Origin of the sequence: Methylobacterium cerastii (assembly GCF_022179125.1) — a bacterium.
Classification (GTDB): Bacteria; Pseudomonadota; Alphaproteobacteria; order Rhizobiales; family Beijerinckiaceae; genus Methylobacterium; species Methylobacterium cerastii.
In genome coordinates this window covers 1-57,671 of record NZ_BPQG01000024.1, presented here as the reverse complement: position 1 = coordinate 57,671, position 57,671 = coordinate 1, and the positions used below count along the sequence as shown (strand labels likewise).

The 57,671-nt window shown below is 64.9% G+C and carries 49 protein-coding genes and 4 tRNA genes (1 of these 53 running past the window's edge); 19 read left to right on the top strand and 34 right to left on the bottom strand.

The genetic code is table 11. The features are described from left to right. The 5 genes from MFF13_RS08450 to MFF13_RS08430 form a co-directional block, all read right to left on the bottom strand. Positions 1-823 carry the 5' portion of an Hsp33 family molecular chaperone gene (locus MFF13_RS08450; protein ID WP_147751980.1) on the bottom strand. Its footprint begins 200 nt before the window's first position, so only the first 823 of its 1,023 coding nucleotides appear in the window; the start codon lies at positions 821-823; its stop codon lies beyond the left edge, outside the window. Positions 824-916: 93 nt separating this feature from the next. Continuing rightward, the gene (locus MFF13_RS08445; protein WP_238271859.1) at positions 917-1,339 is read right to left on the bottom strand and encodes a GNAT family N-acetyltransferase; all 423 of its coding nucleotides are present in this window, start codon (positions 1,337-1,339) and stop codon (positions 917-919) included. A 62-nt stretch (positions 1,340-1,401) separates the two neighbouring features. Continuing rightward, positions 1,402-1,698 carry a type II toxin-antitoxin system TacA family antitoxin gene (locus tag MFF13_RS08440; RefSeq protein WP_147751982.1) on the bottom strand — a complete coding sequence of 99 codons (297 nt, stop codon included), beginning with the start codon at positions 1,696-1,698 and terminating at the stop codon, positions 1,402-1,404. Positions 1,699-1,822: 124 nt separating this feature from the next. Further along, positions 1,823-2,797: an ornithine carbamoyltransferase gene (gene argF, locus MFF13_RS08435; protein ID WP_147751983.1), complete on the bottom strand. Its 975-nt coding sequence runs from the start codon at positions 2,795-2,797 to the stop codon at positions 1,823-1,825. Positions 2,798-2,867: 70 nt separating this feature from the next. Beyond that, complete coding sequence (locus MFF13_RS08430; protein ID WP_147751984.1) at positions 2,868-4,061, bottom strand: aspartate aminotransferase family protein; 1,194 nt, start codon at positions 4,059-4,061, stop codon at positions 2,868-2,870. Between the two features lie 303 nt (positions 4,062-4,364). Here MFF13_RS08430 and MFF13_RS08425 point away from each other — a divergent pair, with 303 nt between their 5' ends. After that, positions 4,365-4,838 (top strand): RidA family protein, encoded by a 474-nt coding sequence (locus tag MFF13_RS08425; protein ID WP_147751985.1) that lies wholly within the window; start codon positions 4,365-4,367, stop codon positions 4,836-4,838. Continuing rightward, positions 4,838-5,584 (top strand): glycerophosphodiester phosphodiesterase family protein, encoded by a 747-nt coding sequence (locus MFF13_RS08420; RefSeq protein WP_147751986.1) that lies wholly within the window; start codon positions 4,838-4,840, stop codon positions 5,582-5,584. The genes MFF13_RS08425 and MFF13_RS08420 overlap by 1 nt, the downstream gene beginning before the upstream one ends. Before the next feature lie 16 nt (positions 5,585-5,600). Here the strand turns inward: MFF13_RS08420 and MFF13_RS08415 are convergent, their stop codons facing one another. Both MFF13_RS08415 and MFF13_RS08410 read right to left on the bottom strand, forming a co-directional pair. Next, positions 5,601-5,927 carry a HigA family addiction module antitoxin gene (locus tag MFF13_RS08415; protein ID WP_147751987.1) on the bottom strand — a complete coding sequence of 109 codons (327 nt, stop codon included), beginning with the start codon at positions 5,925-5,927 and terminating at the stop codon, positions 5,601-5,603. Positions 5,928-5,937: 10 nt separating this feature from the next. Beyond that, entirely contained in the window at positions 5,938-6,195 is a 258-nt protein-coding gene (locus MFF13_RS08410; RefSeq protein ID WP_306422419.1) for a type II toxin-antitoxin system RelE/ParE family toxin, read from the bottom strand. A 178-nt stretch (positions 6,196-6,373) separates the two neighbouring features. Between MFF13_RS08410 and MFF13_RS08405 the strand changes: the two genes are divergently transcribed. The 4 genes from MFF13_RS08405 to MFF13_RS08390 all read left to right on the top strand — a co-directional run bounded on the left by MFF13_RS08405 (position 6,374) and on the right by MFF13_RS08390 (position 9,876). Next, positions 6,374-7,600: a GNAT family N-acetyltransferase gene (locus MFF13_RS08405; protein WP_238271857.1), complete on the top strand. Its 1,227-nt coding sequence runs from the start codon at positions 6,374-6,376 to the stop codon at positions 7,598-7,600. A gap of 5 nt (positions 7,601-7,605) precedes the next feature. After that, positions 7,606-8,766, top strand: coding sequence for a M20 aminoacylase family protein (locus MFF13_RS08400; RefSeq protein WP_147751989.1), 1,161 nt, complete (start codon positions 7,606-7,608; stop codon positions 8,764-8,766). Further along, positions 8,766-9,251: a glutathione peroxidase gene (locus MFF13_RS08395; protein ID WP_147751990.1), complete on the top strand. Its 486-nt coding sequence runs from the start codon at positions 8,766-8,768 to the stop codon at positions 9,249-9,251. Before MFF13_RS08400 ends, MFF13_RS08395 begins: the two co-directional genes overlap by 1 nt. Before the next feature lie 145 nt (positions 9,252-9,396). Beyond that, complete coding sequence (locus MFF13_RS08390; protein ID WP_147751991.1) at positions 9,397-9,876, top strand: Lrp/AsnC family transcriptional regulator; 480 nt, start codon at positions 9,397-9,399, stop codon at positions 9,874-9,876. Between the two features lie 40 nt (positions 9,877-9,916). Here MFF13_RS08390 and MFF13_RS08385 read toward each other — a convergent pair whose 3' ends face one another. From MFF13_RS08385 to MFF13_RS08375, 3 genes are all read right to left on the bottom strand, one after another. Then, positions 9,917-10,438 carry a phospholipase A2 family protein gene (locus MFF13_RS08385; protein ID WP_238271855.1) on the bottom strand — a complete coding sequence of 174 codons (522 nt, stop codon included), beginning with the start codon at positions 10,436-10,438 and terminating at the stop codon, positions 9,917-9,919. A gap of 547 nt (positions 10,439-10,985) precedes the next feature. Next, positions 10,986-11,061: transfer RNA gene (locus tag MFF13_RS08380), tRNA-Ala, on the bottom strand. A 538-nt stretch (positions 11,062-11,599) separates the two neighbouring features. After that, the gene (locus MFF13_RS08375) at positions 11,600-13,711 is read right to left on the bottom strand and encodes a EutP/PduV family microcompartment system protein (RefSeq protein WP_238271854.1); all 2,112 of its coding nucleotides are present in this window, start codon (positions 13,709-13,711) and stop codon (positions 11,600-11,602) included. Positions 13,712-14,135: 424 nt separating this feature from the next. Here MFF13_RS08375 and MFF13_RS08370 point away from each other — a divergent pair, with 424 nt between their 5' ends. After that, a complete protein-coding gene (locus MFF13_RS08370) occupies positions 14,136-14,762 on the top strand; it encodes a recombinase family protein (RefSeq protein ID WP_238271853.1) in 627 nt (208 codons plus the stop codon). A 95-nt stretch (positions 14,763-14,857) separates the two neighbouring features. Here MFF13_RS08370 and MFF13_RS08365 read toward each other — a convergent pair whose 3' ends face one another. Both MFF13_RS08365 and MFF13_RS08360 read right to left on the bottom strand, forming a co-directional pair. Continuing rightward, on the bottom strand, positions 14,858-15,118 hold the full coding sequence (locus MFF13_RS08365) for a hypothetical protein (RefSeq protein ID WP_238271852.1): 261 nt from the start codon (positions 15,116-15,118) through the stop codon (positions 14,858-14,860). 292 nt (positions 15,119-15,410) lie between these two features. Further along, a complete protein-coding gene (locus MFF13_RS08360) occupies positions 15,411-16,061 on the bottom strand; it encodes a hypothetical protein (protein ID WP_238271851.1) in 651 nt (216 codons plus the stop codon). 1,288 nt (positions 16,062-17,349) lie between these two features. Between MFF13_RS08360 and MFF13_RS08355 the strand changes: the two genes are divergently transcribed. Beyond that, on the top strand, positions 17,350-17,754 hold the full coding sequence (locus MFF13_RS08355) for a hypothetical protein (RefSeq protein ID WP_238271850.1): 405 nt from the start codon (positions 17,350-17,352) through the stop codon (positions 17,752-17,754). A gap of 492 nt (positions 17,755-18,246) precedes the next feature. Here MFF13_RS08355 and MFF13_RS08350 read toward each other — a convergent pair whose 3' ends face one another. The 4 genes from MFF13_RS08350 to MFF13_RS08335 all read right to left on the bottom strand — a co-directional run bounded on the left by MFF13_RS08350 (position 18,247) and on the right by MFF13_RS08335 (position 22,902). Beyond that, the gene (locus tag MFF13_RS08350; RefSeq protein ID WP_238271849.1) at positions 18,247-18,615 is read right to left on the bottom strand and encodes a hypothetical protein; all 369 of its coding nucleotides are present in this window, start codon (positions 18,613-18,615) and stop codon (positions 18,247-18,249) included. A gap of 208 nt (positions 18,616-18,823) precedes the next feature. Further along, positions 18,824-21,220 carry a DEAD/DEAH box helicase gene (locus MFF13_RS08345; protein ID WP_238271848.1) on the bottom strand — a complete coding sequence of 799 codons (2,397 nt, stop codon included), beginning with the start codon at positions 21,218-21,220 and terminating at the stop codon, positions 18,824-18,826. Positions 21,221-21,661: 441 nt separating this feature from the next. Beyond that, on the bottom strand, positions 21,662-22,687 hold the full coding sequence (locus MFF13_RS08340; RefSeq protein WP_238271847.1) for a site-specific integrase: 1,026 nt from the start codon (positions 22,685-22,687) through the stop codon (positions 21,662-21,664). A gap of 139 nt (positions 22,688-22,826) precedes the next feature. Continuing rightward, positions 22,827-22,902, bottom strand: a tRNA-Ala gene (locus MFF13_RS08335). 119 nt (positions 22,903-23,021) lie between these two features. Between MFF13_RS08335 and MFF13_RS08330 the strand changes: the two genes are divergently transcribed. Together MFF13_RS08330 and MFF13_RS08325 are read left to right on the top strand one after the other, a co-directional pair. After that, positions 23,022-23,324, top strand: a complete 303-nt coding sequence (locus MFF13_RS08330; RefSeq protein ID WP_147751992.1) for a YggT family protein — start codon at positions 23,022-23,024, stop codon at positions 23,322-23,324. Positions 23,325-23,422: 98 nt separating this feature from the next. Further along, positions 23,423-24,466 carry a MaoC family dehydratase gene (locus MFF13_RS08325; RefSeq protein WP_147751993.1) on the top strand — a complete coding sequence of 348 codons (1,044 nt, stop codon included), beginning with the start codon at positions 23,423-23,425 and terminating at the stop codon, positions 24,464-24,466. A gap of 49 nt (positions 24,467-24,515) precedes the next feature. Here MFF13_RS08325 and MFF13_RS08320 read toward each other — a convergent pair whose 3' ends face one another. The 3 genes from MFF13_RS08320 to MFF13_RS08310 all read right to left on the bottom strand — a co-directional run bounded on the left by MFF13_RS08320 (position 24,516) and on the right by MFF13_RS08310 (position 28,298). Further along, positions 24,516-25,316 (bottom strand): TSUP family transporter, encoded by an 801-nt coding sequence (locus MFF13_RS08320; RefSeq protein ID WP_147751994.1) that lies wholly within the window; start codon positions 25,314-25,316, stop codon positions 24,516-24,518. A 113-nt stretch (positions 25,317-25,429) separates the two neighbouring features. Beyond that, positions 25,430-27,574, bottom strand: coding sequence for a putative bifunctional diguanylate cyclase/phosphodiesterase (locus MFF13_RS08315; protein WP_147829760.1), 2,145 nt, complete (start codon positions 27,572-27,574; stop codon positions 25,430-25,432). Between the two features lie 160 nt (positions 27,575-27,734). Continuing rightward, on the bottom strand, positions 27,735-28,298 hold the full coding sequence (locus tag MFF13_RS08310) for a L,D-transpeptidase (RefSeq protein WP_147754314.1): 564 nt from the start codon (positions 28,296-28,298) through the stop codon (positions 27,735-27,737). 254 nt (positions 28,299-28,552) lie between these two features. Here MFF13_RS08310 and MFF13_RS08305 point away from each other — a divergent pair, with 254 nt between their 5' ends. From MFF13_RS08305 to MFF13_RS08290, 4 genes are all read left to right on the top strand, one after another. Further along, positions 28,553-28,984 carry a hypothetical protein gene (locus MFF13_RS08305; protein ID WP_147762918.1) on the top strand — a complete coding sequence of 144 codons (432 nt, stop codon included), beginning with the start codon at positions 28,553-28,555 and terminating at the stop codon, positions 28,982-28,984. 251 nt (positions 28,985-29,235) lie between these two features. After that, a complete protein-coding gene (locus MFF13_RS08300; RefSeq protein ID WP_147829776.1) occupies positions 29,236-30,600 on the top strand; it encodes an efflux RND transporter periplasmic adaptor subunit in 1,365 nt (454 codons plus the stop codon). 114 nt (positions 30,601-30,714) lie between these two features. After that, positions 30,715-33,885, top strand: coding sequence for a multidrug efflux RND transporter permease subunit (locus tag MFF13_RS08295; RefSeq protein ID WP_147762917.1), 3,171 nt, complete (start codon positions 30,715-30,717; stop codon positions 33,883-33,885). Between the two features lie 585 nt (positions 33,886-34,470). Next, positions 34,471-34,743 (top strand): hypothetical protein, encoded by a 273-nt coding sequence (locus MFF13_RS08290; RefSeq protein WP_147829758.1) that lies wholly within the window; start codon positions 34,471-34,473, stop codon positions 34,741-34,743. Between the two features lie 42 nt (positions 34,744-34,785). On the opposite strand, the gene MFF13_RS08285 is transcribed toward MFF13_RS08290, so the two are convergent. Continuing rightward, complete coding sequence (locus MFF13_RS08285) at positions 34,786-35,019, bottom strand: hypothetical protein (RefSeq protein ID WP_147753003.1); 234 nt, start codon at positions 35,017-35,019, stop codon at positions 34,786-34,788. Between the two features lie 452 nt (positions 35,020-35,471). On the opposite strand from MFF13_RS08285, the gene sseA reads away from it, so the two are divergent. Together sseA and MFF13_RS08275 are read left to right on the top strand one after the other, a co-directional pair. Further along, the gene (gene sseA / locus MFF13_RS08280; RefSeq protein WP_147753001.1) at positions 35,472-36,320 is read left to right on the top strand and encodes a 3-mercaptopyruvate sulfurtransferase; all 849 of its coding nucleotides are present in this window, start codon (positions 35,472-35,474) and stop codon (positions 36,318-36,320) included. Positions 36,321-36,480: 160 nt separating this feature from the next. After that, the gene (locus MFF13_RS08275) at positions 36,481-38,652 is read left to right on the top strand and encodes a carbohydrate porin (RefSeq protein WP_147753000.1); all 2,172 of its coding nucleotides are present in this window, start codon (positions 36,481-36,483) and stop codon (positions 38,650-38,652) included. Positions 38,653-38,719: 67 nt separating this feature from the next. Here the strand turns inward: MFF13_RS08275 and lipB are convergent, their stop codons facing one another. Then, positions 38,720-39,451, bottom strand: a complete 732-nt coding sequence (lipB, locus tag MFF13_RS08270) for a lipoyl(octanoyl) transferase LipB (RefSeq protein ID WP_147752999.1) — start codon at positions 39,449-39,451, stop codon at positions 38,720-38,722. A 76-nt stretch (positions 39,452-39,527) separates the two neighbouring features. Here lipB and MFF13_RS08265 point away from each other — a divergent pair, with 76 nt between their 5' ends. The 3 genes from MFF13_RS08265 (at position 39,528) to MFF13_RS08255 (ending at position 40,615) form a co-directional block, all read left to right on the top strand. Continuing rightward, positions 39,528-39,833 (top strand): FliM/FliN family flagellar motor switch protein, encoded by a 306-nt coding sequence (locus MFF13_RS08265; RefSeq protein WP_147752998.1) that lies wholly within the window; start codon positions 39,528-39,530, stop codon positions 39,831-39,833. 188 nt (positions 39,834-40,021) lie between these two features. Further along, positions 40,022-40,106, top strand: a tRNA-Leu gene (locus MFF13_RS08260). Between the two features lie 326 nt (positions 40,107-40,432). Further along, positions 40,433-40,615 carry a DUF3606 domain-containing protein gene (locus MFF13_RS08255; protein WP_147752997.1) on the top strand — a complete coding sequence of 61 codons (183 nt, stop codon included), beginning with the start codon at positions 40,433-40,435 and terminating at the stop codon, positions 40,613-40,615. Positions 40,616-40,773: 158 nt separating this feature from the next. Here the strand turns inward: MFF13_RS08255 and MFF13_RS08250 are convergent, their stop codons facing one another. The 13 genes from MFF13_RS08250 to MFF13_RS08190 form a co-directional block, all read right to left on the bottom strand. Then, positions 40,774-41,268 carry a hypothetical protein gene (locus MFF13_RS08250; RefSeq protein ID WP_147752996.1) on the bottom strand — a complete coding sequence of 165 codons (495 nt, stop codon included), beginning with the start codon at positions 41,266-41,268 and terminating at the stop codon, positions 40,774-40,776. A gap of 113 nt (positions 41,269-41,381) precedes the next feature. Further along, entirely contained in the window at positions 41,382-45,593 is a 4,212-nt protein-coding gene (rpoC, locus tag MFF13_RS08245) for a DNA-directed RNA polymerase subunit beta' (RefSeq protein WP_147752995.1), read from the bottom strand. Positions 45,594-45,828: 235 nt separating this feature from the next. Continuing rightward, on the bottom strand, positions 45,829-49,953 hold the full coding sequence (gene rpoB / locus MFF13_RS08240) for a DNA-directed RNA polymerase subunit beta (protein WP_147752994.1): 4,125 nt from the start codon (positions 49,951-49,953) through the stop codon (positions 45,829-45,831). 266 nt (positions 49,954-50,219) lie between these two features. Continuing rightward, positions 50,220-50,597, bottom strand: a complete 378-nt coding sequence (rplL, locus tag MFF13_RS08235; protein WP_147752993.1) for a 50S ribosomal protein L7/L12 — start codon at positions 50,595-50,597, stop codon at positions 50,220-50,222. Between the two features lie 60 nt (positions 50,598-50,657). Then, positions 50,658-51,176 carry a 50S ribosomal protein L10 gene (gene rplJ / locus MFF13_RS08230; protein ID WP_147752992.1) on the bottom strand — a complete coding sequence of 173 codons (519 nt, stop codon included), beginning with the start codon at positions 51,174-51,176 and terminating at the stop codon, positions 50,658-50,660. A gap of 518 nt (positions 51,177-51,694) precedes the next feature. Then, the gene (locus MFF13_RS08225) at positions 51,695-53,338 is read right to left on the bottom strand and encodes a B12-binding domain-containing radical SAM protein (RefSeq protein ID WP_147752991.1); all 1,644 of its coding nucleotides are present in this window, start codon (positions 53,336-53,338) and stop codon (positions 51,695-51,697) included. Between the two features lie 261 nt (positions 53,339-53,599). Then, complete coding sequence (locus MFF13_RS08220) at positions 53,600-53,887, bottom strand: GIY-YIG nuclease family protein (RefSeq protein ID WP_147752990.1); 288 nt, start codon at positions 53,885-53,887, stop codon at positions 53,600-53,602. Positions 53,888-53,967: 80 nt separating this feature from the next. Then, on the bottom strand, positions 53,968-54,666 hold the full coding sequence (gene rplA / locus MFF13_RS08215) for a 50S ribosomal protein L1 (protein WP_238271846.1): 699 nt from the start codon (positions 54,664-54,666) through the stop codon (positions 53,968-53,970). Positions 54,667-54,678: 12 nt separating this feature from the next. Continuing rightward, positions 54,679-55,131: a 50S ribosomal protein L11 gene (gene rplK / locus MFF13_RS08210; RefSeq protein ID WP_147752988.1), complete on the bottom strand. Its 453-nt coding sequence runs from the start codon at positions 55,129-55,131 to the stop codon at positions 54,679-54,681. A 191-nt stretch (positions 55,132-55,322) separates the two neighbouring features. Next, the gene (gene nusG, locus MFF13_RS08205) at positions 55,323-55,856 is read right to left on the bottom strand and encodes a transcription termination/antitermination protein NusG (RefSeq protein ID WP_147752987.1); all 534 of its coding nucleotides are present in this window, start codon (positions 55,854-55,856) and stop codon (positions 55,323-55,325) included. A 60-nt stretch (positions 55,857-55,916) separates the two neighbouring features. Then, positions 55,917-56,213 carry a preprotein translocase subunit SecE gene (gene secE / locus MFF13_RS08200; RefSeq protein WP_147829754.1) on the bottom strand — a complete coding sequence of 99 codons (297 nt, stop codon included), beginning with the start codon at positions 56,211-56,213 and terminating at the stop codon, positions 55,917-55,919. A 188-nt stretch (positions 56,214-56,401) separates the two neighbouring features. Continuing rightward, positions 56,402-56,478 (bottom strand) — tRNA-Trp (locus MFF13_RS08195). A gap of 62 nt (positions 56,479-56,540) precedes the next feature. After that, positions 56,541-57,452, bottom strand: coding sequence for a DUF1444 domain-containing protein (locus MFF13_RS08190; RefSeq protein ID WP_238271845.1), 912 nt, complete (start codon positions 57,450-57,452; stop codon positions 56,541-56,543). Positions 57,453-57,671 lie beyond the last annotated feature (219 nt).

The following is a 57,671-nucleotide window of genomic DNA, read 5'->3' as shown; positions in this document are numbered from 1 at the left end:
CGAATACCCGCACGCCGCGCTCGTGGAACAGCCGGTAGAGCAGCCGCTCGCTCGAGACCGCCGGGTCGACGAGCTCGTGGTCCTCCACGGTGCCGACGAGGGCGCGCGCCTCGACCCAGGCGTCGTCCTCCCGGGTGCCGTGCTCGTCGAGGTGGACGCGGCCCTCCGGGATGTCGCCCGGCGGCAGGTCGGCGAGCCGCGCCCGGTCGATCGATTGGGGGAGGAACTGCACCAGCAGCCCGCCGGCGCGCCAGCGGCTCTGCCCGTCCTCGAAGGCTTCGGCCACGGCGAGCCGCACCTCGGTCGGGATCTGCTCGGACTGGCGGAAGTACTGGTGCGCGGCCTCCTCCAGGCTCTGTCCCTCCAGCGCGACGACGCCCTGGTAGCGGCTGGCGGCCGAGCCCTGGTCGATGGTCATGGCCAGATGCCCCTGCCCGATCAGCTCGGCGGCCTTGTGCGGGCCGGCGCCGAGGGCGGCGATGGCCTCCGCCTCGAACCGCGCGGTGGCGCGCAGGCGGTCGGGCGCCTCGAAGTCGACGACGATCATCCCGACCGGGCCGTCGGTCTTGGTCTGGAGCTGGAACCGGCCCTCGAACTTCAGGGACGAGCCGAGGAGCACGGTCAGCGCCGCCGCCTCGCCGAGCAGGCGCGCCACCGCATCCGGGTAGCCGTGCCGCCGCAGGATCGTGTCGACGGAGGGCCCGAGCCGGACGACGCGCCCGCGCACGTCGAGCGCCTCGACCGCGAACGGCAGCACGCAGTCGTCGGCGCCGTCGTGACCGTTGCCTTCGTTGATCGGGGTTGTGTCGTGTCCGGCGGTCATGGTCTCAACTCGGTCCTGGAAGCGGTCGGCCTGCACGTATTTGGCCTGCAAGCGTTCGGCTTGGAAGCGTTCGGCTTGGAAGCGTTCGGGTCGTCATCGTCCGCCGGTCAGCGCGCCGATCGGCAGGAACAGGGTGCGCGAGCGGTCGGGGAATTCGAGGAACTCCGCCTGCCTGCGGTAGAATGCGAGCGCCTGGTCGTCGAGCGCATGGATCAGGACGGCGCCGATCCCGATCACGTCGGCCGCGTTGGCGATCCGGCGCAGCGCATCGGCCAGGAGGTCGGCCCCGAGCCCACGGCCGGCCCAACGCTGGTCCACGGCCAGCCGGCCTAGGATCGAGACCGGGATCGGCTCCGGCGCGTTGCGTCGAATCCGCCCCGGGGCATCCTCCCGCGCGACCGTCCCCGCGGAGATGCAGTAATACCCCACCACCGCGCCGTCCGCACAGACCACATAAGTCCGGGCGAACCGGCCCTCGCTGCGGCGTGCCTGCCGCTTCAGCCAATCGTCGAGCACCGGTCGGCCGCAGGAGAATCCATCCAGGGCGTGCTCCGGACCCAGGGGAACCGGCGGCCCGATCAGCGCTCCCAGGCGGGATTCCTCCCCATGAGCGCGCTCAGCCTCGGCCTTTCGGCCGGCGGTGCGTCGAGGGCCGCGACGAACGCGGCATGGCGCGCGTCGTCGAGGACGAACAGGCGCTGATCGAGCAGCACGTCGATGGCGTGATGGCGCGCGGTGTCGATCATGAACTCGGTCCGCGTCTTGCCGAGCACCGAGGCGGCGTCGTCGATCAGGTCCCGCGTCTCGGCTTCGATGCGCAGGTTGATCGTCGTCCCGCGCCGCGCCGGGACGTTGCTCAGGCCGTCGATGCTCAAGGCGGTCGCCTTCTACGTCTCGTCGGGGGCGTCTTGGAGCCTGAACGTATACACGATGTTCATACGGTCAAGGCCCGCGACCCGTCCGGCCGCTGCGTCCGATCGGCCGCCCGTTCGCGACCCGCTACAGGCCGTTCGCCCGCATGCACCACGCCAGGATGCCCTTCTGGGCGTGGAGGCGGTTCTCCGCCTCGTCGAACACCACCGATTGCGGGCCGTCCATCACCTCGGCGGTGACCTCCTCGCCGCGATGGGCGGGCAGGCAGTGCATGAACACCGCGTCCTTGGCGGCGGCCCGCATCAGCGCGCCGTTCACCTGATAGGGGTTGAGCAGGTTGTGGCGGTGAGCCTCGTCCTCGTCGCCCATCGAGACCCAGCAATCGGTCACGACCGCGTCGGCGCCCTCGACCGCGGCGAAGGCGTCGGCGGTGACGTTGACGCGGGCGCCCTCGGCGCGTGCCCAGGCCATCAGCGCCGGCGGCGGCGCCAGCTCGGGCGGGCAGGCGACGTTGAGGGTGAAGTCGAAGCGCGCGGCCGCGTGCGCCCAGCTCGTCAGCACGTTGTTGGCGTCGCCCGACCAGGCCACCGTGCGGCCCTGGATCGGCCCGCGATGCTCCTCGAAGGTCAGCACGTCGGCCATGATCTGGCACGGATGCGAGAGCTTGGTCAGCGCGTTGATCACCGGCACCGTGGCGTTTTCGGCCAGCTCCAGCATCAGCGCGTGATCCAGGATGCGGATCATGATCGCGTCGACGAAGCGGGAGAGCACCTGCGCGGTGTCGCCGATGGTCTCGCCGCGGCCGAGCTGCATCTCGGAGCCCGTTAGCATCAACGTCTCGCCGCCGAGCTCGCGCATCGCCACGTCGAAGGAGACGCGGGTGCGGGTCGAAGGTCGGTCGAACACCATCGCGAGGTTCTTGCCGGCGAGCGGGCGGTCGGCGGCGACTTCGCCCTTGCGGCGGCGCCCCTTGATCGCGGCCGCGGCGTCGAGCACCCGGCGGAGGTCGGCGCCGGAGAAGTCCGACAGGTCGAGGAAGTGGCGGGGCGCGCTCGCGCCGGTCGTGGGGCCGCTGGTCCGGCCGTTCAGGGGGGCAGTCATCTCAACACATCATGTCCGGGTTCGGTCGGCGGCTCCGCCTTCGGGAGCCGGGATCAGCATCACGTCGGCATCACTCGGCGGCTCCGCGCATCGCGGCCGTGAACGCCGCCGCCGTGACTTCGAGGCGTGCGACCGCCTCGGAGACGTCGGCCTCGGTGACAATCAGCGGCGGCAGCAGGCGGACCACGTTGTCGCCCGCCGGGATCACCAGCAGGTGCTCGGCGCGGGCGGCCGCAGCGAACTCGGTGTTGGGCACGGCGAGCTTGAGCCCGAGCATCAGCCCCTCGCCGCGGATCTCGGTGACGACGTGTGGGTAGCGGTCGGGCAGCGCCCCGAGCTTCTGCTTCAGGACCAGCGCGACGCGCTGGACGTGGTCGAGGAAGCCGTCGCCCAGCACCACGTCGAGCACGGCGTTGCCGACGGCCATGGCGAGCGGGTTGCCGCCGAAGGTGGTGCCGTGGCTGCCGGCGACCATGCCGCGGGCGGCCTCGCGGGTCGCCAGGCACAGGCCCAGCGGGAAGCCGCCGCCGATGCCCTTGGCCGCGCTCATGATGTCGGGCGCGGCGCCGGACCACTCGTGCGCGAACAGGCGGCCGGTGCGGCCGACGCCGGTCTGGACCTCGTCCATGATCAGCATCAGGCCGTGCTCGTCGCAGAGCGCGCGCAGGCCCCGCAGGCATTGCGGCGGCACCGGGCGGACGCCGCCCTCCCCCTGGATCGGCTCGATCATCACGGCCGCCGTCTCGGGGCCGATCGCGGCGCGCAGCGCCTCGTGGTCGCCGAAGGGCACCTGGTCGAACCCGTCGACCTTCGGGCCGAAGCCCTCGATGTACTTCTGCTGGCCGCCGGCGGCCAGCGTCGCCAGCGTGCGCCCGTGGAACGCGCCCTCGAAGGTGATGATGCGGTAGCGCTCGGGGTGCCCGCCGGCGGCGTGGTACTTCCGCGCCATCTTGATCGCGGCCTCGTTGGCCTCGGCGCCCGAATTGCAGAAGAACGCCACGTCGGCGAAGCTCGCGTCGACCAGACGCTGCCCGAGGCGCTCGCCGTCGGGGATCTCGAACAGGTTCGAGGTGTGCCAGAGCTTCTGCGCCTGGGTGGTCAGGGCCTCGACGAGGTGCGGGTGGGCGTGGCCCAGCGCGTTCACCGCGATGCCGGCGCCGAAATCGAGGTATCGCTCGCCCCCGCGCGCCACCAGCCATGCGCCCTCGCCACGCTCGAAGGCGATGGGGGCCCGGGCATAGGTCGGCAGAAGGGCGGATGTCACGATCCCGTCTCCGTGTCGGCGGGCCGGGTGAAGACCCGGCGTTGTCAGGCTGCGTGCAGGACCCGTGCCCTGCGTGCAAAAACGAAAGTGCCGCCTCGTCACCGGGGCGGCACGCGCGCGATTACTAAGAAACGCGGCCGCGCTGTCAATGAGAGGGCCGGGTGTCGTGGCGGACATGCCTGTAAAACGGGCGTCGTTTGCCGGCTCGACTCCACGATGCCTCCGAGAAGGGCCTTGCGTGCCGGCCGCGGCCCATGCTCCAGAGCCGGTGCATCGCCGAGAACGGACACGCGGAGCCCTTTCATGAGCACGGTCAAGGAACGCCTCGAGAGCCTCGGGCTCACCCTGCCGAAGGCGGCGGCGCCGGTCGCGAACTACGTGCCCTTCGTGCGCAGCGGCAACCTCGTGGTGGTTTCGGGCCAGATCTGCTTCGGGGCGGACGGCAAGCTCGGCGCGGGCCATGTCGGCAAGCTCGGCGCCGAGGTCTCGGCCGAGGACGGGATCGCCGCGGCCAGGCTCTGCGCGCTCAACGTGCTGGCGCAGGTCGAGGCGGCGGTGGGCGACCTCGAGCGCGGGGTCGTGCAATGCGTCCGGCTCGGCGGCTTCATCAATTGCGTGCCGAGCTTCTCCGGCATCGCCGGCATCATGAACGGCGCCTCCGACCTGATGGTCGCGGTGCTCGGCGACCGCGGCCGTCACGCCCGCTCCACGGTCGGGGTCGCGGAACTGCCCCTCGACGCCGCCGTCGAGGTCGAGGCGATGTTCGAGGTGCGGTGATGGAACTCGGCTGGCTCGTCGCGCGGCCGATCGCCCATCGCGGCCTGCACGACCGCGCGGCGGGCCGGCCCGAGAACACGATCGCCGCCGCGCGCGCGGCGATCGCGGGCAACTACGCCATCGAGTGCGACGTGCAGATCAGCGCCGACGGCGAGGCGATGGTCTTCCACGACGCGGCCCTGGGGCGGCTGGCGGGCGTCGCCGACCCCGTCGCCGCGATGCGGGCCGCCGACCTTCGCGGCCTCGCGGTCGCGGGCACGACTGAGACGATCCCGACGCTGCCGGACTTCCTCGCCGAGATCGCCGGGCGGACCCCGCTCGTCGTCGAGATCAAGTCGTCCACTACCGGCGACCTGACCCTGACCCGCCGCGTCGCGGAGGTGCTGAGCGCCTACGCCGGGCCGGTCGCGGTGAAGTCCTTCGATCCGGAGGTGGTCGCGGCCTTGCGCGGCCTGGTGCCCGACGCGGTCCCGCGCGGCATCGTCGGCGAGACGAACCAGGACGACCCGGCCTACGCCGCCCTCACCGATTCGGCACGCCGCCGGCTCTCGGACCTGCTGCACATCGAGGAGACCCGGCCCGACTTCGTGTCCTGGCGGGTCGACGACCTGCCCTGCGCCGCGACGCACCTCGCCCGCGTGCTCGGGCACCTGCCGGTGATGGCCTGGACGGTGCGCACCGAGGCCCAGCGCCGCCTCGCACAGGCGCATGCCGACCAGATGGTGTTCGAGGGGTTTTCGGCCTGAACGCCCGGCTCCGGCCTTAGGCGGCCTCGCGCGGAAGCGGCTTGATCAGCGCCAGGGCGTCACCCGCCCGCGCTGCTGCGACCTCGATGTCGTAGCGGATCTGCAGGCCGAGCCAGAGCTGCGCCGAGGTCCCGAAATAGCGTCCGAGCCGGAGCGCGGTGTCGGCGGTGATCCCGATCTCCTCGCGGACGATCCGTTCGATCCGCGTGCGGGGGACGCCGCAGGCCTTCGCCACCGCGTAGGGCGTCAGGCCGAGGGGAACCAGAAACTCCTCGCGCAGCACCTCGCCGGGGTGAAGCGGCGGCAGCGTCTCCAAGGCGGCGATCTCCAAGCCGTCATTCATCGACGGGTCCTCAGTGATAATCGACGATTTCGACATCCGCCGGGCCATGTTCGGTCCAGCGGAAGCAGATTCGATACTGGTCGTCGATCCGGATCGCATGCTGTCCGATGCGGTCATGGGTCAGAGGGTGAAGCCGATCGCCGGGCGGCGCTCGCAAGTCGTTCAGGTCGGCCGCCCGATCGAGGACGGCGAGCGTGCGTCGCGCCGCGGGAAAGATCGTGGCGGGGAACCCCTTCGGCCGGCTGCCGCGATGGACCGCCTCGGTCACGCGATCTGCGAAGCTCTGGATCAGAGCCGGCCCCCTGGTGCATCCTACCTCAGGATAACGCACAGGATGGTATCACTGAGTGTTACCAAGAGGTAAGCGAGCCGCCCTGCCCCCCGCTGCGACGGCGGGATGCGCGGCGCCGCCTTGTCCCCCCTGCCCTTCGGGCTAGATTGTCGCCATGGAAAAACCCGGCGCTCCGCACGAGCCTGAGACCTCCGAGACCGTCCTCAAGGTCCGCGCGCTGGCCGGCCTGAAGGAGATCGGGGCGGCGGCCTGGGACGCCTGCGCCACCTCGGCCGAGACGCTGGGCGCGGGCGACGAGACCCACAACCCCTTCGTCAGCCACGCCTTCCTTTCGGCGCTGGAGGATTCCGGCTGCGTCTCGCGGCGGACCGGCTGGTTGCCGCTGCACGTGGCGGTCGAGCGCGACGACGCACTGCTCGGGGTCGTGCCGTGCTATCTGAAGTCCCACAGCCAGGGCGAATACATCTTCGACCACGGCTGGGCCGACGCCTTCGAGCGGGCCGGCGGGAGCTACTATCCGAAGCTGCAGGTGAGCGTGCCGTTCACCCCCGTCACCGGTCCGCGCTTCCTGATCGCGCCCGGCGCCGACGTGGACGTCGCGACTTCCGCCCTGGTGGCGGGCCTCAGGGCGCTGCGGTCCGAGACCAAGGCCTCCTCGATCCACGTCACCTTCATGCAGGAGCCGGAATGGGAGCGGGCGGGTGCGGCCGGCTTCCTCCAGCGCACCGACCAGCAGTTCCATTGGGAGAACGCCGGCTACGCGACCTTCGACGACTTCCTCGCCGCGCTCGCCTCGCGCAAGCGCAAGAGCATCAAGCGCGAGCGGCGCGACGCGTTGTCCTCCGGCATCACGATCGAGCACCTGACCGGGGCCGACCTCACCGAGGCGCATTGGGACGCCTTCTACGAATTCTACACCGACACCGGCGCGCGCAAATGGGGCCGGCCCTACCTCAACCGGCGCTTCTTCACGCTCCTGTCCGAGCGGATGCCGGAGCGCGTCCTGCTGATCTTGGCCAAGCGCGAGGGCCGCTACGTCGCCGGCGCGATCAACCTGATCGGCGACGTCGCCCTCTACGGCCGGAACTGGGGCTGCATCGAGGAGCACCCGTTCCTGCATTTCGAGGTCTGCTACTACCAGGCGATCGACTTCGCGATCGCGCGGGGCCTGAAGCGGGTCGAGGCCGGGGCGCAGGGCGAGCACAAGCTCGCGCGCGGCTACCGGCCGGTGCTGACGCACTCCGCGCACGACATCGCCGACCCTTCGTTGCGTCGCGCGGTGGCCGACTACTTGCAGCGCGAGCGCGCCCATGTCGAAGCCATGGTGGACGAACTCGACACCCTGACGCCGTTCCGACGGTCCAGCCCGGAAGAGTCTTGAAGCGCATGAGTCCGATCGATCGCATCACCACCTACGCCGACGAGTTGACGGCGCTCCGCCGCGACCTCCACGCCCATCCCGAGATCGGCTTCGAGGAGGTGCGCACCTCCGGCATCGTCGCCGACCTGCTCGAAGGCTTCGGCATCGAGGTCCACCGCAACGTCGGCGGCACCGGCGTCGTCGGCATCCTGAAGGGCCGCAGCGACAACGGCCGCCGCATCGGCCTGCGCGCCGACATGGACGCCCTGCCGATCGAGGAGGAGACCAACCTCCCCTACCGCTCGACCATCCCCGGCAAGATGCACGCCTGCGGGCATGACGGCCACACCACCATGCTCGTCGGCGCCGCCCGCTACCTCGCCGAGACCCGCGACTTCGACGGCACGGCGGTGTTCGTGTTCCAGCCCGCCGAAGAGGGCCTGGGCGGCGCCCGCGCCATGCTCGCCGACGGGCTGTTCACGCGCTTCCCCTGCGACGAGATCTACGGCCTGCACAACCAGCCGAGCGGCCCGCACGGGACGATCAAGCTGCGGCCCGGCCCGATCATGGCGGCGGCCGACTTCTTCGACATCCACGTCAAGGGCCGCGGCATCCACGCGGCGCAGCCCCACAGCGGCATCGACCCGATCGTGGTCGCCACCGCCCTCGCCCAGGCGCTGCAGTCGATCGTCTCGCGCAACGCCGACCCGCTGAAGTCGATCGTGCTGTCGATCACCCGGTTCGAGGCCGGCTCGGCCTACAACGTCATCCCCGACACCGCGCACATGGCCGGCACGATCCGCACCTTCGATCGCGACTTGCGCAAGCTCGCGGGCGACCGGATGCGGGAACTCGCCAAGGGCTACGGCGCGGCCTACGGCGCCGAGATCACGGTCGACATCCAGGACAAGTTCTCGGTGCTGGAGAACGCCGCCGACCAGACGCAAGCTGCGATCGAGACCGCGACCGAGCTGTTCGGACCCGAGCGGGTCGACCTGAACTCGAGCCCGAAGATGGGCAGCGAGGACTTCGCCGACATGGCGATGGCGGTGCCGGGCGCCTACGCCTGGATCGGCGCCTCGCCCGGGGCCGGCCTGCACAACCCGAGCTACAATTTCGACGACACGATCATCCCGATCGGCGCCGCCTTCCTCGCCCGCCTCGTCGAGCGGCGGACCGCGGCCTGATGGCGACGCTGTTCGATTTCACCCCGAAGGCCGCCGACGGCACCCCGCATCCGCTGGCCCAATATCGCGGCAAGGTCGTGCTCGTCGTCAACACCGCCTCGAAATGCGGGTTCACCCCGCAATACGAGGGGCTGGAGGCCTTGTGGAAGACGCATCGCGAGGCCGGGCTCGTGGTGCTCGGGTTCCCCTGCAACCAGTTCGGCGCGCAGGAGCCGGGAAACGCCACCGAGATCGCCCAGTTCTGCAGCCTGACCTACGACGTGAGCTTCCCGCTGCTGGCGAAGGTCGAGGTCAACGGGGCTGGCGCCGACCCGGTCTACCAGCATCTCAAGGGCGAGAAGCCGGGCCTCCTCGGCACGGCCGGCATCAAGTGGAACTTCACGAAGTTCCTCGTCGGCCGCGACGGCCGTGTGGTCGGCCGCTATCCGCCGACCGCCAAGCCCGCCTCCCTCGAGCGCGACATCGCCGCCGCGCTGGCCGCCTGAGACGCTTGCGCGCCGCAACGGCCTCGGCCGTTGCGATGCGCCTCAGGCCTTTCGGAAGGTGCTCTCGCCGGTGGCGCGCGCCTTGCCGCCGTGTTCCTCTGGTCGCCGGAAAATGGCGCTCGGCGGATGGTGAGGCGGCAGGTTCGTGAAAGATTCGTCCACCGACGCAGGGCTCGATCGCATCGACCTGAAGATCCTGCGCCTGCTTCAGGCGGACGGGCGGATGGGCAACGCCGAGATCGCCAAGCGCGTGAACACCAGCGCGGCGACCTGCCACCGCCGGACGCAGCGGCTGTTCGCCGACGGTTACGTCACGTCGGTCCGCGCCGAGGTCGCGCCGAGCAAGGTCGGCCTCGGCGCCCTGGTGATCGTCGGCGTGGTGCTCGACCGCTCGACGCCGGAGAGCTTCGCGGCCTTCGAGGCGGCGGCCCGCGCGATGCCGACGGTGCTCGACTGCCACCTGGTGGCGGGCGACTTCGACTACTTCCTGAAGATCCGGGTGCGCGACATGGCGGACTTCAACCGCCTGCACAGCAGCACCCTGATCGCGCTTCCCGGCGTGCGCCAGACGCGGACGTTCTTCGTGATGAAGGAGGTCGTCGACAACGCGCCGCTGGCCCTGTGACGCGGTGCGGACGTCCGCACCGCCGCCGGCCGGGGCCGCGTCAGGGCGCCCGGCAATTCATCGCGTCGGCGGCCTCGACGACGCTCAAGGCGCGCCGCCGGACCTCGAGCGTGACCTTCGGTTGCTCCGACACCGCCGTCGCCTCCCGCTTCAACGCCTGGTCGCAGGCGCACGAGCGGTGCCCGGCCGCATCGTAGCAGGCGTCGTGGCGTTGGCAGGCGGCGTCGAGGGCGTCGGTCGGCGGCAGGTCGACGCCGCGCTGGCCCGCGCCGCAATAGTTGCCGTGAAACAGCGCCTTGCCCGTGAGCACGTTCGCGAGGTCGCCTTTCGGCGGGGACGGCTCTTCCGCCCTACCGCCCGGGTTGAGGTCGTTCGCCGGGCCGCCGGACTTGCTCGCGGATCCGCGCAGCGCCTTGGGGATGCCCGATTGCGCGTCGGGCTCTCCGAGCCCTTCCCCGGTGCGGGAGTTCGGATTGGACAGGTCCGGCAAGGGCGGCGGCGGTCCCGGCCTCACGGCCTCGGTGTCTGCCGAGTCCGGCGCCTCCTCGACCGTCTGCGCCACGGCACCTTGAGCCAGGCACCCAGCCAAAAATAGGGACAGGGCGATCGCAATCCGAATTCTCAAATTCGTCTCCCCTGGAACCAGGCGAAGTCGTCGATCATCGCGGCCCGCCCGATCGAATTCGGACGTGACGGAACGGCCCCGGCATCGCGGCCTTTGCAATCGACGATGGTCCTTCCCGAAGCGTGGGTAGAACGCCGACCCAATACGGCGAAGGCGGCGAAAGCGTTCCAAAGGGTCCGTCGCCAAGCCGCCGCGCCGCCACCTCGGAGAGGGCAGTCGCGGTCGATCGACGGCGACGACCGACGAGGGTGAGGTGCTGCGCGCCCGACCGGACCCGCATCTCGAACGACGCGATGAACGGTCTCCAGCCCGGCACCGGTCGCGCGACCAGGCCGCCGCGATCCAGCCGACCGGAATACCGCTCAGCCGGCGCGAGCCGCGAGGATCAACGATGATGAAATCTGGGAACGTCGAGTCTCAACCCGCTGTCACGGCAGCCTTATCGACGCCGGACCTTGCCGTGTGGACATCCACCAGGAAAGCCTGGTGGAGCTGAGCGGGATCGAACCGCTGACCTCCGCAGTGCGATTGCGGCGCTCTCCCATCTGAGCTACAGCCCCATAAGCGTAAAAGGCCATATAAATCAACCTATTACGTCATCAGACTAACGGTAACCCTAGGTTAAAGCAAGCCACCCTGGACCCCGAAATTCATGCTCGTTGTGACACCAGTGTGACAAGCTTGGCCGACTTTCAGGACGTTCTTGATGGCCGATGGCGTTGGTGAGGCTGTAGAACTCCGACGTATTGAGCCTCTCTAACGCTGATCACCACAATAAACAAGAAATCATCGTCTTTTCAAAGACTTAGGCCTCTAGCCTACCGTGGGCCGACCGTAGGAACAATGGCCAGAAAGGCGTCGTGGAAGGCCGCTTTTGATGCCCACTGTGACAGGAAGTGTGACAGGAATTGCGATGCGTTCTTTCCGACGACGATCAGATATCTTCAGAGCATTAAACTAATTTCTGATTTTTGGATCATATTTATTTTTCTTTAAGATAGGTATGGGCGAGCATTATAGAGTTTTTACCAACAATACATCACCCATCATGTTTTATAAAGCTATGCGAACGCAATTTAGTTTCGACAGAGGAATCCATTAATCCACATCTAAGTCAGGTGACGCTGGATCTTGGAAGTAAGCAAGCTCTGCTTCTCGCGTGATTTCGTATTTATAGACGCCCCCAAATTGCTCGCGAGTAACAAGAACTCTCTCAGCTAAATTGCGTCCGCGCCTACCAACAAGTTGACCGGAACAATCCAGTTCAGCCGCAATTTCCGAAGCGACCATAATTCTATTTTCATAGTGCAGAGTATATAAAATGCCCAATTCTGTTTCTGGCAGCAAAAGGCCAACATTTACTTCCTTCAATAAATCTTCGTATTTCCTAGACAAGTTGACGACATGACAGACTCCCTTTTGACATGCCGGGCACATCATATGCATAAGCTTGAGCGCAGGAAGCATCGGCTCATCATACAGCCGCTCGCAATTATCACATCGTATTTCTTGATTTTCGACGATATAAGATCGCATCAAAGAATTATAATCGAAGGATCGATCCACAAAGAAAAGTCTATCTTCTCTTCGATCAATGGGTCGGCCGAAGCCAATTTGATACTTGGAACATAGCCCGTGATTTAGAGCGTAGACAGAGACACGGGTTCCACCGCGATCCGACATTTCGAAGTATTTCGTAACGAAGAAGTTCAACTCAAGTGAAGTAAGAAGCCGGTCAAAATCATTTGATACATAAAAATGACTTGAGAAGCTACGGGATCTTGAACCGGTGGTCGGACGAGATCTATCTTCCTGCCTCAAACCACGCGATTTACCAACTATTTTTTCTAGCAGCTCTTTGAGAGAATAAATTGATGAGCGTTCGTGAAAGGAATTTCTGTATTTTGCCGACTCAAAAAATGGTGATATTTTTTCTTCATAATACCTTTGTGACGCTTCCTGTATTGCCTGAATACCTATTTTAGATTCATAGAGTAAATGGGACTCGTAAGCGTAAATCATAATATGGCCAAGAATACGGGGATTAGCCATAGTGGCGTTAAATAAAGTTTTCCACATAACATCAGATGACGCAAAATATTCATCGGCATCGCAACGACAGTAGTGAGATATTCTTCTCTGAACCACTCTTTTAACAAAGTCCGTGGCTTTATCCTCCATCTTGTTTACACCATTAGATCCGTAAAGGTCATAGGTATCAAGATGGAATTCTTCCACTTTCGTCTTGTCGAGAGATCCTAAATATACTCTTCCGGGATAAGCGGCTATCTTAAATTTTATAAATTCAGACCACCGCGTAAGTGGGGAAATCAAGCTGTCGACAAGTAAGGTCATGGCATCTTGTGGTAACTCAGAGAAATCATCAAGAAATATATATAAATACTTAATGCCTATTGATTCCAAAATTTGTTTAAGCTCTTTGACAATATCGTTTATGCCTACGATACGCATAAGCACTTCCGCGTAATTTTTTTCGGATGAAGCGTCATCCGTAAGATCGCGTTCTAAGCCAAGCTTAGCGGAGCCGCCAATCTTTTCTACAGAAGCTGATAGTTCAGCGCTAACTTCATTTTTGATGTTATCTTTGTGACTTTTTACAGCTTTGACTTCGACTCGAAGTGCAGCCGCAACATTTTCATATTTAGGCTTATCAAGATTTGCTATAATACGATCTAAACCCGCAAAAACCTCCGCGGCTGTTCCACTAACTCTCTCGCGAAGTTTAGATAGAAAACTCTGCTCTACTTGAGCTTTTAATTCGTCTCTTATGTCGCCTATGAGCATTCTGATAAATCTATTGTATAACAGTAGTTTTTTTACATGTTCAGCCTCCATGGCCTCATGTAAGCCATCAAGTTTGTCCGTATTGATTGAGTCGACCTGAGATGCTTCATAGACATTTCTAATGTCCATGTATGTTGATATAATATTCGATTTATGTTTTCGAATTTCATGCTGTGTTCGTTGAAATACGGTCGATTTCCCCGTTCCCTTTCGGCCAATTAATATCGTAGTATTATTTACAAGCATAGTCTTAAATGCTTGCTCATTCGGCAAAGGATCCACATACAGTTTTTCAATTAAGCTTCGATCTTTGTCGTCGCTTAGTTCCGCTCTGCTATAAAGTTTCAACGACGATGCGGCTTTCCTAAAATTATCTAACTGTTTCTCAGTAAAATTATCAGCCATTATTTGTCCCAATCGATAATTTAACAAACATTAATTAATAGTTGTGACGTCACTTTATCGTATTTTTGTGGCGAGGGAGGTTGATGTTCAGACGTCTTTTTTTTGCCTTTGGTGCAAGCACACGCTGATTACGATAATCACCATCGGGGCCGAGACTTCAAGCCCATGTTTCTCCCTCAAGCAGCTTGGCCTTGAAATGCGAAAATCGCAGCGACGATGCCTTTTTATAGCTGAGTTAAGTGTAGCAGAGAGCCGTTGCCGGATCACATCAGGGTGCACCCTGATGTTGCGTCACATGGGTAGACGCATCCGAGTCACCGGTCCGAGACACCACCCCACTTGAACGAACTGTATTTTTTGACTCGACTTATAAGTTCCGAGACACCATAGTGATTGGGTCTAGAACCAAACGAGACAGATCCCTATGGCTTTCTATGGGTATGCGCGCGTCAGCAGTTCTTCCCAATCCCTGACGATCCAGCAAAAGGCTTTGAGGGCAGCCGGGTGCGAAGTGGTCCGCGCCGAGACGCACACTGGCACGAAGGTCGAAGGCCGCACAGAGTTAGAGACGCTGCTTCAATTCGCGAGGCCAGGGGACCGGATCGTCGTCACCCGTATCGACAGGCTTGCGCGTTCCGTCAGTGACCTTTGCACCATCGTAAAGCGGATGGAGGCCGTTGGTGTGGCGTTGGTGGCCTTGGAACAGCCTATCGACACGTCCACAGCGGCCGGGCGGTGTTTCCTACAGATGCTCGGGGTCTTTGCGGAATTCGAGACCGCCATCCGATACGAGCGTCAAATGGCAGGCGTAGCGGCAGCGCGTCACAAAGGCGTCTACAAGGGTCGTAAGCCGTCCATCGATGCAGAGCGTGTCAGAGCGTTAGCGGCATTGGGCATGGGTGGAACTGCCATATCGAGGGAACTGAACGTATCGCGGGCTTCCGTCTACCGGCTGCTTGGCGAGGCAAAGACCGTCCAGATTGCCTCAGTGGTATCAAAGCAGCAGCCTTCAGCCGATCCTCTGAACCATCGGTCTGAGCCAGTGCAATAGTGAAGCGGCTTTTTGTGACAGATCTCTAGAAAAACTGAATTATATGATAAATTTTAAATTTTAGTTCGCACTATACCAGATCCATAAATCTTTATTCATTCGGTTATGCTTTCCCTATTCGATCTCAATATTTCAGAATATCTTTCTTTCTGATCACGCGTTCCTTCGCATGCAAGCTCTCGTACTGGGTCTATTGTTTTTAAGTTTTTTTCTGCGAACTCTAAATCCTCTGTATTCATTTTGTCATCGACGGCAATATCTTTGATGGTTTCAAAATTCTGACCTTTAATTGAGGTTTGAAGTTTTATACGATATACTTTTCTATCTTTGACATAATAACCACCTTTGTACCTCACTCCGTTTCTATTTTTTTGTTATTTCTAATACCCCTGTTCCAGGCTGACTAGGACACTTAAGGTTTATTTGATGAAATTTACGTTTGAATTTATCTTCTTCTGTTTCATTTTCCGCATCATTGCGAGATACAATCTCAGATGCGGGCAGAAAGTAGAATTGGTCAGGCTATAACTTAATTGATGCAAATTTATACGGGCTAGAAGTGCCATGTATATAATATGAATTGATTAATGTATAGGAAAAAATTAATAAAAAACTTACCATTTTTACCTCCACAAGCCCTAACAGAGATCAAATTGACCGCCAATGCTCGAGATCTTCGGGTCTTCGCTCGGCATGATCTAATATAGCCAGCACCAACCCAAGAGCTACGCTTCCACACTCGATCCAAGGTCCAGACTGCCCGTCTTTTTCAAGCCTGACTACTGTTCGCTTACTCAGAGCATGGACGGAGAAGCCGCACCCTGGAAGTAAATTGTTGAGCAGGCGCAAGGCATGGTCGTAGTTATTGACAAAGTCCAGCACGTTGATGCTGTGTGCCGTGATGTAATAGTGCAGCTTATATTCGGACGACCTCATTATCTGAACATGGCCGCGTGGGCCGACGAATATCGGTGGACCTACACCTTTGTCGTTGATCGTAATCTTCGCTGGACCGAGGCCCATCCGCGTGCCGTCAGACTCCGTGATGGTATGAAAGAGTGCGTCCACCAGTTCCCCGTTGGCTTCCGTCGCGCGCCACTGATACGCGTATTTATTGGTCAGGCGTTCGCGTAGCTGGCGAAGGCGTTCTGGATCAACCTGCCGAGGATCAGGTGGTATCTCCCTGAAACGCTTGTCCTTGAAATCGCCAATCATCGCCATGATCGCAGCGTGATCCTTCTCGAAGTTTTTGGTCGACGATGGGAGCTTGGATCTCCATCGCTTCAAGAAGCGCATCACGGGTTGCGGTGTCCGGTGTTGGGCAACGATCGTCGGCTCGTTCTGGTAGGTTCGGTCCAACCATTCATCGTCGCGAACGGGTGTTCTGTCATCCCTTAATTTCTCACGGTGGCACTCCGCCTAAACTGTGTATCATGACCGTGCTCACGAGAGCAGCCAGCGGCCTCTGAATAGCTCAGGGCGGTGGTTGGTCAGGCCGGATGGATCAATGCCATCCACCTTTGGAGGAACGACGATGACCCGTATCCTTACTGCCTTCGCCCTTACGATCGCGCTCCTTGGCGCTGCCGCTGTCACGGTGACATCGGTTCAGCCGGCTCATGCCGGCGGGAAGAAGTGTGAAGGCAACGCTTGCTAGACTAAGCGGCCGTCACAGCGTCCGCCACGAGCTTGAGCCGGTCCGCATTGAGCGGTAGCCGTCGCACTTCGGGTTAGAGGCGGGCGCCTTTGCGAAGTCTGCTGCTTTGTTCGCGCTGGTGAAAGCCGAAGGCACAGGAAACACCCACGTTTAGATTGAAGGCGACGATCTGAGCATGGCCGGTGGGAACAGTGGCTATCGACAGACTGCCCGAACACGACGCGGTTATGAGGCCGATTCGATCATGTCGGCAGGGGACCAGATGGGTCGGGGCATGTGACGACGCGCACCATCATCTCTGCGTGCCGAAGAACTTCGTTTTACTAAATACTTATATACATCAATAATAGGTTGATGTTAATAAGTAATAGCTAAACGAAAGCATACCATATGTCACCAATGCTTACATCAGCAAAGAAAGACTACGTTGTCGATCTTGTAGGACTATCATGCTCAATCGTCCTAGATCGGGGCAACAGCGTGTGGGACTCTCGAGAACATGCAGATTGCGTTGCCCTACAAGTCATCTACATACAAACAGGCATAGAAGAATACGACCAAACTGGCGCGCTAGATCCAGCAGTTCTTGAGTCAGCTTGCAATCTTTTTTCTAACTTCTACCATCAAATCAATGATGATGCCCGAGTGTTCCTATACGGCACGATCAAAGATGAGCTATCGAGGCTTTCTCTGAATGGATAAGTCGGAGGATGAAGTCGGCTTTCGTCTATACACCTTGTGGGTATGTAACGGCACTATGAAAAAACTAAAGCACATTGCCGTTGAGGAAGACGCAAGTGTCGCATGGATTGTAAGAAAGCTGATTGACGAATACGTGAATGTTCGAAGGTTGACAGTTTAGTAAAGGGCCGGATCGTCTCGAGATGGTTCGGCCTTGTCGTTTAGGGCCACAGGGATCAAACCGGCAAGATGAAGCGCCTAGCCATGATCACCGCTGTTGCCATCACCCTTACCCTTTCCATGGCGCCTAAGCTCACCCACGCGGACGACGGTGACCGGTCCTTCCTGATGTGCGAAGGGGCGTCACAGAAGGATCAAGGGCAAACACTGGCCTTTCCGGTCACGCTTGATGTAGCGGCTGGAAAGGTGTTGGCCATGATATCCGGTGACGGGGCAACGACCACCACGTTCACGGATGCCGAGATAGGCGCGAAGCAGGCCGTCGGCTCCGGTGTCGAGAACGTCCTACAAATCGACAGGATCACAGGGGGCTTCACCCTCACGATCACCCATAGCGTGAAGGATGGCGAAGCCCCTGCCGAGACCGATGATGCGTTTCGTGGAACGTGCAGAACAGCAGCGAAGGCATTCTGAGCGTCAGTGGAGCCTACACAGGCGCGGACGCTTGGACGGGGCTTCACACCCGAAGCATGATCACTGCCCGTGCGGGGCCTTCCGAGGCGATCTGAGAGTGTTCCGGGTCGGAGATCCGCGAAGCGCAACCACCCGCTCAGATAGAAGCGCGCCTGAGTGGGCTGGCAGGCATAACGACAATAACGATTTTGAAATAGGATGGCTCGAACTGGTCGGACGCGCTGCGATAGAAATTACAAGTAAAGGCTGAATATCCCCAAAGGATTTATCATCGGTGATATTCGTGTTGTGTATCGCTTACAGAAAAATTTTGCACGAGTTCATCTTCAATTAAAAGCAACTTGGTGCCTTTGCAACCCAATGCTGTCTTTATGGTTTAACCTATAGACAACAGCGATGGCATTTTGAAGACAATAGATCGCTACACAATCATGTTTGCATCCTTCCTAAAATTAAAGGTCTACAGAGCTATTCCTATAGATACCTAGTAAATCAGTTTAGATACCTCGGATCGATGTCACCGATCAGATCTTTTATGGTAAGGACCAAAATCGGGCTGTGTTCCTCCGCGTAGGGCGAACAGTATGAAAAAAGGTCAACGACCTGCTGTTCCATGGCCGTGTCTTTAAAGCTACCATTCTCGTCAAACCACCGATCCATGGTAAGGCAGGCTAGTTCAGCTTCTTTGATTTTGAAACAAAGATCACTATCATAATAGCTTGAACTGACGTCCATTAGACTGTCCGACCCGCTGGACGGTTCATCACAGAGTACTTGACGCTCCCTATCATGATTTTCGAGCAGATGCTTACACTGCTTGACAGCCGTATAGACACGCGATGGGATATCTGAACCGTACATTTTTAGCTCCTTATGTGGCTCCATGATTGGGCCATGAGGTAAGTTATACTATAGACTAACTTCAAAGTCAAGATTTTACGTGAATATTTCTCCATCATTACCTCTGACGTGTTCGCTGTGGTCACAGACATTGTGCGCAAATTCGCCATGTGTTTAAGAAAGCCAGCTTATGACAAGCAGAACTGTCTTTAGTTCAGTAGAGCAGGCCTCAACGTGCCTTCATTCGACGCATTACACGTGCGATCTGAGACTCTCTATCTTGGGGCGAGTTCGTATGGCGCGCGGCATCTTGAAGAATGCTTTCGTGCTCATATTGATCTAACCTAACTTTCTCCAAGTCGCAGTGAAGGTTCCACATTGCCCCATCACCGTTCGCGGGCAGACGACCGACTGTCGCAAACTTCGCCTTTGCCTCTTCAATTTTGTGCTGCTGTTCTTCTGTTAACATGAGAGATTCAAGGGTAGGAGGCCGCACGACGACTTCTGCCTCTGGTGTGTTGTGGTCTGTATCAGAGGCATGCTTGATCCAGTCTACGACGTTCAGAGGTTTCCTGTTGCCGCCTCTTACATCCCTAAAGACGTTATGTTTACCCGACTCGGTTTGGCAGGGAAGGTAAAACAAGTCGGACGGGTTATGCTTATTATCGATCCCATGTGCTCTTGCTGTCGCTCCCGTACCAAGAGTCTTACTTTCGGTGTACCCTTCATCAATAATCCGCTGCTTAACCTGGAACCACAGATCTCTATACACAGCAATTGACATGGGCTTGTCGGTGAACATGCAGACTCGGTATCTCGGTTTTAGTTTGGTATGTGACCGCGTGCTGTAGATCACCATTTCGATGTTGGGAAAGATTCGTGGCCATTCATCATAAGGCAAGTCCCCATTCTCAACATCAAACCAAAGACCATTAGAGGTAGCTACGTTCTCTAACGTCCTGTATTTGTCTTTCTCGATATCAGGTATAAACAAGGCCGGTGATATCAAGTAGTTATCGTCTTTTGACTGGTGTTTACTTTTGCTTAAGTACTTTAGATATCCAACAAACTCCGTATCACTATAGCAAATCGGGATTTCTATCTTCGCATATTTGTCTACTAGCAGTGTTCCCTTGAATCTGATCACGTTATTACTTAACTCATTTAAAGTAGTTTCGTCCCATAAATCTGATAAAACGAGGGAAAGATCTGTCGAAAGGATTTTTTGATGGGTGTGGATGTCGGATAGTAGCATCTCACGTCTAGCATCTCTGTGTGCTTTCTTACGGGCAGCCTCGTTATCGTGCTTCCTTTCTCGACCGACCTTCTTGGCTTTCACGGACTCAATACCAAGTGAAACGACCGAAGATCCTGGAAACCGGTCTGCAAGCCATTCAGCGGCTTTTCGATCAGGGACAAAGATCCGTTTCGGTGTCTGGTCCCCATGCACCCTCACAGAGATTCGACATGCCGCCTGATACAGATTTTGGTGGCAGAACCCGTCTCTCTGTTCATCTCGGGAAACATGACACACCTGTTCGATAAATCTTCCTGTTTCGGGCGTGTAGTTATAGGCGCCAAGGATAACAGCGTTGTGAAGTTCTCTAAAGCAGTTCAGGCCGTGTGACGCGGCAGGGATTTTGATATTGTCAGGAACATCTGAGAGCGGACTTTCCCCGACACGATCTTCGTTCTCTATCCAACCAAAAGGTTGATCTTTGAGTTGATCGATCACGGCCGTGATTATTGCTAGACGCACCTTCTCGTTATCTTTGTTCCTCTCAAATTTCGAATAGTCTTTCTCAGTTCCATAGTAAAAATTCACAAATTCACCGTTCTCATGATCGGTATATAGAAGGTCTTTGTCTAAGCTATGATCCTGAACAAAGCGGACGCCTTCGTTTTCCCAATGCTTGAACAACAGGGAGTCCTGAATCCGGGCACCTGCTATGGTCACAGAAGCAAATTCCTTAAAAATGTCAGGCTTCAAAACCGACCAAGCCCTAAGCTCTGTCTGCTCGGATCTTCCTTCCACTAAATCGCTATAGGCTTTGATCTTCACATAAGTATCATAATGATTGCTAATTAAGCTTCGCGCTAACTTATTGAATGATTTGAAGTTGATATCTTTGTTTTTGTTCCGGGAAATGGAAGCCAGCTTACCACCGGATCTTGGCACCAATAGTCCATACTCAGAACCTTTCGGAGTCAAAATCAGATGATCTGTGAGCAAGGCATGTGTGTTTGGAACGACAAGATGGTGCTCCACTAGCAGGTTTGGAACTTCATCGACAAAGACATTCCAATCCTGCTTGTTTGCGAAGAACCCTAGCATCGTCAAAGAAACGGCTGTTACAAATAGTATTTGCCCGCCAGGAAATGGGCAGGTCAAATAGGATATGATTTTTCCGCCTACATTCCCTTCGACACCGCCATCGCCAGGGGTTTCACCCTTGTAGATCGCCTCAACGTGAACAGAGCTATCCTCTGCCCTAAGGTCCGACACAGTCTGCCGTATCAGTTGACGGCTAGGCTGAACGATCAAGACGCTTTCGCCAGCCTTTGCGAGTTTAATGGCTTTTCGATAGATCGCTGTTGTTTTACCGCTGCCGGTTGGTGCGGGCACGTAGAAAATCGTTATCACCTTTTACCTCATAGGAAACTAAGATCGCCTTCCGTTGTCGGAGTGATCGTTGTTGTGTTGATCTCGAGCAGGCTTATCCGTGCGTCGATGAACAGAGATTGGTTACGTTAATAACGGAATGCAATAGATGTACGATAATATTTTTAATCAAAGGCTGGCCAGTCCCATAGTATTTGTTTAATCGATAAAAATGACTTAGCCTGTTTTCTTTAGCTGCTATTTCTGTGTTGTTAGAGCAAGGATGTTTTCCGCCTAACTCAGAAGGTCTTAAGGCACGTCTAGGCCGTCGCTGATTTTCTACCATCAGCAACGGCCAGCATCTTTCGGTTAACACTAAAAGCCGCGTCAGAACCACTGCTGAGATAGCTACCGCAGTCTATGCCAGCGGTTTATCTCTATGGTAACGCGAAACAGATGCGCGGATCACGAAGGCTCTGTCGTTGTAGAAGCAACTTGTCGTTCGTGGATGTCCGCTAGCTTCTTCGCGACGTTCTCCGGGCGAATGTGAGTGTAGCGTGCCAACATCTTATAGTCCCGGTGACCGCTGATCATAGCAACTTCTGGTACCGTTAGTCCCATTTCTGTCATGCGGCTTATAGCTTCGTGCCGAAGGTCATGAAATCTAAGATCGGGTAGTTCCGCTCTGGCTCTTAATCGCTCCCACGCAAGGCGAACAGCATTACCACTTACTGGTATTATCAAATCGCAATTTTTTGGTAGTGCTTGTAATAATTTTATTGCGGTTGGTGTTAGGGGTATTGTTCTCGAATGTCCGTTCTTTGTATCTTCAAGCCTTGCTGTTCTTTGTAAAAAATTGACGTTTGACCATCTGAGAGACAGCAGTTCGCCACGTCTCATGCCTGTCTCTATTGCAAGTTTGACAAGTGGTTGAAGATACCAAATTCTACTCTGTCTCAGTGCTTCGTTCAGTCGTTCTTCGTCACCGATATTTAGACGGGTTTGGCGTGCTTTGGACACATCCGGTAATTTTATATTTCGCACCGGATTGGAGGCTAGCGGGATTCCCCATTCTTTCGTTGCAATCTCAAAGCAGTGTTGTAAAACCGCTAGTTCTCTTCTAACCGTTGATGGCTGAACAATCTGTAGTCTACTATCGCGGTAATCTGCAACGCTCTTGGAAGTAATATAACTTAAATTAAGTGCTGCAATCGGGTGGGCATGAATTAATCTTAGCTTGTAGTGTTCCTGGTTTGCGCCCTTCTTGCTAGAGGTTATGCACTCTTCATAGCGAGTTAGGAGATCGGATAGTGTAAGTTTTTTTAGTATCTTTATATTAGATGGATGTTCGCCTTGCTCAATGTCTCGTTCGATATCACGTGCCCATCGAACGGCATCTGTCTTGAGATTGAACGATTTTGAAGTGGGACGTGAACCGTCTCGCCTGACTTGAGCCTGCCAGGACGAGCCTCTTTTTCGGATTGTAGCCATGCGAACGTTTGCCCACTGTGACACCAGTGTGACAGGCCGACTTACTGAGCTAATTACGCTTGGACTGGCGCTAGGGACAAACCCTTCGCAAAAGCCACCAAGCCCTTACTACCCTTGCAAAATTTTGGGTGAAGAGACTTGGTGGAGCTGAGCGGGATCGAACCGCTGACCTCCGCAGTGCGATTGCGGCGCTCTCCCATCTGAGCTACAGCCCCGTCCAAGGCGCCGGCCTTTTAGGCCGGCGCCGATCGAACTGTCAATTCCCGATTCCCGCTGCCGTCGCGTCGCCGTCCCCGGTGTCCCGCGCGGGCGCACGAGGACACGTGTTTCGCGCATGAATTCCTTGATCTGGCTCTTCGACACCGTCGTCCAGCTCTTCATCTACGTCCTCATCGCCAGCGCGATCCTTAGCTGGCTCGTCGCCTTCAACGTGGTCAACGTGCGCAACCCGATCGTCTCGCAGATCGGCGAGGTGCTCTACCGGATCACGGAGCCGGTGCTGCGGCCGATCCGCAACCTGCTGCCGAACCTCGGCGGCGTCGACATCTCGCCGATCATCCTGATCCTGCTGCTGCTGTTCGTGAGCCGCCTGCTGCACGAATTCGTGCCGGCCGACCCCTACGTCTACGCCCGATAAGGCCGGCGCGCGGACGCCGCCCCCGCCCGCGATCCGGCGCCCGGCGCGCCGGACGAGACCTCTGAACGACGCGCCCGGCCGCGGAGACACCAGGACCCATGAAGACCAATCCCGGCCGCTTCTTCGAGGATTACCGCCTCGGCGAGACCATCCGCCACGCCACCCCCCGCACGGTGACCACCGGCGACGTCGCGCTCTACACCGCCCTCTACGGCCCGCGCTTCGCGGTGCAGTCGTCGGACGCGTTCGCTCAAGCGCTCGGCTACCCGAAGAGCCCGCTGGACGACCTGCTGACCTTCCACGTGGTGTTCGGCAAAACGGTGCCGGACATCTCGCTCAACGCGCTGGCCAACCTCGGCTACGCCGAGGGCGGGTTCCGCCGCCCGGTCTATCCCGGCGAGACCCTGTCCACGGTCTCCGAGGTGATCGGCCTCAAGGAGAGCTCGAACCGCCAGACCGGCGTGGTCTACGTGCGCTCGACCGGCTCGGACGCCGAGGGCGAGACCGTGCTGAGCTATTGCCGCTGGGTGCTGGTGCGCAAGCGCGACCCGGAGGCCGCGATCGCCGAGGAGCACGTGCCGAGCTTCGCCAAGGTCGTCGACCCGGCCGACCTCGCGGGCGCCCTGCCGCCCCTCGACGTCTCGGCCTACGACCTCGACCTCGCCGGCAGCCCGCATCGCTTCTCCGATTACGCGGTGGGCGAGAAGATCGACCACGTCGACGGCATGACGGTGGAGGAGGCCGAGCACCAGATCGCCACGCGCCTCTACCAGAACACGGCCAAGGTGCATTTCGACGCCCTGAGCGGCAAGGAGACCCGCTTCGGCCGCCGCCTGATCTATGGCGGCCACGTCATCTCGCTCGCCCGCGCGCTCAGCTTCAACGGGCTTGCCAACGCCTTCGCCCTCGCCGGCATCAACGCCGGCCGGCATGTGGCGCCGCTGTTTGCCGGCGACACGGTCTACGCCTGGAGCGAGGTGCTCGACACCGCCGAGACCGGCCGCGGCGACGTCGGCCTGCTGCGGCTGCGCACGGTCGCCACCAAGAACCAGCCCTGCGCCGCCCATCCCGGCCGCGAGGGCGACGGCTACCACCCGAGCGTCATCCTCGACCTCGACTACTGGGCCTTCATGCCGAAGTGACGGCCCGCGTAGCGTGCCCGTTGGGGCGCGCCTTGCGGACGTCCGGTCCTCATCCGCCCAGCAGCCCCGCCAGCGCCACGCGCAAGGGGTTGGCGGGGTCTGACAGGAGGCGCACCGCCATCGCGCAGGCGATGGTCACCAGCAGCGGCCTGATCAGCCGGGCGCCGAGGCGAACCGCGAGCATCGAGCCGACCTGGGCGCCGAGATAGGCCCCGACGGCCATCACGATGCCGATCGGCCAGACCACGTGGCCGGCGAGCGCGAACAGACCGAGGCTGCCGAGGTTGCTCGCCGCGTTGGCGAGCTTGGTGTGCGCCGTCGCCTTCACGACGCCGAGGCCCAGAAGCGTGACGAAGCCCACCATGTAGAAGGCGCCGGCACCGGGGCCGAACACGCCGTCGTAGAAGCCGACCGCGGGGGCGAAGCCGAGGGCGAAGGCGGCCGGCGAGAGCCGCGCCCCCGCGTCGTCCTCGCGCATGCGGGCGCCGAAGGCGAAGTACAGCGCGATCCCGACGAGCAGCACGGGAACGCCAGCGTCGAGCACCGGGCGCGGCAACAGTCCGACGGACAGGGCGCCGAAGACCGAGCCCACGGCCGCCGCCACGGCGATCGGCCAGGCCTGGCGCCACACGATCAGCCGACGCCGGGCGAAGGCCAGGGTCGCCGAGCAGGCGCCGACGCTGCCCTGCAGCTTGTTCGTCGCCACGGCGCTCACCGGGTCGAGGCCGGCGAGGATCAGCGCCGGCACGGTGATCAGCCCGCCCCCGCCCGCGATGGCGTCGACGCCGCCCGCGAGCAGGGCCACGCCGAACATCGCGGCCAGCAGGCTCGGATCGAAGCTTCCCACCATGGTCTCCCGCCCTGCCCGAGCAGGACGGCGCCGCCGCGTGCCCGGCGCTTCAGGAGGCGCGGGCGCCGCCCCTGTCAAGCTTGGTGGAAGGTTGATGCCGAGCGTTGCGTCGCTCATGCGCTCCGCGCGAGAGTCCTGGCCGGGCCGGATTCAGCGAGGCGAAGCCCCAAAAGCTCGCCCGGTATCGGCCTGCCGTAGCGGTATCCTTGCGCGTAGCGGCAGCCCATGCCCATCAGCGCCGCCTCCTGCTCGGGCGTCTCGATCCCCTCGGCGATGACGATCAGGTCGAGGCTGCGGCCGATGTCGAGCACCGCCTTCACGATGGTCGCATCGTGGGCGTCGTGGAGCACGTCGCGGACGAAGCCGCGGTCGATCTTCAGCTTGGTGAGCGGGAAGCTCTTGAGGGTCGAGAGCGAGGCGTAGCCGGTGCCGAAGTCGTCGAGCGCGATGCCGACCCCCAGCGCCCGCAGCCGCCGCAGCGGCTCCAGGGTCGCCGGGGCGTCGGCCAGCGCGATCATCTCCGTCACCTCCAGCTCCAGGATCTCCGGCGGCAGCCGGTGCCGGGCCAGCGCCTGGATCACCACCTCGGCCAGGGTCCCGGCGCGGATCTGCGCGTCGAACAGGTTCACCGCGACGCCGATCCGCGGCAGGCCGGCCTTGCGCCACGCCGCGGCCTGGCGGCAGGCCTCGTCGAGGCACCATTGGCCGAAGCGGGTCGCCAGGGTGCTCGCCTCGATCGCCGGCAGGAACTCGGCCGGCGCGAGCAGCCCGCGTGTGGGGTGGTTCCAGCGGATCAGGGCCTCGACGCCCCGCAGGCGTCCGCTCGCGAGCTCGATCTGCGGCTGGTAGTGCAGCGCGACCTCGCCGGCGGCCAAGCCGTCGAGCAGCGCGTCCTGCAGGGCGCGCCGCTCCGTGGCCGCATCGCGCATCGCCGGGGTGAAGGCGCGGTAGCCGCGCGGGCCCGCGTGGCGGGCGCGATCGAGGGCGAGGTCGGCCGCCGCCATCAGCTCGGCGGCGTCGGCGCCGTCGCGGGGACCGTGCGCGGCGCCGATCCGCGCGCCGACATGCAGGACGTGGTGGCCGACGGTGACGGGCTCGGCGAGCGCGGCGAACAAGGCTTCGGCGCAGGCCTCGGTGCCGGCCTCGAGATCCGCCGCGCCGGGCGCGTCCGCAAGCAGGACGGCGAGCTCGTCCTCGCCGAGGCGGGCGAGGAGCGCCCCCGGCGGCAGGCGGCCGGCCAGCCGCACCACCAGCGCCTCCAGCAACGCCGCGCCGACGCCGGAGCCGAACCCGTCGGTCACCGCCCGCAGGCCGTCGACGCCGAGTGTCAGCAAGCCGACCGGCGAGCGGGCGGCGAGGCGGGAATCGATCTCCGCGGCGAGGCGCACCCGGTTCGGCAGGCCGGTGGCAGGGTCCTCGTGAGCGAGGCGGAGCAGGCGCGCGTTGCGGCGGCGGCGCTCCGAGATGTCGCGCATCACCGCGCCGACGCCCATCTCGGCGCCCTCGCCCCAGGCGCAGAGCGAGAGCTCGATCGGCACCTCGCTGCCGTCTGCGCGCAGCGCCGTCACCTCGACCGAGCGGCCGGCGAGCTTGGGCGTCCCGCCGGCGGTGAGCGCGCCCATGCCGGCGACGTGGTGCCCGCGCAGGCGCATGGGGACGATCGAGGCCACGTCCCGCCCGGCCAGCGCCCCCTGGGGATAGCCGAGCAGGGTCTCGCAGGCGGGGTTGGCGAAGGTGATGCGGCCGGCGGCGTCGGTGGTGATCAGCGCCGAGGCTGTGGCGGCGACGAACCCTTCCGAATCCCGCTGCGCCATCGTCCGCCGCCCCTGCGCCAGCACCGCGACGGCGAGGCCGGACAGCCGCGCGAGCCGCTGGCGGGCGCGGTCGGCCACGGGTGGGCGCGGTGCGGAATCGGCGAGGCAGAGCACGCCGAGGCAGCGGCCGTCGCCGTCGACGAGGGGCGCGCCGGCGAGGAAGCGGAACGCGCCCCTTTCCGCCGGCCCGGCACGCCATCGCGGATCGATCACGGCGTCCGGCACGACGAGCACGTCGCCGCAGGCGATCACCCGGTCGCGGAAGGCTTCGAGGGCGCGCGCCTCCCCTGCCCCGATACCGATCGGCGGGCCGTCGCCGAGGATCGCGGCGACCGGCACGTCGAACAGGTCCGCGGCCAGGTCGAGCAGGCCACGCAGCGATGCTTCGCCCGGCGCCGTCCGCGTGTGGCGCGTCGTCCCTGAACCCGCTCGATCATCCGACATGCGCAACCGTGTCCCGGACGCCCGAACGGGCGCGGACGGCAGGATGTCGCGGCAAACGCTGTCAAAGGCTTAAAAATACAATCTTGGATTGCAATTTCGTGGTGGGATGACAGGAGTCGGCGGGGCGAAGCCGAATGCTTCGTCCCGCCGAAGCCAACCGTCAGTTGCGGACGATCACCTTGGTGCCGACGCGGACGCGGTCGTAGAGGTCGACCACGTCCTTGTTGGTCATGCGGATGCAGCCGGAGGAGACCGCGGCGCCCATGGTCTCGGGCTCGTTCGAGCCGTGGATGCGGTAGAGCGACGAGCCGAGATACATCGCGCGGGCGCCGAGCGGGTTGTCCTGGCCGCCGGCCATGAAGCGCGGCAGGTCCGGGCGGCGGGCGAGCATCTGCGACGGCGGCCGCCACGCGGGCCATTCCTTCTTCATCGTGACGCTCTTCTGGCCCGACCACGAGAAGCCCTCGCGCCCGACGCCCACGCCGTAGCGCACCGCCTCGCCGCCGCCGAGGACGTAGTAGAGCCGGCGTTGGCTGGTCGAAACAATGATGGTCCCGGGCTTCTCCGCGCCTTTCCAGGCCACGGTCTCCCGCGGGATCGCCTGGGTGCGGAAGATGTTCATGAAGTCGGCGACCGGCCCGGAATCCAACGGGCTCGCCTGCGCCGCCCCCGCTCCGAGGGCGAGGCCGGCCGCGAGGCAGAGCGTGGCGATGCGACGTGTCATGCGGATCTCCGAGGGTTCTTTCGATCCGCTGCCGGGTAGCTGGGCATTGCGGCAAGCGGCGGACGCGAAGCGCGGTGTCAGCCGAGAACGGTCCGCCTGTGGGATCGTCGCAACACCTGTCGCCGGTCGGGCGGCGCAAGCCGCCCCGCACTCGTACAGGTGGGGCGGAATTGGTTCCGCGAATTCCCGCCCCGAAGCCTGACAGAATGTCGCAGCCGCTTGTGATGCGCTGCGGCAGAGCTTTTATCGAAGGCGTGACACGCCTTCCCGACACCCATGCGCCGGCCCCGGCACCGGTCCTCGCGACCGTGCGCGGCCCGTTGCTGCTGCGGGCGATCGCCGGCGTCGTCGTCGCCGCGCTCCTGCTCGTCGTCGGCCTTCCGCGTGAGGCCGACATGCCGACGCCGTCGAGCCGCGTCGCATCCGCCTTCGTCCACGCGGCGGTGTCCCAGGCAGCGGTGTCCAAGGTGGCGGTGTCCAAGTCCGACGCCGTCCGCGCCCCGCTCCACGCGGTCGCGCCGAACGTCGCCGAAGCCGACGACTGGGCCGGACGGCCCGCCCTCGCCGATCCGCTGTCGCACCGCCTGCCCCGCCTCTCGGACGAGGCCGGCTTCCACCCGCGCGAAACCGGCCTCTTCCGGACCTGGGCGTCCGCGCCGCCGGACCGCCCGCCCCGGCGCGCCTGAGGGCGCACGGCCCGGCCATCGGCCCGGCCGTCGCGGGATCGCCAAGATGTCCTGCGACAGTGGGATTCTTAAGCCAGGCCTTTTGGCGCTGTCCGCGCGGCCCCCGAACCCCGCTGCGGGCGACCGTTGCCGACCGATCGGCACCACGCGCCACCGACACACGCCGGACGGCCGAGCCTCGTCTCCGCCCTCCCCGAGATGCGTTTCGCAGGAGCGACCCGACCTTGACCTTCTCTCGACCCGCCCGCCGGATGCGCCGTGCCTCGCTCGGCTTCGGGGTGTTCCTCGTCGCGCTGTCCGCCTGCAACCAGAAGCAGGCCTCGGCCCCCGTCCCGCTTCCCCCGCCCGAGGTCGGCATCGTCACGGTGGCGCCCCAGGCGATCCCCTACGTCCGCGACCTGCCCGGCCGCGTCGCGCCGATGCGGATCGCCGAGGTGCGCTCGCGCGTCTCCGGCCTCGTGGTGAGGCGGCTGTTCGAGCAGGGCAGCCAGGTCAAGGAGGGCGACGTCCTCTACAAGATCGACCCGGCGCCGTATCAGGTCGACCTGATGAGCGCCGAGGCCACCCTGGCGCGCCAGGAGGCGGCCCTGGTGCTCGCCAACCAGCAGGCCGAGCGCCTGGAGACGCTGCTCACCCGCCAGTCGGCGAGCCAGGCGCAGTTCGACACCGCCTTCGCCGGCAAGAAGCAGGCGGAGGCCGAGGTCGCCGGCGCCCGCGCGACCCGCGACCGGGCCAAGCTCAACCTCGACTGGACCGACGTCCGCGCGCCGATCTCGGGCCGCATCGGCCGGGCGCTGCTCACCGAGGGCACCCTGATCGAGTCCGGCACCACCGGCGTGCTGGCCACGATCCAGCAGCTCGACCCGATCTACGTCGACATCACCCAGTCGGTCGGCGAGCTGAACAAGTTGCGGCGCGACCTCGCCAGCGGCGAACTCTCGCGGCTCGAGCGCGATTCGGCGAACGTCCACCTGATCATGGACGACGGCGCCCTCTACCCGATGGCGGGCCAGCTCCTGTTCTCGGACGTCACCGCCGACCCGAGCACCGGCCAGGTCACGCTGCGCGTGCAGATCCCCAACCCGCACGACGAGCTGTTTCCCGGCATGTACGTGCGCGCCCGGATCAAGCAGGGCATCGATTCCGACGCGATCGCGGTGCCGCAGCAGGCGATCCAGCGCACCAACGACGGCAAGGCCGAGGTCTGGGTCGTGAAGGAGGACGACCGGGTCGCGCTCCAGCCGGTCGAGGTCGGCCCGGTGGTCGGCACCAACTGGCTGATCCGCGACGGGCTCAAGGCCGGCGAGCGGGTGGTGACCGAGGGCTTCCAGAAGATCGTCGCGGGCCAGCAGGTCAAGCCGGTGGACAAGACCCCGCCGCACCCGACCGCCGAGGCGATGCCGCACGACGTCGACGAGGTCGCCGAGGCCGAGGCCAAGCTGGCCGAAGCCAAGATGAAGGAGGCGAAGGCCGCCGAGGCGCGGGCCGCGGAGGCCAAGGCGAGCGCCGCGAAGGCGAGCGCGACCAAGGCGTCGGACGGCAAGGCGTCGAACGGCAAGGCGTCGGACGGCAAGGCGTCGGACGGCAAGGCCGAAGCCGCCGCCAAGCCGCGGTAAGCAAGGCTCGGTAAGCAAGGCTCGGTGAGCAGGGCTCGCCGAGCGACATCGCCGACCGGGGCGCGCTTCGAAGCGCCGCCCCACGACCACCCGACAGGCTGATCCGGAACCTCCATGGCACGCTTCTTCATCGACCGGCCGGTCTTCGCCTGGGTCGTCGCGCTGTTCATCATCCTCGGCGGCGCGCTCTCGCTGCCGCTGCTGCCGGTGGCGCAGTATCCGGTGATCGCGCCGCCGGCGATCGCGCTCTCGACCGCCTATCCCGGCGCCTCGGTGGAGAGCCTCTACACCGGCACGACCCGGCTCATCGAGGACGAGCTGAACGGCGCGGCCAACATCATGAGCTTCGAGTCGACCAGCGACTCGTTCGGCGCCGTCAACATCACCGCCACCTTCCAGCCCGGCACCGACCCGGCGCTGGCCTCCGTCGAGGTGCAGAACCGCCTCAAGCGCGTCGAGGCGCGCCTGCCGGCCGAAGTCCGCCAGCAGGGCATCCTCGTCGAGGAGGCGTCGGCCGCGACGCTGAACATCATCACGCTCGTCTCGACCGACGGGAAGATGGACGAGATCGGCCTGGGCGACTTCCTGATCCGCAACGTCATCAACGAGATCCGCCGCATCCCCGGCGTCGGGCGCGCGACGCTGTACTCGACCGAGCGCAGCCTTCGCATCTGGGTCGACCCGGACAAGCTGCGCGGGCTCTCGCTCACCGCCGAGAACGTGACGGACGCGATCCGCAACCAGAACATCCAGGTGGCCTCGGGCGCCGTCGGCGCGCAGCCGAGCCCCTACAGCCAGGCGATCACCGCGCCGATCATCGTCAAGGGCCAGCTCGCATCGGTGGACGACTTCGGCGCGATCGTGCTGCGCGCCAACTCCGACGGCTCGAACGTGCGCCTGCGCGACGTCGCGCGGATCGAACTCGGCGGCGACGCCTACCAGTTCTCGACCCGCCTCAACGGCGGCCAGGCCGCGGGCATCTCGGTGACGCTGGCCCCCGACGGCAACGCGCTGGAGACGGCGGGCGCCATCCGCAAGAAGATGGAGGAGCTGTCGCAGTTCTTCCCGCCGGGCCTGAAGTGGGACATCCCCTACGACATCACGCCCGCGGTGAAGGCCTCGATCGAGAAGGTGCTGCACACCCTCGTGGAGGCGGTGGTTCTGGTCTTCGTGGTGATGTTCCTGTTCCTGCAGAACATCCGCTACACCCTGATTCCGACCATCGTCGTGCCGATCGCCCTGATGGGCACCTGCTGCACGATGCTGCTCGCAGGCTTCTCCATCAACGTGCTGACGATGTTCGGCATGGTGCTGGCCATCGGCATCCTCGTCGACGACGCCATCGTCGTGGTCGAGAACGTCGAGCGCATCATGACCGAGGAAGGCCTGTCGCCGAAGGACGCGACCAAGAAGGCGATGGACCAGATCACCGGGGCGATCATCGGCATCACCCTGGTGCTGATCGCGGTGTTCATCCCGATGGCGTTCTTCCCCGGTTCGGTCGGCATCATCTACCGTCAGTTCTCGATCGCGATGGTGACCTCGATCGCCTTCTCGGCGGTGCTCGCGCTCTCGCTGACGCCGGCGCTGTGCGCGACCCTGCTGAAGCCGGTCGAGAAGGGCCACGGCCATGCCAAGGGCGGCGTGTTCGGCTGGTTCAACCGGATCGTCGACCGCGAGACCAAGCGCTACGGCCGCGGCACCGCGTGGTTCATCAAGAAGTCCGGCCGGGTGATGATCGTCTACCTGGCGCTGGTGGCCGGCGTCGCCTTCGCCTTCGCGCGGCTGCCCGAAGGCTTCCTGCCGCTGGAGGACCAGGGCTTCTTCACCGTCGACATCCAGACCCCCCCCGGAGCCTCGTTCAACCGGACGCAGGCCGCCGTGCGCAAGGTCGAGGAGCATCTGCTGGCGCAGCCCGGCGTCGCCACGGTGACGATGCTGAACGGCTTCTCGTTCTCCGGCCAGGGCTCGAACACCAGCCAGGCCTTCGTGACGCTCAAGCCCTGGGACGAGCGCGACGCGGCGAATTCCGCTTCGGCGCTGGTGGCGGGAACCAACAAGGCTCTGTCGGGCTATCGCGACGCGATCGTCGACGCGCAGGAGCCGCCGCCGGTGGACAACCTCGGCAACGCGGCCGGCTTCTCGTTCCGCCTGCAGGACCGGGCGCAGAAGGGCTACTCGGCGCTGCTCGCCGCACAGGAACAGCTCCTCAAGCTCGCGATGCAGAGCCCGGTGCTGCAGAAGATGAAGATCGAGGGCCTGCCGCCGGCGCCCGAGGCCGAACTGGTCATCGACCGCGAGAAGGCGGCGGCGCTCGGCGTGAAGTTCGAGGACATCAACGCGACGATCCAGGTCAACCTCGGCTCGGTCTACACCAACGACTTCCCGAACCGGGGCAAGATGCAGCGCGTGATCGTCCAGTCGGAGGATCTCCAGCGGATGCAGGCGACCGACATCCTGAACTACGGGGTGAAGAACGCGTCGGGCACCATGGTGCCGATGTCCTCCTTCGCCGACCTGAAATGGAGCGTCGGGCCGCAGCAGATCGTCGGCTTCAACGGCTACCAGTCGGTGCGCATCACCGGCGAGCCCAACCCCGGCTACACCTCGGGCGACGCGATCAACGAGATGGAGCGGCTGATGGGCCAACTGCCCAAGGGCTTCGGCTACACCTGGACCGGCCAGTCGCTGCAGGAGAAGCAGGCCGGTTCCCAGGCCTCCATGCTGCTCGCGCTCTCGGTGCTGATCGTGTTCCTGTGCCTGGCCGCGCTCTACGAGAGCTGGGCGATCCCGTTCTCGGTGCTGCTGGTGATCCCGCTCGGCGTCATCGGCTCGGTGGCGGCGGTGTACCTGCGCGGCCTGCCCAACGACGTCTACTTCAAGATCGGGCTGATCACGATCATCGGCCTCTCGGCCAAGAACGCGATCCTGATCGTGGAGTTCGCCAAGGACCTCTGGAAGCCGGGCACCTCGATCGTGGACGCGACGATCGAGGCGGCGACGCTGCGGTTCCGCCCGATCGTGATGACGTCGCTCGCCTTCATCTTCGGCGTGGTGCCGCTCGCCATCGCGGCCGGCGCCGCCTCCAAGAGCCAGCAGGCGATCGGCACCGGCGTGATGGGCGGCATGATCTCGGCGACCGTGCTGGCGGTGTTCTTCGTGCCGGTGTTCTTCGTCGTCGTGATGCGTCTGTTCCGCCGCAAGGACGTGCTCGCCGGCGAGACGGCGGAGGCCGCGACCCCGGCGGCGCGGGCGCCGGGCGGGCACGGCGTGCCCGCGGAGTAGCTGCGGCCCTTGGGGCGTGGCGGCGCCGGTCGCACGCCGCCCCGCGGCGACGATCCTCGTGGACGCTGCGGCAGGATTTCGTTAAGATTTCCACTGAGGCAGGCTGCGTCGGTCGCGCCGCCGTGGCCATCCGCCAGGGAGTGCGCGATGTCGATCGGTGCTGGTGGAATTCTCGGGGCGACGCTGATGCTGGGCTTGGCGCTCGGTCCCAGCGCCGCCTTGGCGCAGGCCTCTCCTCAAGGCGCCTGGACCGACCCGCCAGCGCGCAGCGCCGCCCCCGCTGCGTCAGGCCCCGATGCCGCGAGCCCTATTGCTGCAAGCTCTCCGGCTCCCGTGAAGGAGCCGGCTCCGGCGACAGTGAGCGCGAGCCGTCCGGCCGAGGGCCAGTCCACATCGAGAAGCGTGGACACGAAACGTACGGAGACCGCGAGCAAGGCCAGCGCGCCGGCACGCGTCCGCCAAGCCGCGAAGCCGCCACGCCAGCCGATGCGCGAAGCGCGGCGCGCGCGTCCCCAAATCGTCGCAGAGGTACCGCGCGCGCGAATCGCCACGCCACGCCTCGTCGAGCGACGGGATGCGAGGCCGGTGGTGCGCCGGGTGGGCACGCGGGCCTACACGCCGCGGACCTTCGCGGCGGCGCCGCCCTACCCCTACGCGCCGTTGCCGGTCGGTCGTGTCGTCGGGCCGGCGGACGGCGAACGCAACCCGATCTTCGCGGAGGGGGACGACCGGACGCGCCGCATCGCGGCGGCGCAGGCCGCGGGATACCTCGTCGTCCGCGCCCGCTCGGTGCAATACCCGGATGGCCGGATGATGCGCAGCTATCGGCCCTACGACGAGGAGGACGGGCTCGATTGAAGCCCGTCTCGCGGTCGCCAGGTCACGGGCGTAGGGGCCCGCTCAGCGGATGCGGCCGGGTCGGGTCGGCTCGAACACGATGCGGCGGTGGAATGCGCACCAGCTCTTTCCGTCGGCCACGGGCGCGCCGCAGCACACCGCGCGATCGTTCGGCTCGCCGATGATGAACTTGCAGACGAAGGCGCCCGATTGCGCGAACGGCACGCGCAGCTCGGCCGACGGCTCTTTGACGGTCTCGGCTTCGCCGATCTGGGACATGCGGACGAGTTGGTTCATCGCACTGAAAGCTCGCGGAATCTCATGCTGGCGCAGAAGGCCGCCCGGCAGGGGAATGGTGAGAGAACGCCGTCCCGTATCGAGCGATCCTGCAACGCACGGTGATCCGTGGCGGCGAGACGTCCGGTCCATACGGGTCCGGCGAAAACGCCGGCACGACGGTGTCATGGTGTTGTTATAACTGGTCTTGTTCCCCGCGGAAACAAGACCGCCCCGCGTATCTTGCAACGGCGCACAGCCTTCAGGGTCTGACGGATGCACAAGCCTGCGGGGTTGCAGCGGGACGATCGACTTGCTGTGCGGCATCGCGCCGGCTCGGATCTCCAGGCTGCGGCGGGTTCGCGGGCAGACGCGCCTTCCCAGACTTGGACCGCCCAACCGGGGCGTGCATCCGCCTCCACCCTGTGATTGACTGGCGCCGACACCGCCCGCAACGACTGACCGGACGCATCATGGCCGACACCGCGCTCGTCTCGACCGAATGGCTGCACCAGCGCCTCGATGCGCCCGACATCGTGGTGCTCGACGCCTCCTGGTACCTGCCCGCCGCCGGGCGCGACCCCGAGGCGGAGTATCGCGCCGCCCACATCCCCGGCGCGGTCCGCTTCGACATCGACGCGATGAGCGACACCGAATCCGGGCTGCCGCACATGATGCCGCGCCCGGAGGCGTTCGCCTCGCGGATGCGGGCGCTCGGCGTCGGCGACGGCATGCACATCGTGGTCTACGACGGGCACGGGCTGTTCTCGGCGCCCCGGGTCTGGTGGATGCTGCGCACCTTCGGCGTGCGCGACGTCTGCGTCCTCGACGGCGGGCTGCCGGCCTGGATCGCGGCCGGCTACCCGACCGAGGAGGGCGAGCCGCGGGTTCGCGACCGGCGCCATTTCTCCGCCCGGCTCGACCACGGCGCGGTCGCCGACGCGGCCGACGTCGCGCGGGCGCTGGCCGGCGGCACCGCCCAGGTGGTCGACGCCCGCTCCGCGCCCCGCTTCCGCGGCGAGGAGGCCGAGCCCCGTCCCGGCGTCCGCCCCGGGCACATGCCGGGCGCCCGGAACCTGCATTACGCCGCGCTGCTGGCCGACGGGCACCTCAAGGCGCCGGACGCGCTCCGCGCGGTGTTCGCCGAAAACGGGATCGACCCCGACCGCCCGGTCGTCACCACCTGCGGCTCCGGCGTCACCGCGGCGATCGTCGCCCTGGCGCTGGAGCAGATCGGCCGCCCGGCCCGCGCCCTCTACGACGGCTCCTGGTCGGAATGGGGCGCCGACCCGAGCCGCCCGGTCGCGACCGGCCCCGCCTGAGCCCCTCGCCCCGGCGTCGCCGCCGTGTCATCGCGGCGTCATCGATCCCGGGGCATTTTTGCAACGTCGCCGATAGGAATACCCGGGCCGGCAAAGGCAGGATTGCCGCGATTATAGCCTTTGCTATACCGCAGTTCGGAACGTGCGGGGGACCAGGGCGATGCGGCACCGGAACAGGGCGGACGGCATCGGGTCGCGCGGCGTCGCCGTCCGCGGCGTGGGAGGGTTGATCGAGACCCGTCTGATCGAGGCCTGCCTGATCGGGGCCTGCCTGCTGCCGGGACATGCCGCCGGAGCCGACCTCGCCGTCGCGCGCGCGGCCTCCCCCTCTCCCGCCTTCGTCGATTGGTCGGGCGGCTATGTCGGGCTCGAGGGCAGCGCCGGCGGCTCGTTCGGCGCCCTCGGCTTCGGGCCGACCACGATCGGCGGCCGCCCCATTCCAGCCTTCAAGACCGGCGACGCCACGGGTCGTGCCGACCGCAGCCGCGAGGCGACCACCGCCGTCGGCGGCGTGTTCGGCGGCTGGAACTGGCAGGCCGGCCCCTGGGTCTACGGGCTCGAGGCGGACATCGCCGGCGCCAACCTCAAGCGCCCGGTCGGCTCGACCGCGGCCGGCTTCGGCTACGAAGGGTTCGACCCGGTCTTCGACGTGATCCGCGCCAAGACCGACCTCTACGGCGTCGTGCGCGGGCGGCTCGGCGTCGCCTTCGAGCGCGCGCTGGTCTACGCCACCTTCGGCCTCGCCGGCGCCGAGACGCGCTTCCTCGCCACCTACCCGGACCGCGCCGGCGGCCCCACCGCGACGGCGCGGACCGACCGGGGCACGCTCGGCTTCACCCTCGGGGCCGGCGTCCAGTACGCGATCACCGAGCACCTCGCCCTCGGCCTCGACTATCGCTACATCGACCTCGGCGGCACCGGCCGCCTCGACCTCGGCGCGGTGCCCGGCCTCGGCTCGGTCTCGACCCGGGCGTCTTTCACGTCGAACCAGATGCTGGCGCGGCTGTCGTGGTATCCGGCCGGCCTGCGGCTGCCGCCCGAGCCCGACGAGGCGGCCCCGCACGATCCCGACAACGGCGACACCGGCCGCTTCTCGCTCCACGGCCAGACCACCTTCATCAACCAGGGCGTGAGCGGGTTCCGCTCGCCCTATCTCGGCCCGAACAGCCTGGTGCCACGCCAAGCCCAGGCGACCACGACGGCGACCGCCTTCGTCGGCTTCAAGCTGCTGGAGGGCACCGAGCTCTACTACAACCCGGAATTCAGCCAGGGCTTCGGCCTGTCGCGGACGCTCGGCGTCGCCGGCTTCGTCAACGGCGAGGCGCAGAAGGCCGGCGCGCCGTTCCCGAAGCTGCGCTCGAACCGCTACTTCGTGCGGCAGACCTTCGGCCTCGGCGGCGAGACCGAGGACGTACCCGACGGCCCGAACCAGGTCGCGACCCGCCGCGACGTCGAGCGGATCACCGTGGTCGCCGGCAAGTTCGCGCTGGGCGACTTCTTCGACGGCAACGTCTACGCCCACGACCCCCGCGTCGACTTCATGAACTGGTCGCTCTGGGCGGCCTCGGCCTGGGACTTCCCGGCCAACCTCCCCGGCTTCACGCAAGGCGTCTACGTCGAATACAACCGCGCCGAATTCGCAATCCGCGCCGCCTACACGCAGGTGCCCAAGGAGCCGTCGAACGACGTGCTCGACCCGCGGGTGTTCGACCGCCAGGGCGCCAACATCGAGTTCGAGGGGCGCTACGTCCTGCCCGCGCTCGAGCAGCCGGGCCGCGTGCGGATCGGCTTCTTCTCGAACCAGGGCAACACCGCCAACTACCGGCAGGTCGTGGCGCTGACGCAATCGGGGGTGTTCGACGACGTCAACGACGCGGTCGCAGCCACCCGCCGCCCGCGGCGCAAGACCGGCGGCTACGTCAACCTCGAGCAGGCGGTCACGGCCGACCTCGGCGTGTTCGCCCGCGTCAGCCTGTCGGACGGGCGCAACGAGAGCCTGTCCTTCACCGACGTCGACCGGAGTGCGTCGGGCGGCGTCTCGCTGAAGGGGACCGCCTGGGGCCGGTCGGGCGACACCATCGGCCTCGGCGCCACCGTGAACGGCCTCACGGAGGCCCACCAGGCCTACTTCGCCACCGGCGGCCTCGGCCTGCTGATCGGCGACGGGCGCCTGAACTACGCCCCCGAGCGGGCGCTCGAAGCCTACTACGCCATCGGCCTGACCAAGACCGTGACCCTGACCTTCGACTACCAGCGGGTGATCAACCCCGGCTACAACCGCGACCGGGGTCCTGCGGACTTCTTCGCCACCCGGCTGCACGCCGACTTCTGAGGGGTTCGCGCGGGCGCATTCCCGTCACGCGAGCCGGCCTCCACCGCGCCCGGGAATGCCCTGACGGCTACTCCGCCTCGTCCACGGTTTCGCCGAACACCGCCTCGAACCCGGCCCGCAGCTGCATGTCGACCTCGGGCATCGCGACGACGCGGCCGAGGTCGGCCAGGCTCGTCACCCCGTGGCCGCGGATGCCGCAGGGGACGATGCCGGAGAAATCCGCGAGATCCGGCTCGACGTTGAGGCTGATCCCGTGGAAGCTGACCCAGCGCCGCACGCGGATGCCGATCGCGGCGATCTTGTCCTCCACGGCGTCTCCGTTCTCCCGGCCCTTCTCCGGCCGCCGCACCCAGACGCCGACGCGGTCCTCGCGGCGTTCGGCCCGGACGTTGAAGGCGTCGAGGGTCGCGATGATCCAGGCCTCCAGGGCGGCCACGTAGGCGCGCAGGTCCGTGCGGCGGCGGTTGAGGTCGAGCATCACGTAGGCCACCCGCTGGCCGGGGCCGTGATAGGTGTACTGCCCGCCCCGCCCCGTCCGGTGCACCGGCAGCCGCGCCGGCGCCACGAGGTCGGCCTCGCGGGCCGAGGTGCCGGCGGTGTAGAGCGCCGGGTGCTCCAGCAGCCAGACGCATTCGGGCGCGAGCCCCCGCGCGATCGCGTCGGCCCGGGCCTCCATCCACGCCATCGCCGCGTCGTACCCGACAAGTGCGTCGCTGATCCGCCACGCCACCGGCGGGGAGCCCGCCCGCGGCAGGAACGTGTCGGGCGCGATCGCGAGACGGTGCGCGGCGTTTACCAAGGCTTCACCCTCTTTCGGGAATGCTCTCCTTCCACCGGTCCGTGCCGGTGGCAAGGCGTATGGGGGCGGTGGGCGCGTGGCGGTTCTGGAAGACCTCAAGGTCGATCTGACGGTGGTGCTCGGGCGCTGCCGCATGCCGCTGCACATGCTGCTGCGCATGGGACGCGGCGCGGTGATCGAACTGGAGGCGACCGAGACCGACCTCGTCGAGATCCTCGCCAACGACCACCCCGTCGCCCGCGGCCAGATCGTCGTGACCGGCAACCGCATCTCGATCGAGGTCACGGAGCTGATCCGCAAGGCGGATTCGGTGCGGATCCCCGGCGTCACCATCGGCGACGGCGCCGTGCCGTTCCTCGAAAGCCGCATGGAACCGGCCTGATCCAAGGCCCCGGCGAGGATTTGCCGGACCCTGCCGCGGAATTGCCGAGCCACGTTTCGGAATTGCTTGGCCGCAGCGCTTGTCGGATCGGGATCGATCTGGTATCCGCTGCGCCGCTCACCCGAGACGCCGGCCGCCGCAGCGGACCCGGATTTCGGAAAAGCGAACGGGACCCGACGGGTGCCGATGCGGCCATGGCGGAATTGGTAGACGCGCTAGCTTGAGGTGCTAGTCCTGCAAGGGGTGGAGGTTCGAGTCCTCTTGGCCGCACCAACGTTCTTCGATGTCGGACATCGAGACGTGGGTGCATGAAAACGGGTTTTGGGCGGCCGCGCTTCTCGATGGCGGCGCTCCCAGCGGTTCTTACGCGAACCCGACTTCGAGAGAGACGCGGATGGCGCGGTCTCTCGCTTCCGAAACACCAGACGTTTGAACGATCGCGCGCTCGGGTACTCATCGGGCAGCTGACGCTTTGCGCACGCAATGTCCAGCCTGCTGCGCGACATCGGCGAACGATCTTGGCTCCGCGTATCTCCTGCCCGCTTGCTCTATGCTGAACCAGGCGCGGCTTCGGCGCGGACATTCTTTCGAAGGCGACCATGGCAGGGCTGAAGGACAAGCGCGGCTTCATCGACAAGGACCGGCTCGATCTCTCGGAGCGGAAGGCGGTCGAGTACTGGATGAAGCGCTGGGGCGTGACGCAGGACCAGCTCACCACGGCGCACCGCAAGGCCGGCCGCATGATCAAGGACATCGCGACCGAGCTCGGAAAGAAGCGCTGAGCGAGCTGACGCTCGTAGGCAAGCTTCGGCCAATGGGCGGCGGATCAAAAAGTACGGGTCGTGGGCGTGCGGGGACGTGTTTCCGGGCGTGACGCACCCGTTTGGCGGCCAAGCTAGTCTACCACCGCTGCCGCCTCGGGCGGCTCTGAAGGCCGGTGTCAGCCTTCGCTGTCGCGGTTGAGGCCCAGAGCCTTCATCAGGTCGCCGATCGGGTCGCCCTGGGCCGCCCTGCCCGGCTGTGCGGTCGAGGCGACCGGGGTTGCGGCCTGCTCCGCGACCCGTGCCGTCGCCGGCTGGCTGCGCGGCGTGGAGGCGATCGGCCGGCGGGCGTGGACGTGCTCGGCCTTGCGCACCGGACGCGCCTCGGCCTGATCCTCGACGCTCGACAGGCTCGCCGTCATTGCGATCGGCAGGAGGGTGAAGGAGGCCGGGCGCACCAGAGCTGCCTCCACCACCGGCGCCGTGCGGGCCGGCGGGTCGTTCCAGGCCGTCGCCGCCTCGGCGGTCGCGACGACAGAGTGTCCGCGACGCGTCTCGAAGGCCGGATCACGCGGATGCAGCACATGTGCGGCCGTGATCAATCCCGTGACGAGCGCGGCGGTCGTGAGGATTGTGGACTTGACGTGTTCCATGATCTCAGAACGAACGGCCAAGGTCATGGTTCCGCTTGCGCGGAATCGCCCGTTTCGGCCCGCAGCGCCCGACCCTGAAACGAAAAGGGCGGCCCACCGGGCCGCCCTTTCGCATGTCGTGGAGCGCTTGCGGCCTACTCGGCCGCAGCCGAGGGCAGCTCGCCCAGCGGGCGGGCGCCGCTGTCGGACGCCTTCTGCTGGAGGATCATGCTGTCGCGGCGGCGTGCCACCGCGCGGATGTCGGCCACCATCGAGCCGGTGCCCGCCGGAATGAGCGAGCCGACGATGACGTTCTCCTTGAGGCCTTCGAGGTGATCGACCTTGCCGTTGACCGCCGCCTCTGTGAGGACGCGGGTGGTCTCCTGGAACGAGGCAGCCGAGATGAACGACTTCGTCTGCAGCGAGGCCTTGGTGATGCCGAGCAGGACGGGGACGCCCTGGACCGGCTTCTTGCCCTCGGCGAGCAGCTTCTCGTTGACCTCGGTCAGCTCCGTGCGGTCGATCTGGTCGCCCGCCAGGATGTCCGAGTCGCCGCCATCGGTGATCTCGACCTTCTGCAGCATCTGCCGGACGATGACCTCGATGTGCTTGTCGTTGATCGACACGCCCTGGAGCCGGTAGACCTCCTGGATTTCGTTGACGAGGTAAGCCGCAAGCTCCTCCACGCCCTTGATCGCCAGGATGTCGTGCGGCGCCGGGTTGCCGTCGACGATGTAGTCGCCGAGCTCGACCACGTCCCCGTCCTGAAGGTGGATGTGCTTGCCCTTCGGGATCAGGTACTCGACCGTCTCAGATCCGTCATGCGGCGTCAGCGACAGGCGGCGCTTGTTCTTGTAGTCGCGCCCGAAGGCGATGGTGCCCGACTTCTCGGCGATGATCGCCGCGTCCTTCGGGCGCCGCGCCTCGAACAGCTCCGCCACCCGCGGCAGACCGCCGGTGATGTCGCGGGTCTTGGCCGAGTCGGTGGAGACGCGGGCGAGGATGTCGCCGGCCTTCACCGAGCCGCCCGGGTCGTAGCCGATGATGGCGTCGACCGGGAGGAAGTAGCGGGCGTCGGAGCCGCGCGGCAGCTTGACCGGCTTGCCCTCGGAGTCGACGACCACCATCGCCGGCTTGAGGTCCGAGGTGCGCGCCGAGCCGCGCCAGTCGATGACGACGCGCTTGGCGATGCCGGTCGACTCGTCGGTGGTCTCGGTGATCGACTGGCCGTCGACCATGTCCTCGTACATCACGACGCCGTCCGTCTCGGTGATGATCGGACGGGTGTAGGGGTCCCACTCGGCGATGCGCTGGCCGCGCTTCACCTTGTCGCCGTCGTCGACGCGCAGGCGCGCGCCGTACTGCAGGCGGTGCACCGCCCGCTCCGTGCCGTCGGAGCCGACGACCACCACGGCCACGTTTCGGCCGGTGGCGATCAGGTCGCCGTCCGAGTTCTTGGCGATCGCGCGGTTGCGGATCTTGATCGTGCCTTCGAAGCTCGACTCGATGAAGGACGAATCCGCGATCTGCGCCGCGCCGCCGATGTGGAAGGTGCGCATGGTGAGCTGGGTGCCCGGCTCGCCGATCGACTGCGCCGCGATGACGCCGACGGCCTCGCCCATGTTGACGGGCGTGCCGCGGGCCAGATCCCGGCCGTAGCAGGTGGCGCAGACGCCCTGACGGGTCTGGCACACCAGCACCGAGCGGATCTTCACCTCCTGGATCCCGGCCGCCTGGATGGCGGGCAGGTGACGCTCCTCGATGGTCTCGCCGGTCTTGACGATGACCGTGCCGTCCTGGGCGACCAGGTCCTCCGCCGTGGCGCGGCCGAGGATGCGGATCGCCAGCGTGGCGACGACCTGGCCGGCATCGATGATGGCGCGCATCTTGATGCCGTTGGTCGTGCCGCAATCGACCTCGCGGATGACCGCGTCCTGGGCCACGTCGACGAGACGACGGGTCAGGTAGCCCGAGTTGGCGGTCTTCAACGCCGTGTCCGCGAGGCCCTTGCGGGCGCCGTGGGTGGAGTTGAAGTACTCGAGCACGTCGAGGCCTTCCTTGAAGTTCGAGATGATCGGCGTCTCGATGATCTCGCCCGAGGGCTTGGCCATCAGGCCACGCATGGCGGCGAGCTGCTTCATCTGCGCTGGCGAACCGCGGGCACCGGAGTGGCTCATCATGTAGATCGAGTTGATCTGCTTGTCGGCGCCGTCCTCGTCCTTCTGGACGGTCGAGATCCGGAGCATCATCTCGGCGGCGAGCTTGTCCGAGCACTTAGCCCAGGCGTCGACCACCTTGTTGTACTTCTCGCCCTGAGTGATCAGGCCGTCGTTGTACTGCTGCTCGTAGTCCTTCACCAGCGTGCGCGTGGTGTCGACGATGGTCCACTTGTTCTCGGGCACGACCATGTCGTCCTTGCCGAACGAGATGCCGGCCTTGAACGCGTGGTTGAAGCCGAGCGCCATGATGCGATCGCAGAAGATCACCGACTCCTTCTGACCGCAGTGGCGGTAGACGGTGTCGATCATCGACGAGATCTCCTTCTTGGTCATCAGCTTGTTGACGACGTCGAAGGGCACCTTGGCGTGCAGCGGCAGCGCGCCGGACAGGATCACCCGGCCGGGCGTGGTGTCGTAGGTCTTGGTCAGCGGCTGGCCGTCGGGGCCGATGCCCTTCCAGCGCCACTTGATCTTCGAGTGCAGCTTCACGGACTTCGCGGCGAGCGCGTGCTCGAGCTCGCCCATGTCGCCGTAGACGCCCTGCATCGGGTTGGTCTTGTGGTCGGGCTGGAACGCGCCGACCAAGCCCTCGCCGACGATGGAGAGGTAGTACAGGCCGAGCACGATATCCTGCGAGGGCACGATGATCGGCTGGCCGTTGGCCGGGTGCAGGATGTTGTTGGTCGACATCATCAGGACGCGCGCCTCCAGCTGAGCCTCGAGGCTCAGGGGAACGTGCACGGCCATCTGGTCGCCGTCGAAGTCGGCGTTGAACGCGGCGCAGACCAGCGGGTGCAGCTGGATCGCCTTGCCCTCGATCAGCTTCGGCTCGAACGCCTGGATGCCGAGGCGGTGAAGCGTCGGCGCGCGGTTGAGCATCACGGGATGCTCGCGGATCACCTCGTCGAGGATGTCCCAGACCTCGGGCTTCTCCTTCTCGACGAGCTTCTTCGCCTGCTTGACGGTGGCCGAGAAGCCCTTGGCGTCGAGGCGCGCGTAGATGAAGGGCTTGAACAGCTCGAGCGCCATCTTCTTCGGCAGGCCGCACTGGTGCAGCTTCAGCTCGGGGCCGACCACGATGACCGAGCGACCGGAGTAGTCGACGCGCTTGCCGAGCAGGTTCTGGCGGAAGCGGCCCTGCTTGCCCTTGAGCATGTCGGCGAGCGACTTCAGCGGACGCTTGTTGGCGCCGGTGATGACCCGGCCGCGGCGGCCGTTGTCGAACAGCGCGTCGACGGCCTCCTGCAGCATCCGCTTCTCGTTGCGGATGATGATGTCGGGCGCGCGAAGCTCGATCAGCCGCTTGAGGCGGTTGTTGCGGTTGATCACGCGGCGGTAGAGGTCGTTCAGGTCCGACGTGGCGAAGCGGCCGCCGTCGAGCGGAACCAGCGGACGCAGGTCCGGCGGGATCACGGGGACGACGGTCAGGATCATCCACTCGGGCTTGTTGCCCGACATCTGGAACGCCTCGATGATCTTGAGGCGCTTCAAGAGCTTCTTGGGCTTCAGCTCGGAGGTGGTGGTCGCGATCTCCTCGCGCAGCGCGTCGGCGATGCCGTCGAGGTCGAGCTCCTGGAGGATCCGGCGGATCGCCTCGGCGCCGATCATCGCCGTGAACGAATCCTCGCCGTACTCCTCCTGGGCGCGCAGGTACTCCTCCTCCGACAGGAGCTGACGCTCCTTGAGAGGGGTGAGGCCCGGCTCGATGACGCAGTAGGACTCGAAGTAGAGGATCCGCTCGAGATCCTTGAGCGGCATGTCGAGCAGCAGGCCGATGCGGCTCGGCAGCGACTTCAAGAACCAGATGTGTGCGACGGGGGCGGCGAGCTCGATATGGCCCATGCGGTCGCGCCGGACGCGCGCGAGGGTGACCTCGACGCCGCACTTCTCGCAGATGACGCCCTTGTACTTCATGCGCTTGTACTTGCCGCACAAGCATTCGTAGTCCTTGATCGGCCCGAAGATGCGGGCGCAGAACAGGCCGTCACGCTCCGGCTTGAACGTCCGGTAGTTGATCGTCTCGGGCTTCTTGATCTCGCCGTAAGACCACGAGAGGATCTTTTCGGGGCTGGAGATCGAGATCTTGATCTGGTCGAAGCTCTGGGGCTGAGCCTGCTGGTTGAAAAGGTTCATGACCTCTTGGTTCATGATCCGCTCCTTGCTTGACGGGAACGCGCGCCCTGCGCCGGCGCCGTCCGCGTCTTGAAATCAACTCGGCGCCGCGCCCGTCGGGGCGCCGCTGGCCGTCGGCCCGTCCGGAGGCTCCGCCCCTCCCCGCTCGAACCGTGCCGGCATCGCTGCCGGCACGGGAGGTGTCGTGTCCTTCGTGGTCCGCATCGTCTTCACGCGAACCGGCTTCCACTTCGCTCGACGAGGCGTCCGATTACTCGGCCGCGTCGGCGGGCGGCTCGAGGGCGTCGTTGGCGGCCTTCTTGGACGAGGTCAGCTCGACGTTGAGGCCGAGCGACCGCATCTCCTTCACCAGCACGTTGAAGCTCTCGGGGATGCCGGCCTCGAAGGTGTCGTCGCCGCGGACGATCGCCTCGTAGACCTTGGTGCGGCCGGCCACGTCGTCCGACTTCACCGTCAGCATCTCCTGCAGCGTGTAGGCCGCACCGTAGGCCTCCAGCGCCCAGACCTCCATCTCGCCGAAGCGCTGCCCGCCGAACTGCGCCTTTCCGCCGAGCGGCTGCTGGGTGACCAGCGAGTACGGGCCGATCGAGCGCGCGTGGATCTTGTCGTCCACGAGGTGGTGGAGCTTCAGCATGTAGATGTAGCCCATCGTCACCTTGCGGTCGAAGGGCTCGCCGGTGCGCCCGTCATAGAGCGTCGACTGCGCCGAGCGGTCGAGGCCGGCCATCTCCAGCATGGTCTCGATGTCGGCTTCCTTGGCGCCGTTGAACACCGGGGTCGCCATCGGCACGCCGCGGCGCACGTTGTTGGCGGCCTCGGCCATGTCCTCGTCCGACAGGCCTTCCAGCTCCGACGGGGAGTAGATCGCCTGCATCTCGGCGCGCAGCGGCTCGATGTCCTGGCTCTTCAGGTAGGCGTCGACCGCCTTGCCGACCTTGCGGCCCAAGCCCGCCGCGGCCCAGCCGAGGTGGGTCTCGAGGATCTGGCCGACGTTCATGCGCGAGGGCACGCCGAGCGGGTTGAGCACGATGTCGGCATGCGTCCCGTCTTCCAGGAACGGCATGTCCTCGATCGGCACGATCCGAGAGACCACGCCCTTGTTGCCGTGGCGGCCGGCCATCTTGTCGCCCGGCTGGATCTTGCGCTTCACCGCGACGAAGACCTTGACCATCTTCATCACGCCGGGGGGCAACTCGTCGCCGCGCTGCAGCTTCTCGACCTTGTCGAGGAAGCGCTGCTCGAGGCGCTTCTTCGACTCGTCATACTGCTTCTGCATCGCCTCCATCTCGGTCATGAGACGGTCCTCGACGACGGCGAACTGCCACCATTGCGAGCGCGGGTATTCGTTGATGAGCTCACGCGTCAGCGTGGTCTCCTTCTTGAACCCCTTCGGGCCGGCGATCGGCGCCTGGCCGATCAGCACGCCGGAGAGGCGGGCGTAGGTGTTGCGGTCGAGGATCGCCTGCTCGTCGTCGCGGTCCTTGGCGAGGCGCTCGATCTCCTCGCGCTCGATCGCCTGGGCGCGCTCGTCCTTGTCGACGCCGTGGCGGTTGAACACCCGGACCTCGACGATCGTGCCGGTCACGCCCGGGGGAACCCGGAGCGAGGTGTCGCGCACGTCGGACGCCTTCTCGCCGAAGATGGCGCGAAGGAGTTTCTCCTCCGGCGTCATCGGGCTCTCGCCCTTCGGCGTGATCTTGCCGACGAGGATGTCGCCCGCATGCACCTCGGCGCCAATGTAGACGATGCCGGCCTCGTCGAGGTTCTTGAGCGCCTCCTCCGAGACGTTCGGGATGTCGCGGGTGATCTCCTCCGGACCCAGCTTGGTGTCGCGGGCCATCACCTCGAACTCCTCGATGTGGATCGAGGTGAACACGTCATCCTTCACGATCCGCTCGGAAAGCAGGATCGAGTCCTCGAAGTTGTACCCGTTCCACGGCATGAACGCGACGAGGACGTTGCGGCCGAGCGCGAGCTCGCCGAACTCGGTGGACGGGCCGTCGGCGATGATCTCGCCCTTCTTCACCGGCTCTCCGACGCGGACCAGCGGCTTCTGCGTGATGCAGGTCGACTGGTTGGAGCGCTGGAACTTCTGCAGGCGGTAGATGTCGACGCCGGGCTTGGTGGCGTCGGCCTCCTCGGTGGCCCGGATGACGATACGGGTGGCGTCCACCTGGTCGACGATGCCGGAGCGGCGGGCGGCGATGGCGGCGCCCGAGTCGCGGGCGACCACGGCCTCCATGCCGGTGCCGACGAACGGCGCGTCGGCGCGCACCAGCGGCACGGCCTGCCGCTGCATGTTCGAACCCATCAGCGCGCGGTTGGCGTCGTCGTTCTCGAGGAACGGGATCAGCGCCGCGGCCACCGACACGAGCTGCTTCGGCGACACGTCCATCAGGTCGACGCGCTCGGGGCCGACGACGATCACGTCGCCGGCGCGGCGGCAGACCACCAGCTCCTCGGTGAGCTTCTTGTTCTCGTCCATCTGCGCGTTGGCCTGGGCGACGTAGTACTTCGCCTCCTCCATCGCGGAGAGGTACGAGACCTCGTTGGTGACGACGCCGTCCTTGACCCGACGGAACGGGGTCTCGATGAAGCCGTACTTGTTCACGCGCGCGAAGGTGGCGAGTGAGTTGATCAGGCCGATGTTCGGGCCTTCCGGCGTCTCGATCGGGCAGATGCGGCCGTAGTGGGTCGGGTGCACGTCGCGCACCTCGAAGCCGGCGCGCTCGCGGGTCAGGCCGCCCGGGCCAAGCGCCGAGAGGCGGCGCTTGTGCGTCACCTCGGAGAGCGGGTTGGTCTGGTCCATGAACTGGGACAGCTGCGACGAGCCGAAGAACTCGCGCACCGCGGCCGCCGCGGGCTTCGCGTTGATGAGGTCCTGCGGCATCACCGTGTCGATGTCGACCTGGCTCATGCGCTCGCGGATGGCGCGCTCCATGCGGAGCAGGCCGAGGCGGTACTGGTTCTCCATCAGCTCGCCGACCGACCGGACGCGGCGGTTGCCGAGGTGGTCGATGTCGTCGATCTCGCCCTTGCCGTCGCGCAGCTCCACGAGCGCCATGACGACCGACAGCATGTCCTCCTTGCGGAGGGTGCGGACGGTGTCCTCGGCATCGAGGTCAAGGCGCATGTTCATCTTCACGCGGCCGACGGCGGACAGGTCGTAGCGCTCGCTGTCGAAGAACAGCGAGTGGAACATCGCTTCCGCCGTCTCCAGCGTCGGCGGCTCGCCCGGGCGCATGACGCGGTAGATGTCGAACAGCGCGCCCTCGCGAGCGGAGTTCTTGTCCACGGCCAACGTGTTGCGGATGTAGGGGCCGATGTTGACGTGGTCGATGTCGAGCACCGGGATCTCGGCGACGCCGACCTCTTCCAGCGCCTTGAGCAGCTTCTCGGAGATCTCCTCGCCGGCCTCGGCCCAGATCTCGCCGGTCTTCACGTCGACGAGGTCCTCGGCGACGTACTGGCCGACCAGGTCCTCGTCGGTCGCCTTGAGGAACTTGGTGCCCTTCTCGGCGATCTGGCGGGCGTTGCGGGCGTTCAGCTTCTTACCGGTTTCGAGCACGACCTCGCCGGAATCGGCGTCGATCATGTCGACCGAGGCCTTGAAGCCCTTCAGCCGCTCGGCGTCGAACGGCACGCGCCAGTCGGCGCCGTCCCGGTCGTAGACGACCTTGTTGTAGAAGGTGGACAGGATCTCCTCGCCCGACAGGCCGAGCGCATAGAGCAGCGACGTCACCGGCAGCTTGCGCTTCCGGTCGATGCGGACGTGCACGATGTCCTTGGCGTCGAACTCGACGTCGAGCCAGGAGCCGCGATACGGGATGATGCGGGCGGCGAACAGCAGCTTGCCCGACGAGTGGGTCTTGCCCTTGTCGTGGTCGAAGAACACGCCCGGCGAGCGGTGCATCTGCGAGACGATGACGCGCTCGGTGCCGTTGACGATGAAGGTGCCGTTCTCCGTCATCAGGGGCATGTCGCCCATGTAGACGTCCTGCTCCTTGATGTCCTTGACCGACTTCGCCGCCGTGTCGGGATCGACATCGAACACGATCAGCCGCAGGGTCACCTTCAGCGGGGCCGCGAAGGTGATGCCGCGCTGGCGGCACTCGTCGACGTCGTACTTCGGCTGCTCGAAGGTGTAGCGCACGAACTCGAGCAGCGCCGTCGAGGAGAAGTCCGAGATCGGGAATACGCCCCGGAACACGCTCTGCAGGCCTTCGTCGCCGCGACCGCCCTCGGGCTCGTGCATCATCAGGAACTGGTCGTAGGACGCCTTCTGAACCTCGATGAGGTTCGGCATCTCGGCGACTTCCTTGATCTTGCCGAAGAACTTCCGAATGCGCTTGCGACCGACCAGCGTATTGGCCATGTGACCTCGCTCCACCATCTTCGCGTCCTGGTCGCCCGGGGAAGTTTTTCCAACTCCCGCACCGGGCCATGGCTCGCGTCCCGCCGGACCGCGCCACCCGAATCGACTGTTCCCAGCGGCTTGTGCCAAGCCGAAACCCGTTCCAGGGTTCGCCGGCCGCTTGAAGCGGCCTCAGCCCGCGGGTGCGAACACCCGCGGGCTGCGGTCACGGTCGACTCCCGAGAGAGCCGCCGTGGGTGACGGGCCGGGTGCGGCCCGTCGTCGACTTACTTGAGCTCGACCTTGGCGCCGGCCTTCTCGAGCTGCGCCTTGAGCTTCTCGCCCTCGTCCTTGGTGACGGACTCCTTGACGGCCTTCGGGGCCGCCTCGACGAGGTCCTTGGCTTCCTTGAGGCCGAGGCCGGTGATCGCGCGGACCTCCTTGATGACCTCGATCTTCTTGTCGCCGACGGCGGCGAGCATGACCGTGAACTCGGTCTGCTCCTCGACGGCGGCGGCGCCCGCACCGGCGGCCGGGCCGGCGGCCACGGCGACGGCGGCGGCAGCCGAGACGCCCCACTTCTCTTCGAGCATCTTGGCGAGGTCGGCGGCCTCGAGAACGGTCAGCGACGACAGGTCGTCAACGAGCTTGGCAAGATCAGCCATGGTGATGATCCTCTAACGATATCGGTGTGAAGGGATGGGTTTGAAAGGGGTGAACGACCGTCAGGCCGCCTCGTCCTTGATGGCATAGGCTCCGAACACGCGGGCGAGCTTGGCCGCCGGCGCGTTGACGACCTGAGCGATCTTGGTCGCGGGAGCCTGGACGAGGCCCACGATCTTGGCGCGCAGTTCGTCGAGGGACGGGAGCGAGGCGAGGGCCTTCACGCCGTCCGGGTTCAGAGCGGTCGCACCCATGGCGCCGCCGAGGATCACGAGCTTGTCGTTGGCCTTGGCGAAATCCACCGCCACCTTGGCGGCCGCGACCGGATCGCTCGAATAGGCGAGCAGGGTCGGGCCCTTCAGGAGGGGCTTGATGGAGGCGACGTCCGTGCCATCGAGAGCGATGCTGGCGAGGCTGTTCTTCGCGACCTGCACGGTGGCGCCGGCCAGCTTCATCTGCGAACGCAGCTTCTGCATCTCGGCGACCGTGAGGCCTTTGTAGTGGGCCACGACGACGACGGCGCTCTTTGCGAACACGCCGTTGAGCGTCGAGACGAGATCAGCTTTTGCTGTCCTGTCCACTGGGGCTCTCTCCGGTTTGAGCGGAACCCGAGAATGGGTCCGCCGGTTGCACGTGCCGCCCGGGACGGAACTTCGACCTTGGTTAAGCCGAAAACGTCCTGGACGACGCTTCACGGCCCTGTCCCCCGGTGCCGCCCCCGCGAGGGGTGCGATGCCTAAGGGCTGAGATGGTTCAAACCGATGCCTTCACGCCGTCCCTCATCGGTCGGGCGCTTCGAAACTGCGGTCTTCCCCGTCTGTGCAGGCTTTGCGGATTAAGCCGGCGAACCGGCACCTGCAGTCTCGGACAGGACATGGCCGGACACGGCCTTCAGAGGTTTTCACCCCTTAGGTCCTGCCGGCCATCGACGCCCGGTCACCCAGGCGGCGTCTCGATACGGAGCCCGCCCGGGCGGACGGGCTCCATCAACAAACATGAAAATTGCGTGGAGCGCGGTGTATAGAGCCAAGCAAGCGCCCTGCCAAGTACCGAAACGCGACTTTTCCGACGTGGTCGCGCCGCGCCGGCCGTCGCGGCCCTAGGCCGCCTCGCGCTCCGGCACGAAGCGCTTGCGCGCGTTCTCCCACCACGAGCGCTGCCGCGCGGCCTCCGTCTCGGCGGCCTTGGCCGCGTAGAACGAGGCGTTGTGCTCGCCGCGCAGGGCCTCGCGGGTGAAGCGGATCAGGTGGTGGGCGACGAAGCCCATGTTGAACACCGCCTCGATCTGCCCGCGCTTCAGGGCGTAGCCGGCCGCCGACCAGAACGGCCGGCGGTAGTCGGAGAAGATGCCGACCCGGGTGATGATGTTGAACCCGAGGATCAGCCCGCGGCGCAGGTTGGTGAAGGTGAGCTTGCCCTTGGTCGGCGTCTTGATCCGGTGGGGATAGGTCGTCGCGCACTGGTGCTTGAAGCGCTCGAAGATCTTTTCCGGCTCGTAGGCGTGCGCGATGGCCCGGCGCCAGCTCGACACCACGGTGTCGTGCGGACGCTTGAACAGCACGTTCGATTCGAGGCTGGCGTCGTGGAGCAGCCGCCCCTCCTTCTCGAGCCGGTCCCAGAGCGGAGTCTTCGGCAGCGCCTGAAGAATGTTGATCGTCAGGACGGGGATGCCCGACTTGTCGATGAAGTCGATCAGGTACTGCTCGGAAGCGTCCGATTCGGTGTCGAGGCCGAGGATGATGCCCGAGGTCACTTCGAGCCCGTAGGAGTTCAGCGTCTCGATCGCGCCGTACATCGGCACGGCGGCGTTGTGGGTCTTGTCGATGCCCTTGAGCGCGTCCTCCTCCGGCGTCTCGATGCCGACGAACACGGTCATGAAGTTCGCCTGGCGCATCAGCTCGAGGATCTCGGGCTGCTTGGCCATGTTCAGGGTCGCCTCGCAGGCGAACTGGAGCGGGTAGTCGTTCTTCTTCTGCCACGCCACCAGGTGCGGGAGCATGTCCCGCGTCGCCTTGCGGTTGGCGATGAAGTTGTCGTCGACGAAGTAGACCACCGCCGGGTGGCCGGGCTGGCTGATGATCGCGTCGAGCTCGGCGCACATCTGCTCGGCGCTCTTCAGCCGCGGCTGGCGCCCGTAGAGCTGCGGGATGTCGCAGAACTCGCAGCGGTACGGACAGCCCGACGAGAATTGCAGCGAGCCGATCAGGTAGCGCTTCAACGGAGCCGCCTCGTAGGCCGGCGCCGGGAAGTCGGAGAGCGGCAGCCGCTCCTTCGTCTCGAGCCGAACCTGGGCCGAGGGGCGCGTCAGGTCGCGGTCGAGGATCGATACCAGCTCGTCCGTGGCGTCGCCGATCTCGCCCATGTGGAGGTAGTCGAAGTCTGGGTACTTCTCCGGGGCGCCCGAGACCGAGGGGCCGCCGAGCACCGTCACCTTGCCGGCGGCGTGCGCGCGCTTGGCGATCTCGTGGATCTGCGGCTCCTGGATGTGCATGCCCGACACGAACACCGCGTCGGCCCAGGCGAACTCCTCAGGCGTGGCGCGCTTGATGTTCTCGTCGACGAACCGGCACTCCCAGCCTTCCGGCATGTAGGCCGAGATCAGCAGGAGCCCCTGCGGCGGCATGAAGGCCTTCACGCCGCCCATCAACGGGTAGGCGTGGGAGAACGTCCCGAAGGACGGCGTGTAGGCGGGGAAGACGCATAGGATGCGTCGCTTGGTCTGTACGGGGAGGGTGCATCGCATGCCGTCTATTTAGCACAGGCACGGGCGATGGCGCCCCCCTTGGCTGCGGCAATCTGCATCGTGATGTCGGGTATGGAGCCGCTCCGCGGCGCTTCTCGTGCTGGGTCCCGGCTCGCCTTTCGCTGACGCTTCAGGCGTCCAGGAAAACGGCGAGGGTTTGCTGCCAGGGTCGAGTCATGCGCACCCGATTTCCCGGACGGGTGAAGCGAAGCGGAACCCGATCCGGGACCCAGCCTGGAAAGCGCCGCGCAGCGGCTCTGGCTACTGATTGAGATCGAGATACAGATCACGCCGATCCGGGTTCATCGCCTCGATCAGCGCCAGCTTCCAGGCTCGCCGCCAGCGCTTGATCGCGTACTCACGAATCCGAGCGTCGATGATGCGCGGATGATCCTCGTACCAGACCAGCATCACGACGCCGTAGGTCTTGGTGAAGCCGGGCGTCACTGCAGTCCGATGCTCCCAGACGCGTCGTGCGAGATCCGTCGTGGAACCGGTATAGAGCGTTCCGTTCCGCTGGTTGGCCAGGATGTCGACGTGAGACGTCATCGGTGGCCCGCAGCGGGAGGACTCAAACGAAAAACGCCCGGCCGCAGGGGCCGGGCGCTTCGTCGTTCGTGCGGGACGGATCAGGCGCCGAGGACGGAGCCCGGCTCGACCTTCACGCCCGGGCCCATCGTCGAGGTGACGGCGATGCGCTGGATGTAGGTGCCCTTGGAGCCGGCGGGCTTGGCCTTGGCCACCGCGTCGGCGAACGCCTTGATGTTCTCGACGAGCTTCTGCTCGTCGAACGAGACCTTGCCGATGCCGGCGTGGACGATGCCCGCCTTCTCGACGCGGAACTCGACCGAGCCGCCCTTGGCGCCGGCGACCGCGGACTTCACGTCCATGGTGACGGTGCCGACCTTCGGGTTCGGCATCAGGCCGCGGGGGCCGAGCACCTTACCGAGGCGACCGACGAGCGGCATCATGTCCGGGGTGGCGATGCAGCGATCGAAGTCGATCTTGCCGCCCTGGACGATCTCGAGGAGGTCCTCGGCGCCGACGATGTCGGCGCCGGCCGCGCGGGCGTCGTCCGCCTTGGCGCCGCGGGCGAACACCGCCACCCGCACCTTCCGGCCGGAGCCGTTGGGCAGGTTGCAGACGCCGCGGACCATCTGGTCGGCGTGGCGCGGGTCGACGCCGAGGTTCATCGAGACCTCGACGGTCTCGTCGAACTTGGCGTTGGCCTTGGCCTTCACCATCGCGACCGCCTCGGCGATGCCATAGAGCTTGGTCGGGTCGATGCCCTCGCGGGCGGCGCGGATGCGCTTGCCTTCGTTTGCCATGGTGCCCTCCCCTTACGCGGTGACTTCGAGGCCCATGGCCCGCGCGGAGCCACGGATCATCGCGACGGCGGCGTCCACCGAGTCGCAGTTCAGGTCGGGCATCTTCTTCTCGGCGATCTCGCGAAGCTGCGCCTCGGAGACCTTGCCGACGTTGGAGCCGGGTTTGCCGGGGGTCTTGGAGCCCGAGGCCGGCTTCTTGCCGATCTTCAGGCCCGCGGCCTTCTTCAGGAAGAAGGTGACCGGCGGCTGCTTCATCTCGAAGGTGAAGCTGCGATCCTGATAGGCCGTGATCACGACTGGGATCGGGGTCCCCTTCTCGATCTGCGCGGTCTTCGCATTGAAGGCCTTGCAGAATTCCATGATGTTGAGGCCGCGCTGACCGAGCGCGGGACCGATCGGCGGCGACGGGTTGGCGGCGCCGGCCGGGACTTGAAGCTTCACGTAGCCCGTGATCTTCTTCGCCATGGGACTGCTCCCAAATGATTGCGCGCCGCCGGGCTGCCTGAGGCTCGGTCGGACGGGCGGTTGCAGGTCGCGGTGCGGACCGTGGACCCCGGCGGCGAACCGGGCGGGCCTTCCGCGTGTGATCGGCGAAGTTCGAGCTGCGGGGAGAAGGGTCGCCCCTGCCCTCTCCGCCGCCCTCCGTCCGCTCTACGTCAGGCCTTCTCGACCTGGGCGTATTCGAGTTCCACCGGGGTGGCGCGGCCGAAGATCGACACGGCGACCTTCAGGCGCGAGCGGCTCTCGTCGACTTCCTCGACGGTGCCGTTGAACGAGGCGAAGGGACCGTCGGCGACGCGGACCGTCTCGCCGATCTCGAAGGAGATCGAGGGCTTGGGACGATCGACGCCCTCGGCGACCTGGCCCTTGATCCGCTCGGCTTCCGAATCCGGGATCGGTACCGGCTTCGACTTGTCGGCGCCGAGGAAGCCCGTGACCTTCGGGGTGTTCTTGATCAGGTGGTAGACCTCGTCGGTGAGGTCGCACTTCACCAGCACGTAGCCGGGGAAGAACTTCCGCTCCGCGTCGACCTTGCGCCCGCGGCGGACCTCGACGACCTTCTCGGTCGGGACCATCACCTCCTCGAAGAGGTCCATGAGCCCACGCTGGGCCGCCTGATCCTTGATGGACTGGGCGACCTTGTTCTCGAAATTCGAGTAGGCGTGGACGATGTACCAGCGCTTCGACACGGTTCTGATCGACTCCTGAGCGTTCGCGGCGGGCCGGGGCCCGAGGCGGTGTGTGTTGTCCTAGAGACCCAGGATCAGGCCGACGAAGTAGCGCAGGCCCTGATCCACCACCGTGAAGAACAGGCTCGCGACCACCACCATCACGAACACCATGATCGTGGTGACCGTGGTCTCCTTGCGGGTCGGCCACGTGACCTTGCGGCCCTCGTCGCGCACCTGCCCGAGGAAATCCAGCGGGCCGACGCGCTTCGGCGCGGGCCGGGCGGGAGGGGCGTTGCGCTGCGGCGGCTGCGAGGCCGCGCCGCGGACCGGGCCGCGCGCCGGATCGGCCTTCTTGGTCGCTTCGTTCGATGCCATGGCGTCAGGAACCGGGTTTCGAGAATGACGACGGGTTCGGAAGCTCGCTCGAACGAGCCCGAACCGACAGCCGCCATCGATCTCGGAGTGCGCCCGCTCTAGCGCAAGTCGTCGGGGTTGTCGACAGCCGCGGCACGTCGCGGGAATGGGAGATGGGCAGCAGCTGGTGGCTGGAAGGCGCTGTAGACTGGCAGGAGTGGAGGGACTCGAACCCGCAACCTCCGGTTTTGGAGACCGGCGCTCTGACCAGTTGAGCTACACTCCTATCGTGTCGCCCAATGCCCGATCGGGCGCCGGGATGCAAGGCCCGGCCGGGCGGGAAATGCGTCAGCGGCCGTGATCGGCGCGCTCGGCCGCCGTCAGCGGTCGCAATCCCGCGGCGTCGGCGTGGAACAGCTCGTCGCTGCGGCCGTAGGGCCCCTTCCGCAGCCGGTCGCGCACCTGCGCGGCGAAGCCGGCGCGGGCCTTGCTGTCGGCGGGCCACGCCATGAGCAGGTCGCGCGTCGGGATCGCGACGGTGACGGCCTCCGCCTTCAACGCGCTCCGGACCCTGTCGAGATAGCTCGGCAGCATCAGGCGGGCGGCGTCGTAGTTGTCGTCCTCGCTCGTCATGACGAAGATGGGCGTGCCGTCGGCGACCGCGAGCGCGAACGCGGCGTCCTTCGAGGCCTCGGCGAGGTTGGCCAGCGCCAGAGCCTCGATGGCGGTCGGGATCGCCCCGGCGCCGACGCCCCACCCGTCGAGCATCGACCGGGTCAGGTAGCGCATCCGGTCCGTCCCATCGATGACGTAGGCCACGACCAGGGTCTCGGAGAAGGTCCGCGTGGCGAGGTCCGGCACCTGCCGCAGAATTTCGCGCGGCAGAAGCTGCACCCGCAGCTGCGTGCGTACCGCCGCGAGACTCGGCTCTCCGGTCGACGGCGGCGCGTTCACGGCCTTCAGCGCGGTGGCGAGGTGCGCCTCGATCAGTCGCCGGCGCGCGTCGCCGGCGAGCGGGGCGATGCGCGGATAGAGGTTGGTCAGAGTGATCGTGCTGCCGCCGAACAGGATCTGCTTCGGATCGGGGTCGGGGAGGATCTCGGCCCCGGGCAGCATCGCCCGCAGGACGGCCGCCACCTCGGCGCGGAAGCGTCCGTCGCTGAGGGCGTCCGCGCAGGCCGGGCGGATCAGGATCGCGCTCGCGGCGGCGGCGAGCAGCAGACGGCGCGTCGGCCGCGGAAACCTGATCGAGGTGTTCATTCCTGATGGTCCGCCGAAGACCGCGGGCATCAGGAAAGTAAACCGGAGGCCTCGTGTCAAGCTCCGGGGCCGTCGCGGCTGAGGGAACGCCGATTTGAGGCGGTGACGACGGGGCTTGGACCCGATTCCACGGCCTCGGCGACGCAAAACGGCCGGCGGAGACCGCCGGCCGTGCCGAATCGCTCGCTTCGAGCAGCTTACGCGTTGATGGCGGCGACG

Bases quoted from the DNA above. Each gene is read 5' to 3' on its own strand.
- MFF13_RS08225 (WP_147752991.1), bottom strand. From the start codon at position 53,338: ATGCGATGCACCCTCCCCGTACAGACCAAGCGACGCATCCTATGCGTC.
- MFF13_RS08425 (WP_147751985.1), top strand. From the start codon at position 4,365: ATGAGCACGGTCAAGGAACGCCTCGAGAGCCTCGGGCTCACCCTGCCG.
- MFF13_RS08310 (WP_147754314.1), bottom strand. From the start codon at position 28,298: ATGACACGTCGCATCGCCACGCTCTGCCTCGCGGCCGGCCTCGCCCTC.
- MFF13_RS08340 (WP_238271847.1), bottom strand. From the start codon at position 22,687: ATGGCTACAATCCGAAAAAGAGGCTCGTCCTGGCAGGCTCAAGTCAGG.
- MFF13_RS08295 (WP_147762917.1), top strand. From the start codon at position 30,715: ATGGCACGCTTCTTCATCGACCGGCCGGTCTTCGCCTGGGTCGTCGCG.
- MFF13_RS08420 (WP_147751986.1), top strand. From the start codon at position 4,838: ATGGAACTCGGCTGGCTCGTCGCGCGGCCGATCGCCCATCGCGGCCTG.
- rplA (WP_238271846.1), bottom strand. From the start codon at position 54,666: ATGGCAAACGAAGGCAAGCGCATCCGCGCCGCCCGCGAGGGCATCGAC.
- secE (WP_147829754.1), bottom strand. From the start codon at position 56,213: ATGGCATCGAACGAAGCGACCAAGAAGGCCGATCCGGCGCGCGGCCCG.
- rplL (WP_147752993.1), bottom strand. From the start codon at position 50,597: ATGGCTGATCTTGCCAAGCTCGTTGACGACCTGTCGTCGCTGACCGTT.
- MFF13_RS08325 (WP_147751993.1), top strand. From the start codon at position 23,423: ATGAAGACCAATCCCGGCCGCTTCTTCGAGGATTACCGCCTCGGCGAG.
- MFF13_RS08395 (WP_147751990.1), top strand. From the start codon at position 8,766: ATGGCGACGCTGTTCGATTTCACCCCGAAGGCCGCCGACGGCACCCCG.
- sseA (WP_147753001.1), top strand. From the start codon at position 35,472: ATGGCCGACACCGCGCTCGTCTCGACCGAATGGCTGCACCAGCGCCTC.
- MFF13_RS08350 (WP_238271849.1), bottom strand. From the start codon at position 18,615: ATGTACGGTTCAGATATCCCATCGCGTGTCTATACGGCTGTCAAGCAG.
- MFF13_RS08315 (WP_147829760.1), bottom strand. From the start codon at position 27,574: ATGTCGGATGATCGAGCGGGTTCAGGGACGACGCGCCACACGCGGACG.
- MFF13_RS08400 (WP_147751989.1), top strand. From the start codon at position 7,606: ATGAGTCCGATCGATCGCATCACCACCTACGCCGACGAGTTGACGGCG.
- MFF13_RS08405 (WP_238271857.1), top strand. From the start codon at position 6,374: ATGGAAAAACCCGGCGCTCCGCACGAGCCTGAGACCTCCGAGACCGTC.
- MFF13_RS08355 (WP_238271850.1), top strand. From the start codon at position 17,350: ATGAAGCGCCTAGCCATGATCACCGCTGTTGCCATCACCCTTACCCTT.
- MFF13_RS08285 (WP_147753003.1), bottom strand. From the start codon at position 35,019: ATGAACCAACTCGTCCGCATGTCCCAGATCGGCGAAGCCGAGACCGTC.
- MFF13_RS08415 (WP_147751987.1), bottom strand. From the start codon at position 5,927: ATGAATGACGGCTTGGAGATCGCCGCCTTGGAGACGCTGCCGCCGCTT.
- rpoC (WP_147752995.1), bottom strand. From the start codon at position 45,593: ATGAACCAAGAGGTCATGAACCTTTTCAACCAGCAGGCTCAGCCCCAG.
- MFF13_RS08375 (WP_238271854.1), bottom strand. From the start codon at position 13,711: ATGGCTGATAATTTTACTGAGAAACAGTTAGATAATTTTAGGAAAGCC.
- rpoB (WP_147752994.1), bottom strand. From the start codon at position 49,953: ATGGCCAATACGCTGGTCGGTCGCAAGCGCATTCGGAAGTTCTTCGGC.
- MFF13_RS08220 (WP_147752990.1), bottom strand. From the start codon at position 53,887: ATGACGTCTCACGTCGACATCCTGGCCAACCAGCGGAACGGAACGCTC.
- MFF13_RS08275 (WP_147753000.1), top strand. From the start codon at position 36,481: ATGCGGCACCGGAACAGGGCGGACGGCATCGGGTCGCGCGGCGTCGCC.
- MFF13_RS08300 (WP_147829776.1), top strand. From the start codon at position 29,236: ATGCGCCGTGCCTCGCTCGGCTTCGGGGTGTTCCTCGTCGCGCTGTCC.
- MFF13_RS08330 (WP_147751992.1), top strand. From the start codon at position 23,022: ATGAATTCCTTGATCTGGCTCTTCGACACCGTCGTCCAGCTCTTCATC.
- argF (WP_147751983.1), bottom strand. From the start codon at position 2,797: ATGACTGCCCCCCTGAACGGCCGGACCAGCGGCCCCACGACCGGCGCG.
- MFF13_RS08370 (WP_238271853.1), top strand. From the start codon at position 14,136: ATGGCTTTCTATGGGTATGCGCGCGTCAGCAGTTCTTCCCAATCCCTG.
- MFF13_RS08255 (WP_147752997.1), top strand. From the start codon at position 40,433: ATGGCAGGGCTGAAGGACAAGCGCGGCTTCATCGACAAGGACCGGCTC.
- rplK (WP_147752988.1), bottom strand. From the start codon at position 55,131: ATGGCGAAGAAGATCACGGGCTACGTGAAGCTTCAAGTCCCGGCCGGC.
- MFF13_RS08190 (WP_238271845.1), bottom strand. From the start codon at position 57,452: ATGAACACCTCGATCAGGTTTCCGCGGCCGACGCGCCGTCTGCTGCTC.
- MFF13_RS08320 (WP_147751994.1), bottom strand. From the start codon at position 25,316: ATGGTGGGAAGCTTCGATCCGAGCCTGCTGGCCGCGATGTTCGGCGTG.